Below are 41,964 nucleotides of genomic sequence, written 5' to 3'. Positions count from 1 at the left end.
CACCGCGAGCCCGCGACCACGGGTTCGTACACGTGTGGCGGTTGTGGCCCTCGCAGGCGCCGATCGAGGGCCACTTCTCGGACACGTGTGGCGGTTGTGGCCTCGGTAGAGCCGGTTCGAGGGCCACTTCTCGGACACGTGTGGCGGTCGTGGCCCTCGCCGGAGGTCGTACGACGACCCGGCGCGCGCCGGCTTCCAGCAGCCGGGCGTCGAGGGTCAGATGTAGCGCTCGGTGATGCTCGACTCGGCGAGTCGGGAGAGGCCCTCGCGGACGCTGCGGGCGCGGAGCTCGCCGACGCCCTCGACGGCCTGGAGGTCGTCGATGCCGGCGGAGAGCAGCTGCTGCAGGCCGCCGAAGTGCTCGACCAGGCGGTCGACGACCGCGGTGGGCAGGCGAGGGACCTTGGCGAGCAGGCGGTAGCCGCGGGGCGCGACGGCCGCGTCGAGGTGCTCGGGACCGCCGAGGCCGATCACGCGGGCGACGGCGGCGGGGTCGACGAGGTCGGTGGGGGAGAGGCCCTCGAGCTCGGCGAGGTGGAGCTCGGGGCTGGTCTGGCGCCGCTTGCCGGTCGGCAGGTAGTCGCGGACGACGAGCTCGCGCTCGGCGTCGACACCGGTGACGAGCTCCTCGAGCTGCAGGGAGAGCAGGCGGCCGTCGGTGCCGAGCTCGAGGACGTAGTCCTCGATCTCGCGGGCGATCCGGATGACCATCTCGAGCCGCTGCGCCACCACGGCGACGTCGCGGACGGTGACGAGGTCCTCGATCTCGAGGGCCGACAGCGTCGCGGACACCTCGTCGAGGCGGAGCTTGTAGCGCTCGAGCGTCGCCAGCGCCTGGTTGGCGCGGGACAGGATCTTGCCGGAGTCCTCCAGCACGTGGCGGATGTCGCCGACGTAGGCGGCGATGATCTGCATCGACTGGCTGACCGAGATGACGGGGTGACCGGTCTGCTTGGCGACGCGCTCGGCCGTGCGGTGCCGAGTGCCGGTCTCCTCCGAGGGGATCGTGTGGTCGGGCATCAGGTGGACCGCCGCGCGGTGGATGCGGGTGATGTCCTTGTCGACGACGATCGCGCCGTCCATCTTCGCCAGCTCGCGCAGGCCGGTGGCGGTGAAGGGGACGTCGAGGGTGAAGCCGCCGGTCGAGATCGAGTCGACGGTCTTGTCCTGGCCCAGCACGATCAGGGCGCCGGTGCGGCCGCGCAGGATCCGCTCGAGTCCGTCACGCAGCGGCGTACCGGGTGCGATGGATGCCAGGGTGGCGCGCAGGCGCAGCTGCTCGTCGACACGCTCGGCCACGGGTCCTCCACTGTCTGTGCTGGCCCGCCCCCGGGCACCCCGGTGAAGTGTAGGGCGCGACACGCGTTTCGCCGGTTCCGTGACAGAGACGTGACCTTCGGCGGCGATGGGCTAGAGCGGCGGCGTGAGCTCGAGGGTGAGCAGCGCACCGAACACGTCGTCCACCTCGACCACCGTCAGGCCGTCCACCACGCGCCGGCTCGGGATGCCGCGCTCGCCCTGGAGCGCCCGGCCGCGCGGCACGACGGCGACCTTGAACCCCAGCCGGGCGGCCTCCGCGATCCGCTGTGGGAGGTCGCGGACCCGGCGCAGCTCGCCGGCCAGCCCGATCTCGCCGATGGCGACGGCACCGCGCGGAGCGGGCACGCCGAGGTGGGAGCTGGCGACCGCGACGGCGATCGCGAGGTCGGCGGCCGGGTCGTGCAGCTTGGCGCCACCGACCGTGGCGACGAACGTGTCGCTGCCGGCGATCCGCAGCCGGGCGTGCCGCGTGAGGACGGCGAGCACCATGTCGACGCGCGACGACTCGACCCCGGAGACCGTACGACGAGGGCGCTCGAGCGGCGACGGGGTGAGGAGCGCCTGCACCTCGGCCAGCAGCGGCCGACGGCCTTCCATCGTGACCGCCACGCAGGTGCCGGAGACGTCCTGGGTGTGGTGCTCGACGAACAGTCCGGTCGGGTCGGTGACCGCCGCGATGCCCTCGGACGAGAGGTCGAAGCAGCCGACCTCGTCGACGGGGCCGTAGCGGTTCTTCATCGCGCGGACCATCCGGAAGCGCGAGTTGCGGTCGCCCTCGAAGTGGAGCACGACGTCGACGAGGTGCTCGAGCACGCGCGGACCGGCGATCGAGCCGTCCTTGGTGACGTGGCCGACCATCACCGTGGTGATGTTGCGCGTCTTGGCGACGCGGATGAGCGCGGCCGCGACCTCCTTGACCTGGGTGACGCCACCGGGCACGCCCTCGACGCCCGAGGCGCCGATGGTCTGCACGGAGTCGATCACCAGGAGGGTGGGCCGGACCTCCTCGATGTGGGTGAGCACGGCGCCGAGGTCGGTCTCGGCCGCGAGGAAGAGCTCGTCGTGGACGCCGCCCGTGCGGTCGGCCCGGAGCCGCACCTGGGCTGCCGACTCCTCACCGGTGACGTAGAGGGTGCGCTGGCGGGTGCGGGCCGTCTGCGCCGCGACCTCGAGCAGCAGCGTGCTCTTGCCGACGCCGGGCTCGCCGGCGAGCAGGATCGCGGCGCCGGGCACGAGCCCGCCGCCGAGGACCCGGTCGAGCTCGGGGACGCCGCTGGAGCGGGCGACGGACTCGGTGATCGCCACCTGCCCGATCGGCACGGCCGGGGTGGAGACCGGGCCGGCCGTCGCACGCAGCGTGGGCGCACCGGCCTCGACGACCGATCCCCACGCCTGGCACTCGCCGCAGCGGCCCACCCACTTCGCGGTCTCCCAGCCGCACTCCGAGCAGCGGTAGGAGGGGCGGGTGCGGGCCTTGGTCGACATGGCCCTCACGCTAGGTCAGCACACCGACAGCGCCGTCGCACGCCGCGCGCGGACCACGACAGCAGGGCCGGTCCGGTCCGGACCACGTCTCCACAGACCGGCCGCCGCACCTGTGGAACAACACCACATCCTGTGGACGAGCGACGACGGATCTGGGGATGGACGGTCCCGGTCCGTGGACGGACGACGAGCTCGGCAAAGCCTCCCGGGAAGTGCTTGCGCGAGCCGTCACGGAGCGCGTAGAACTCTCCCTACGCAGCTCCGCGAGGGGCGGCGGGACGACTCGGAGACGAGGGTCCATCCGGCAGGGAGGCTTCGGCCGACCAGCCGCCGCGACTGGGTGACGCAGGCGCGGGGACCCGCGGCGACGAGGCGCCGACCGGAGGTCGTCACATGATCTGGTCACCCGAAGGGCCCTTGCGACTCATACTCGCAAGGGCCCTTCACCATTTCGACGCGATCCACGGGCATATGCTCAGCGCAGTTGGATCGATCAAGGGGGACCCCATGGCGCGCGAGCCTCGCTCCGGCAGCCAGCTGCCGGTGACTCCGACGACGCTCGCCGACGTCGCCGAGAGGGCCGGCGTCTCGCGGCAGACGGTGTCCAACGCCGTCAACAACCCCGACCTGCTGCGCCCCGACACCCTCGAGCGTGTCCGCCAGACGATCGCCGAGCTCGGCTACTCGCCCAACCGCGCGGCCCGCAACCTCCGCACTCGGACGTCCTCCCTCATCGGGCTCCGCTTCACGCCCGCCCAGGAGGGCACGGCCAACGCGATGATGGACCGCTTCGTCCACTCGCTCGTCGAGGCCAGCGACGAGGCCGGCTACCACGTGCTGCTCTTCCCTGCCGACGACGAGGACCCGGTCGGCGGCTACGACAACCTGTTGCGCTCGACGGCGGTCGACGCGTTCGTCGTGACCGACACCTACCTCGGCAACCCGCAGGCCGCCTGGCTGAGCCAGCAGCGCGCGCCCTTCGTCGCCTTCGGCCGGCCGTGGGACGACGACGTCGCCCGCCACGTCTGGGTCGACGTCGACGGTGCCGCCGGCACCCGTCTCGCGACGCAGCACCTCATCGACCGCGGCCACACCCGCATCGCGTGGATCGGCTGGCGCAAGGACTCGCCCATCGGCGAGGACCGCCGTTCCGGCTGGCTGACCACCATGCACGCCAACGGGCTGTCGACCACGGGGCTGGCCTCGCGCGTCGAGGACGTCGTGCACAGCGGCGCGGAGGCGGCCGCCGTACTGCTCGACGAGTCGACGCCCACCGCCTTCGTCTGCGCCTCCGACACCCTCGCGATGGGCGTGCTGCACACCCTCTGGATCCGTCAGCTCGCTCCCGGCCGCGACATCGCGGTGGTCGGCTTCGACGACTCCCAGGTGGCGCAGGTCTTCCCGGTGGGCCTGACGTCCGTACGCCAGCCGCTCGAGGACGTCGCCGTGGAGATCGTGCGGACCCTGCGCCTGCTCCTGTCGCACCAGCCCGTCGAGGCGCGAGGCGTCCTGCTCGAGCCGACGCTCGTGATCCGCGAGTCCAGCTAGCCCTTCTTCTGGGTCTTGCCGCCCTTCTTGCCGAGCTCGGCCTGCGCGGCGGACGACTTCCGGGGGTTGCTCTCGCCCTCCTTGCTCGCCTTGGCGTTGGCCTTCCTCGCGGTCTTGCTGCCCTTGCCCTTCTCGTCGGCCATGGCTCCTCCTGCCAGTCGTCGGGTGTGCCCTCTGTCGTACCCTGCGGCGCCAAGCCCGGACGCGGCTAGTAGTGCCGCCACCACAGGTTGACGGCGTAGTCGACCTCGGTGCCGGTGTGCGTGGCGAGGGCCTCGTCGGCGACTGCCGGCGGCAGCTCGATGCGTACGACGGACTCGAGGTCCTCGCGGGTCGCGAAGGACCAGCCCATGTCGACCTGGCGGCGCTGCCAGCCGTGCATCGACCAGAACCGCTCGACCGCGTCCGGGTCCACCTCGGGGAAGCCGCGCGCGAACCAGCCGCCGAAGGTGGACCGGGTCGGGTCGTTGTCGATCACGAACGCAGTTCCCCCGCGTCGTACGACGCGGTCGAGCTCGCGCAGCCCGGGCTCCGAGCCGGGGCCGAAGAAGTAGGCCCACCGCGCGTGCGCCACGTCGACCGACGCGTCCGGGACCGGTAGCGCCTCGGCGACGCCCTCGTGGACGCTGACGTTGGCCAGTGATCGGGTACGACGACGAGCGAGCGTCGCGAGCGGCGGGTGCGGCTCGACGCCCACGACGGTCGCCGCGGTCGCGGCCCACTGCGGCAGGTGGAAGCCGGTGCCGCAGCCGATGTCGAGGAAGGTGCGCGCGGACCAGTCGCCGAGCTCGCGCATCGCCGCGACGACGCGGCCGTGCGGGTCGGCGGCGCGGTTCTCGAGCTCGTAGAGCTCGGGGGTGTTCCAGATGTTGGGGGAGGGCCGAACCCTCAAAGGCGCACGAGACCGTTGGGCGTCTGCAGCTGGACGGCCACGATGCCGGGGGTGCCGTTGGGGGCGACCCACTCGACCTTGATGTCCTCGAGCGGGGCCTCGACGGTCTCGCCGAGCCACTCGCTCACGCGCTGCGGGTCGCCCGCGATCTCCAGGCAGGCGAGCGCGTAGTCGCCGGTGGCGCCGTGGCTGGGGTGCAGCTCGGACGGCGACTGCCAGTGGATGAAGTAGGGCAGCTGCGGGTCGTTGAGGAGCCCGTTGACGCCGACCTGCTCCCAGAGCAGCTCGGTGCCGTCGGGGCGGTGGCGGTTGCCCTTGACCGCCTCGCGGCCCAGGCGCTCCTCGACCGGGGTGATGTCGTCGACCGCGACGACCCAGCCGAGCCAGCCGCCGCCGAGGGCCGAGCGCGCGCGCACGGCCTGGCCGAACGGCGCCTTGTCGCTGGCGGGGTGGTCGAGCACCTCGACGATCTCGAGGTAGATGTCGCCGTCCAGCGGCAGGATCATGTTGCGGGTCCCGAAGCGAGGGTGCACGCCCCCGCTCACGAACTCGGTGCCGAGCAGCCCCCCGATGCGCTGGGCGGTGCTGGCAAGTCCATCAGGTCCGGCGGCGAAGCTGACGTGGTCCAGGCGCATGCAGAGATTCTGGGCCTTTTCGTTCAGGGGGTTGACACCGGGGTCGGGTTTCTTGACGTCAAGAGGTGCCGGACAGCCTGAGGATGAGGTCGCGGACGTCGGTGGCGGGCACCGATCCGGCCACCGCCGCGGGCTCGCTGCACACCAGCATCGGCCCGGCCTGCGGGTCCGCCGGCAGGCGTCCGTGGGTGCCGCGCACCGGCGAGGGGTCGAGCGGGACGACCTTCATCGCGTAGCGCAGGCCGGCCATCTTCCTCGCCAGGGTCAGGCCTGCCTTGAGCTTCACCGCCCGGTCCTCGGGGTCGAAGAAGAGCTCGGCCGGGTCGTAGCCGGGCTTGCGGTGGATCTCCACCCCCTTGGCGAAGTCGGGTGCCCGGGCGTCGTCGAGCCAGTAGTAGTAGGTGAACCAGGCCGTCTCGTCGGCGACCAGGACGAGGTCGCCGGAGCGCTCGTGGTCGAGTCCGTACGCCCGCTGCGCCTCGCGGTCGAGCACCTGGTCGACTCCGTCGAGGTCGGCGCACAGGCTGCGCACCTTCTCGAGGTCGGCGGGGTCCTCGACGTAGACGTGGGCGACCTGGTGGTCGGCGACGGCGAAGGCCCGCGAGGTCCACGGGTCGAGGTACTCCATGCCGTCCTGGGTGTAGACCTCCAGCAGCCCTGCACGGCGGAGCATGCGGTTGACGTCGACCGGCTGGTCGGCCGCGGTGATGCCGTACTCGGAGAGCACGAGGACCGTGACACCGGTGCGCTCGGCGTCGTCGAGCAGGGGAGCCAGGGCTGCGTCGACGTCCTGGGCAGCCTGGCGGGCCTGCGGCGAGTCCGGGCCGAACCGTTGCAGGTCGTAGTCGAGGTGCGGGACGTAGCAGAGCGTGAGGTCGTTGCGCGGCATCAGGCGACGGGTGGCGGCGATGATCCACTCGCTCGAGGCGATCGACGCGGTCGGACCCCAGTAGGTGAAGAGTGGGAACTCGCCCAGCGCGCCGACCAGCTCGTCGTGCAGCTCGACGGGCCGGGTGTAGCAGTCGGGTGCCTTCTTGCCGTCGGCGTAGTAGATCGGCCGCGGGGTCACGGTGTAGTCGGTCGTGGCGCCCATGGCGTACCACCAGCAGACGTTGGCGACGGTGTAGTCGGGCCGCTCGCGGCGGATCGTCTCCCACACCTTCTCGCCCTCGACGAGCTTGTTGTGCTGGCGCCACAGGAACACCTCGCCGAGCTCGCGGAAGTACCACCCGTTGCCGACGGCTCCGTGCCCCGACGGCGGCAGGCCGGTGAGGAAGGTGGACTGCACCGAGCAGGTCACGGCCGGCAGGACCGTCTCGAGGGTCGCCTGCGACCCCCTGTCGGCCAGCCGGCGCAGGCGCGGCATGTGGGTGAGCAGGTCCGGGGTGAGGCCGACGAGGTCGACGACGAGCAGCTTGCTGGTGGGCACGGTGGGGGGTCCTGTCTGTCCGAGAGGGGGGCGGAGGAAGGGGTCAGTCGATCGCGGTGAGGCCGAGCGCCAGGAGCTCGTCGCGCACCCAGGCCAGCTCGCCGGCGAGGCTGGCGGCGAGCGCCTCGTCGTCAGTGGGGGCGCCGTCGGGGAGCACGGTCCAGGTGTAGGTCTCGACCTCGAGGTGGTCGGTGCGGGCGGTCGCGCCGCCGAGCAGCGCGGCCAGGGAGGCGCGCAGGTCGTCGCGGCTGTTGCGCAGCGGCGGGGCGGGATCCGCGTGGACCGGCACGTGGAAGTGCACGCGCCAGGGCGACCGGTCGTCGAGCGGGCGGTGGCCGCCGAGGGCGTCGGGCAGGTCGTCGCGGGAGGCGAGCCGGCTGCCGACGCGCTGGCGGACCTGGTGGAGGAACCGGTCCTCGGAGTACGTCCCCAGCGCGGCGCGCGCGTCCACGTCGGCCGGCTCGTCGACCACCAGCGCGGCCGCGGGCTGGACCTTGACCACGTCGAGCCCGGCCGCGTCGAGCCGTGCCAGCGCGTCGGCCGCGTCCTCGAAGCCGACCGCGAGGTGGCACAGGTCCAGGCACACGCCGATGCGTTCGCGGTCGACGGAGGCGAGCCGGTCGACGGCCTCGGCGATCGTCTCGATCACGCAGCCGGGCTCGGGCTCGACGGCGACACGGATCGTCCGACCGGTGTCGGCCTCGATCTCGGCGAGCCCCTCGGCGAGCGTCTTGAGGTGCAGCTCGGCGTGCGCCTGCCGGTCGGCCAGCCACGGTGAGCGCCACCCGAGCGGCAGGGTGGAGATGCTGCCGCGCGCGGCGTCCTCGGGCAGCAGCGCGGCCAGCACGCGGGCGACGTCGAGGGTGTAGTCGAGGCGCGCCTGCTCGGCCCACGTCGGGTGGTAGACGCGCTTCTTGACGACCTCGTCCTGGAACGCCGCGTAGGGGAACGCGTTGAGCGTGACCATCTCGACGCCGTGCTCGTCGATCGCCTCGCGCAGCCGGGCGACCGCGTCGAGGTCGGAGGCGAGCCGGCGCGCGGCCGCGGCGGGCAGCCACATGCCCAGCCCGACGCGGTCGGTGCCGAGGTGGCGGCGCAGGCGGTCGCCGTACGTCGAGACCTGGGCGATCAGCCCGTCGACGTCCTCGGCGGGCAGCACGTTGGTGCCGTAGCCGAGGTGGACGACGGTGCCGTCGGGGTGGCGGAGGCGCATCGGTCCGGTCAGTCCCGCGAGCCGCGCAGGATCGAGTTGCCCTCGAACGTCGCGCTCGCGTCGGCGGTCTCGTCGCCGCTTCCGTCGGCCGGCAGCATCAGCCGGCCGCTCTGCCCGAAGAACTCCACGGGGTTGCGCCACAGCACCCGGTCGACGTCGTCCTCGCTGAAGCCGGCATCGAGCATCGCCGCTCCGGTCTTCGCGGTCTTGAGCGGGTCGCTGCGGCCCCAGTCGGCCGCGGAGTTGACCAGCACGCGGTCGAGGCCCCTGCGCTGGAGGATCGCGACCATGCGGTGCTCGTCCATCTTGGTGTCGGGGTAGATGGAGAACCCCATCCAGCACCCCGCTTCGTCGACCTGGTCGACGGTGACCTCGTTGAGGTGGTCCACGACGACCATCCCCGGCGCGAGGCCCGACTGCTCGACCAGCTCGAGGGTGCGGCGGGTGCCCTGCTCCTTGTCGCGGTGCGGGGTGTGGACCATCGCCGGCAGCTCGAACTCGACGGCCAGCTCGAGCTGGCGCACGAAGGCCTTCTCCTCCTCGACGGTCATCGAGTCGAAGCCCACCTCGCCCACCGCGACCACGCCGTCCTTGGCGAGGTAGCGCGGCAGCACGTCGAGGACCTCGACGCAGCGCGGGTCGTTGGCCTCCTTGGGGTTGAGCGCGATCGTGCAGTGGTGCGCGATGCCGAACTGCGCCGCGCGGAAGCGCTCCCAGCCCACGAGGGCGTCGAAGTAGTCCGTGAACGACCCGACGCTGGTCCGCGGCTGGCCGAGCCAGAACGCGGGCTCGACGAGCGCCCGCACGCCGGCGGCGTGCATCGCCTCGTAGTCGTCGGTCGTGCGCGACGACATGTGGATGTGGGGGTCGAAGATGCGCATCAGGAGTCCTTCTGCTGCTGGGGCTGCTGCTGGGGCTGCTGCTGGGCGCGGCCGGCGCAGGCGTCGAGGACGACCTGCACGTCGGTGGGCACGTCGCGGCCGGCGGCCTCGCGCTCGCGCCGGTAGCGACCGACCATGTCGGCGAGCTGGCCGTCGGCACGCGCGCGGAGACCGGTGACGGCGGTGACGGGGACGCCGGTGAACAGGCACTTGAGCACGCCCTGGCGCCACGCGTCGTCGTCGAGGTGGTCGCTGTGCGGGCCCATCGCCGCGGCGACGAGCCGTGTGTCGTTGGTCCGGAGCGCGTCGAGCAGCACGTCGGTGCCGTCGACCTCGTCGGGAGCACCGTTGAGCGCGTGGAGCACCGCGCGCTTCTCGTCGTTGTCGCCGTAGCGGTAGAGCTCGCGGAGCTCGTCGAGCAGCTGGTCGGGCGACAGGCCCTGGGCGGCCGAGCGCACCAGCCCCACGCGTACGGCGTCCTCGAGGAGCACGCCGTCGTCCAGCGGGCCGCGGCCGGTGCGCCGCGCCGCCGCCGGGAAGACCCGGTCGAGCCGGCCGGGGTCGTCGGTCACCTGGGCGCTGAGCGAGCGCCACTCCTCGCGGCCCCGCTCGTCGAGCGCGGCGAGCAGGTCGTCGTCGTCGACGAGCGGGCGGACGTCGGTCATCGCACTGGTCCTTCCGGTGCGCCCGAGGCGGCGCCGATGCGCTCGAGCGAGGCGCGCAGGGCCTTGATCTGACGGGCCGCGACGGAGGGCGCGGCGTGGGAGTGGCGGGGCAGCTCGACACTCGCGAGCCCGTCGTACCCGGTCGCGAGCAGGGCGCGCAGCACCGCGTCGAGGTCGAGGGTGCCCTGCCCGAGCTCGAGGTGCTCGTGGACGTCGCGGACCATGTCGTCGACCTGCACGTTGGCGATGAGGTCGCCCGCCGCCGAGATGGAGGCCTCGGGGCTGCGCGGCTCGTTGCACACCAGGTGTCCCAGGTCGAGGGTCAGGCGCAGGTGGTTGGGGGACCCGAGCCGGCGGCGCAGCTCGAGGGCCTCGTCGACGGTGTCGACGTGCATCCCGGGCTCGGGCTCGACGCACACGGTGACGCCGAGCTCGTGGGCCAGGTCGAGGACGGGGACCAGGCCGTCGGTGAGCCGTCGCCAGCCCTCCTCGGACGTGACCCCCTCCGGCAGCACGCCCGACCAGCACGACATGGCCTCGGCGCCGAGCTCGGCGGCGATCCGTACGGCGCGCGTGAGCAGCTCGACGCGCGGAGCGCGGTCACCGTCGCTCACCAGGGTCGGCTCGTGCTTGCGCCAGGGGTCGAGGACGTAGCGCGACCCGGTCTCGATGACGACCGCGAGGCCGTGGTCGGCCAGCGCCTTGGCGGCCCGGGCGGTCTGCGCGGCGGCGTCGTCGGCGAAGGGGTCGAGGTGCGGCTGGTCGAGGGTCAGCGCGACACCGTCGTAGCCGAGGCCGCCGATGACGGCGCACGCCTCGGGGAACCGGTGGCCGCTGAACCCGTTGCTGCCGTAGCCCAGGCGCAGTCCGGCCGGGCGTCCGTCCACCAGCCCGCTCACGTCGGGCTCCAGCGTCGCGAGAGCGAGCGGTAGGCCGGTCCGGCGCCGACGACGGTGGCTGCGGCAGCCAGGCGGCCGCGGCGGGCGAGCCACGCGCCCTGCAGGAGCGAGAAGCCGCCGATGCCGGTGCGGGTGGCGGTGCGTGCGGCGTCGGCGGTGGGGTCGAGGGCGGCGCGGGCCTGGGCGCGGCCCACGACGACGGCGTACGCCGCGGACAGCCCCACCCCCGCGAGCCGCGCGGCGCGGCCGGCGTGCGGGTCGTGGAAGGCGGCGTGTGCGGTCGCGGCGGCGACGGCGAGGGTCCCGGCGGTGACGGCGGCCGCCACGGCGGGGGTGGTGCCGTGCACCTCACCGCGGCTGAGCCAGGTGAGGCCGGCGGTGTGGGCCGTCACGGCGAGCGCCGGCTGCCAGGCGGCGGCGGGTGCAGCGTACGCACCGAGCAGCACGTCGAGCCCCCGCGTCGAGGCCATGGCGAGCGGGCCGACCGTCGCGTCCTTGGCGGCGGCGTCGTAGGCCACGACCATCGCGGCGAGCGGCGCGCCGATCGCGAGGGCGCGGCGGCCCCCGAGCAGCGCGGCGATCCCCAGCCCGGCGGCGCCCAGGCCGGCGGCGACGCCGAGCGCCGCGCCGGGGGAGACCCGCCCCGAGGGGATGGGCCGCTCGGGGCGCTCGCGCGCGTCGACGTCGCGGTCGCACCAGTCGTTGAGGGCCATCCCGGACCAGTAGAGGCAGGTGGAGGCGAGCGGCATCGCCCAGCCGCGGGCCCCCGGTGGGGAGGCCAGCGCGTGCGCTGCGCCCGACCACGCGTCGCCCGGGATGGAGAAGGCGGCGGGGGCGCGGGTGAGCTCGACGAGGTCGGCGACCTTCACGGCGACACCTGCTCCGACGTCCGCTCCGAGACCCGCTCGGCGCAGTCGTGCGACCAGGCGAGCAGCTCCTCCCACTGCGTGGCCAGGCGGTGCTCCTGCGACCCGATGGGCGCCTTGAAGAAGAAGCCGAGCGCCCCCAGCGGGCCGGTCTTCCCGGCCTCGACCGCGCGGCCGGTCAGCCGGGCGAGGTCGAGCACGAGCGGGGCGGCCAGGGCGGAGTCGCAGCCCTCCCAGGTGAACTGCATGGTCATCCGGGTGCCGAGGAAGCCGTCGAAGCGGACGTGGTCCCACGCCGTCTTCCAGTCGCCGAGATCCTCGACGTAGTCGATGTGCATCGGACCGGGCACCGGGTGGCCGAGCATCGACTCGAGCCCGCTGCGCTTGGTGCCGGTCTTGCTCGACCGGGCGGCCGGGTCGGACAGCGTCGAGCCGTCACCGCCACCGAGCAGGTTGATCGAGGTCCACGAGCGCACGGCGAGGGCGCGGGTGGCGAACATCGGGGCGAGCGCCGACTTCACGAGCGTCTCGCCGGTCTTGCCGTCGCTACCGGCGTAGGGCAGGCCGCGCTCCTCGGCGAGCTCGCGCAGCGCCGGGACGTCGATGCCGGGGCTGGGGGTGAAGGCGACGTAGGACGCATCGGCGAGCAGTGCCGCGCAGGCGTAGGTGGAGCTGGGGGACAGGGGCGCACGGCCGGCGTCCCAGGCCGCCTGCAGTGCCGCCCATGACGCGGCGTCGTCGCCGGCGTCGTGCGGGGGCTCGGTGCTCGACACGTCGACCACGACCACGCGATCGACGCCGCTGGCGAGCTCGCGGATGTCCGCGGCCAGCCGCTCGACGTCGGCGCGCTGGTCCGGCGACTCGCCTGCACGGACGCCCGGTCGCAGACGCTGCTCGACCGCGTCCAGGTCGGCAGCCACCTGCTGGACGAGGACCCCTGGCACGACGCCGCCGGCGACCAGCCGCTCGGCCTGCTTGGCGAGCGAGGTCGTGCCGACGTCGTGGCCGCCGACGACGATGTCGGTCCAGGCGGCCAGTCCCCGCCCATCCATCTCCTGGTGCGCGGTGACGCACCCCGTCTCGTCGGTCAGGCGGGCAGCGAGGGCCGCCAGGCCGATCGTCGCGGTGGTCGCGAGCGACCCGCGGGCACCGATGAACCAGATGCCCAGGGAGGGCGCGGACGGGCTGTCGGGGGAGGGGGCCACTGATCGACCGTAATGCACGTCACAGCGGGTTTCAACGATGTGGCCCCGACTTTTGTCTGCCGAGCGTCAAAAGTGCGCGTCGGCGGGATGCAAAGCAAGGACTGATCGCGATCGTATATGATTCTCGCAGTGTCCGACCAGTGCGGAATATCCCTCCTGGCCCATCAGCTCGACCAGCTCGGGCTCGTGCGTGACGAAGACGGGCTCGGCCGCGACGTGGGCCTCGGTGTTGCCGGAGCAGTACCAGTCGAGGTCGTGGCCGCCCGGTCCCCAGCCGCGCCGGTCGTACTCCCCGATGGACACCTCGGTGTACGTCGTCCCGTCCTGCCGCTCGACGGAGCGGTACTGACGGCGGATCGGCAGCTGCCAGCAGACGTCCGGCTTGGTCTCCAGAGGGTTGCGGCCCTGGCGCAGCGCCAGGCCGTGCAGCGCACAGCCGGCGCCGACGTGCCCGGCGCTGGTGGTGAAGTCGGTGCGGTTGTGGAACACGCACGCCTGCTGCCCGTCGACCTCGACCGCCAGCGTCTTCCGCTCGCCGTCGTCGTCGGTCTCGATCCAGTCGGATTTCCGCACCTTGCGACCGGGGTGGAGCTGCCAGTCGTCGGGCGTGAGCTGCTCGACGAACCCCGCGACGCGCTTCTCGTCGTCCTTGTCGGCGAAGTGGGCACCCAGGGTGCAGCAGCCGACGTCGGGCGCATCGGCGTAGATGCCCTGGCAGCCCTGGCCGAAGATGCACATGTACGAGGACGTCAGCCAGGTGAGGTCGCAGCGGAACACCTGCTCCTCGTCGGCCGGGTCGACGAACTCGACGTAGGCGCGGGGAAAGACGAGGTCGACTTCGGGCACTCGCCAAGCCTAGAGCGCGCTCCCTGCCCCGTGCCTCTGCGCGCCGGACGACGCTCGCGACGGCCCGGTCCAGCTCGCACGCTCTAGTAGCGTGGCGAGCATGCGCCTGGGCGTCCTCGACATCGGCTCCAACACCGGCCACCTGCTGGTGGTGGACGCCCACGGAGGCGCCGCCCCGCTGCCGGCGTCCTCGCACAAGCAGCCCCTGCGCCTGGCCGAGCACCTCGACGAGGACGGCGCGGTCACCAAGAAGGGCATCAAGGCGCTCACCGACTTCTGCGCGTCGGCGACCGAGATCGCCGAGGACAAGGGCTGCGAGGAGATGCTCGGCTTCGCGACCTCCGCGGTCCGCGACGCGGTGAACTCACAGGACGTGCTCGAGCACGTGGAGAAGCACAGCGGCGTACGGCTCGAGGTGCTCTCCGGCGAGGACGAGGCGCGCCTCACCTTCCTGGCCGTGCGCCGCTGGTTCGGCTGGTCGGCCGGTCGCCTGGCGGTCTTCGACATCGGTGGCGGGTCCCTGGAGATCGCGGGCGGCACCGACGAGAACCCGGACGTCGCCTGGTCGCTGCCGCTCGGTGCGGCGCGGATGGCGCGGATGTGGTTCGCGGGCGGCCGCCCCAGCGACGACGACGTACGCGACCTCCGCAAGCAGGTGCGCGCCGAGATCGCGCGTGATGCGGGACACCTGCTGCGGCCCGGTGTGCCGGACCGCGCCGCCGCGACCTCGAAGACGTTCCGGTCCCTGGCGAGGATCTGCGGAGCGGCGCCGAGCGCCGAGGGTCCGCTCGTGCCGCGCGTCCTCGAGCTGGAGACGCTGTCGGGCTGGATCCCGAAGCTGATGGACATGTCGTCCGACGAGCTCGCCGAGCTGCCCGGGGTCTCGCCGAGCCGGACGCACCAGATCGTCCCGGGCGCCCTCGTCGCCGAGGCCTGCATGGACATCTTCGACCTGACCGAGCTGGAGATCTGTCCGTGGGCGCTGCGCGAGGGTGTCATCCTCGAGCGCCTCGACCAGATCTCGGTCGTGACGAGGTCGCACTGACCCCATGAGCTCCGCGACCCCGTTGATCGGCCTGTCCACGGCCTCGGTCTACCCCGAGTCGACCGCGCACGCCTTCGGGTGGGCGGCCTCGCTCGGCTACGACGCGGTCGAGGTGATGGTCGGCATCGACAGCCTCAGCCAGCAGGTCGACGCGGTGAAGAAGCTCAGCGACCACCACCAGGTGCCGATCTGCGCGGTGCACGCTCCGTGCCTGCTCTTCACGCAGCGCGTCTGGGGCACCGACCCGTGGGGCAAGCTCGAGCGGTCGGCCGAGATGGCCGAGGCGGTGGGCGCCGACGTGGTCGTCGTGCACCCACCGTTCCGCTGGCAGAAGGACTACGCGGCCGGCTTCGTCGAGGGCATCGCGTCGCTCGAGGCGCGCACCGGCATCGCGTTCGCCGTCGAGAACATGTACCCGTGGCGGGCCTCGTCGCGCCGCGGCATGGAGATGTACCTCCCCGGCTGGGACCCCAGCCAGGAGCCCTACGCCAACACCACGATCGACCTGTCCCACGCCGCCATCGCGCGCAGCGACGTCATCGAGATGGCCGAGCGGATGGGCGAGTCGCTGCGCCACATCCACCTCACCGACGGCTCGGGCTCGGCCAAGGACGAGCACCTCGTGCCGGGCCGCGGCGTGATGGGTGCCGAGGACTTCCTGCGACACCTCGCGCGGACGGGTTTCGGCGGCCACGTCGTGCTGGAGATCAACACCCGCCGCTGCGCCGACCGCGAGGAGCGAGAGGCCGACCTGGCCGAGTCGCTCGCCTTCGCCCGCACGCACCTCGGCGTCACGACGCCGTGACCGCCCGCACGTCCCGTGGGCGCCGGCCGGGCGCGCCCGACACCCGGGCGGAGGTCCTCGCCGCCGCGCGGACGTCGTTCGCCGAGAAGGGCTTCCGCGGTACGACGATCCGGGCCGTGGCGGCCTCCGCCGGCGTCGACCCGGCCCTCGTGCACCACTACTTCGGGACCAAGGACGACCTGTTCGTCGCCGCGCTGCAGATCCCCGTCGACCCGCGCGCGGTGCTCGCCCCGGTGGTGGCCGCCGGTCCTGACGGTGCGGGCGAGCGCCTGCTGCGGACCCTGCTGTCGGTGTGGGACGACCCCGAGCTCCGACCGGGGCTGGTCGCCCTGGTCCGCTCGCTGATGTCCGACGACGGCGCCGGACTGGTGCGCGACGGCTTCATCCCGGTCGTGGTCGGCCCGGTGCTGGCCGGGCTCGTCCCCGACCGCCCCGAGGTGCGCATCCCGCTCGTGGCCAGCCAGGTCATCGGGATCATCCTCGGGCGGTACGTCGTCGCCCTCCCGCCGCTCGCCCAGATGCCCGCCGAGGACCTCGTCGCCCGCGTCGGCCCCACGCTCCAGCGCTACCTGACCGGCGACCTGCCGTAGGTCGTCGTACGTCGCTGCGGCCGGAGCGGTGCGTGAGGAGGATTCCGAGCGCCTGGAAGCCGCCTCACCCACCGCCCGCGAGCGATTGACGTGTGACTTCCGCCGGAGCACAATTCAACACATGATGAAAAACGTCGTGGAGGTGCGAGACCTCGTCGTCGTGCGCGGCTCGCGCGAGGTGCTGCCCGGCATCTCGCTGGACGTGCCGGCCGGCGTCACCGGCCTGCTCGGGCCGAGCGGGTGCGGCAAGACCACGCTGCTGCGGTGCCTGGTCGGCGCGCAGCGGGTCCGCTCGGGCACCGTCCGGGTGCTGGGGGAGCCGGCCGGCAGCGCACCGCTGCGCACCCGGGTCGGCTACGTCACCCAGGCCGCGAGCGTGTACGACGACCTCACGGTGGCGGAGAACCTGAGGTTCTTCGCCCGGGTGCTCGGCGTCGACCCCGCGTCGGTCGACGAGGCGATCGGGTCGGTCGACCTGGCCGGCCACCGCGACCAGCTGGTCTCCCGTCTCTCCGGAGGTCAGCGCAGCCGCGTGAGCCTGGCCGTGGCCCTGCTCGGCAAGCCCGACCTGCTGGTGCTCGACGAGCCGACGGTGGGCCTCGACCCGGTGCTGCGCCGGGACCTGTGGCAGCTGTTCCACGGCATCGCCGACGCCGGCGCCGCGGTGCTGGTGTCGAGCCACGTCATGGACGAGGCGGAGAGGTGCCACCGGCTGCTGCTGATGCGCGAGGGTCGGATCATCGCCGACGGCCCGCCCGAGGAGGTCCGCGAGCGCACCGGCGCGGCCGACATCGAGGGCGCGTTCCTCCACCTCGTGGAGTCCGCATGAGCGCCCGGATCACCCTCGCCGTCGCCGGCCGGGTGCTGACCCAGGTGCGCCGCGACCACCGCACGCTCGCGATGCTGCTCGTGGTTCCCTGCGTGCTCATCAGCCTGCTGTGGTGGATGTTCGAGGACGTGCCCGGAGACCTGTTCGACCGCTTCGGACCGGCACTGCTCGCGATGTTCCCCTTCATCGTGATGTTCCTCGTGACCAGCGTGACGACGCTGCGCGAGCGCAGCAGCGGCACGCTCGAGCGCCTGCTGACGATGCCGATGGGCCGGCTCGACTTCCTCCTCGGCTACGCCCTCGCCTTCGGCCTCCTCGCGGCAGTGCAGGCGGCCCTGGCCGTCGGTGTGAGCGTCGGGCTGCTCGGCCTCGAGGTCGCCGGACCGGTCTGGTTGCTCGGCGTGGTCGCGGTCGTCGACGCCGTCCTCGGCACCGCCCTCGGCCTGCTCGTCAGCGCGTTCGCGACCACGGAGTTCCAGGCGGTGCAGTTCATGCCCGCCTTCGTGCTGCCGCAGATCCTGCTCTGCGGGCTCTTCGTGCCGCGCACCTCGATGCCGGACGTGCTGGCGGCGATCAGCAACGTCCTGCCGCTGTCGTACGCCGTCGACGCGATGCAGGAGCTCGTCGCGCGGGCCGACCAGGGAGAGGTCTGGCGCGACGTCCTGGTCGTGGCGGTCTTCGCGCTCGCGGCCCTCGGCCTCGGCGCGGCGACGCTGCGCCGTCGTACGCCCTGACGTCACTTGTCTGAGGACGTGGTGGACGTGAGTCCGCCGGATCCCCATCCACGGCGTCCTCAGATATGTCGGGAGAGGAGGCGGGCGTAGCCTTCGCAGCATGTCGTTGCTGCGCCAGCCGATCCTCCTCCTCGCCCGGAGCCAGGGGGTCAAGAAGCTCGTCTCGACGATGCCCGTCTCGAGCGGCATCGTCACGTCCTACGTCCCCGGCGAGGCCACCGCGGACGCCGTACGGGCGACGCGGTCGCTGGTCGACGACGGACTGCGGGTGACGCTGGACTACCTCGGCGAGGACACCACCGACGCTGCCCAGGCCGACGCGACCGTCGCGGCCTACAAGGAGGTCCTCGCCGAGCTGTCCGCCCAAGGCCTCGCCCCGCACGCGGAGGTCTCGGTCAAGCTCAGCGCGATCGGCCAGTTCCTCCCCGACAACGGCCACAAGGTCGCCCTCGAGAACGCCCGCGACATCTGTCGCGCCGCGCGCAACGCCGGCACCACGGTGACCCTCGACATGGAGGACCACACCACCACCGACTCCACGCTCTCGATCCTGCGCGAGCTGCGCAAGGACTTCCCCGAGACCGGCGCCGTCCTCCAGGCGATGCTGCACCGCACCGAGGCCGACTGCCGCGCGCTGGCCTACGAGGGCTCGCGCGTCCGCCTCTGCAAGGGCGCCTACATGGAGCCGGAGGAGGTCGCCTTCCAGGAGAAGGTCGAGATCGACAAGTCCTACGTCCGCTGCCTCAAGGTACTGCTGGCCGGCCAGGGCTACCCGATGATCGCCACGCACGACCCGCGGATGATCCAGATCGCCTCCTCGCTCGCGAGCCGCTTCGGTCGCCGCGCAGGGACGTACGAGTTCCAGATGCTCTACGGCATCCGTCCCGAGGAGCAGAAGCGCCTCGCCGCCGCCGGCGAGACCGTGCGCGTCTACATCCCCTACGGCACCGAGTGGTACGGCTACCTGATGCGCCGCCTCGCCGAGAAGCCGCAGAACCTCGCGTTCTTCGTCCGCTCGCTGATCAGCAAGAAGTGAGGCCACAGCGTCCGCGACGAAGGAGCGGGCGCGTCGTGGACCAGATTGAGCAAGCACCTCGGGCGAGGAACGAGGCCGAGACGTGCGCGTCGAAATCGCCGTGACGTCGTAGATTGACGCCCATGAGCACAGCGATCATCGGCGCCGGCGTGATGGGGGAGACACTGCTCTCCGGGCTCGTCCGCGCCGGGCGACGCGTCGACCAGCTGATGGTCGGCGAGAAGCGCGCCGAGCGCGCCAGCGAGCTCGAGGAGAGGTACGGCGTCGCCGTCGTCTCCAACCGCGAGGCCGCCGCCAAGGCCGACACCGTGGCCCTGGTCGTCAAGCCGCAGGACATGGGCGACGTGCTCGAGGAGATCGCCCCCGAGCTGCGCGCCGGCCAGCTCGTCGTGTCGCTCGCCGCCGGCATCACGACGTCGTTCATCGAGTCGCGCGTGCCGGACGGCGTCGCCGTCGTACGCGTCATGCCCAACACGCCCGCGCTCGTCGACGAGGGCATGGCGGCGATCTCGCCCGGCTCCCACTGCGACGAGTCGCACCTCGCCGAGGTCGAGTCGCTGATGGCGTCGACGGGCAAGGTGCTGCGGATCCCCGAGAAGCAGATGGACGCGGTCACCGCCATCTCCGGCTCCGGCCCGGCCTACATCTTCTTCGTGGTCGAGTCGATGATCGAGGCGGGCGTGCACCTCGGCCTGCCGCGGTCCACCGCGACCGACCTCGTCGTGCAGACCCTCGTGGGCTCGGCCGCGATGCTGCGCGAGACCGGCACCCACCCCGTCGTCCTGCGCGAGCAGGTCACCTCACCCAGCGGCACGACCGCGTCCGCGCTGCGCGAGCTCGAGGTGCACCGGGTCCGCGCCGCGTTCCTCGCCGCCATGGAGGCCGCCCGCAACCGCTCGCGCGAGCTGGCCGAGGGTTCCTGAGCCTCCGCTGTCCGTGGTCGGTCCTAGCCTCGGGGGCATGAGGCGCTTCCTGGACGAGGACCTGTCGGGCGCGGAGTTCCGCGAGTGCGACCTGAGCAACGCCCGCCTGGTCGGCGTGGTCATGCAGGACGCGGTGATCGACGGGCTGGTGACCCACCTCGTCGTCAACGGCGTCGACGTGACGGCGTACGTCGAGGAGGAGCTGGACCGACGCCACCCCGTCCGGCCGCTCATCCGGTCCGACGACCCCGATGACCTGCGCCGTGCGGCGCGTCAGCTGCGCGCGGACTGGGCGGCGACCGTGGCAAGGATCCGCCGGACGCCCGGCCTCGAGCACGTGAGCGTCGGCGGCGAGTGGTCGGCGGAGCAGACGCTGCGGCACCTCGTGTTCGTCCACGACTCGTGGTTCCGGCGGTGCTGCCTGGGCTCGTCCGAGCTCTTCACCCCGATGGGCCTCGGCATCGAGGGAGTGCCCGACCGCGAGGCGCAGGGCCTCGACCCGTCGGCCGACCCGACGCTCGAGGAGGTGGTGGAGGTCCGGGACCAGCAGGTGACCGAGCTCGAGGGTTGGCTCGACACCGCCACCGCCGAGCAGCTCGCGGCGCCGGCTCCCGTCCCGGACGACGACCGCTGGCCGACCTACGCCCGCGGTCGCTCGGTGGCGCAGTGCCTGCGCACGGTGCTCACCGAGGAGCACGAGCACCACGGGTTCTGCGTGCGCGACCTCGACCTCGTCGAGACAGGCGCGAGCGGTCTGCCCGGCACGGGGTAACGTCCGCCACATGGAGTGCGCCGGGCCCACGTCGTTCGTGTTCGACCCGACGCTCACCGACTACAACTTCGGGCCCGCCCACCCGATGTCGCCGGTCCGCGTCGACCTGACGATGCGTCTGGCCGAGGAGCTCGGGGTGCTCGCCGGCATCAAGCGGGTCGATGCGCCGATGGCCACGGACGAGCAGATCCTCACCGTGCACGACCAGGCCCTGCTCGACGCGGTCACCCGCTGCGGCACGGAGCCGGGCCAGGAGTCGCCCGAGCACGGGCTGGGCACCGACGACGACCCCGTCTTCAAGGACATGCACATCGCGAGCGCGCACGTGGTCGGCGCCAGTCTCGAGGCCGTCCGCCAGGTCTGGAGCGGGGAGTCGCTGCACTCGGTCAACATCGCCGGCGGCCTCCACCACGCGATGCCCGACCGGGCGAGCGGGTTCTGCATCTACAACGACGTCGCGGTCGGCATCAAGCAGCTGCTCGCCGACGGTGCCGAGCGCGTGGCCTACGTCGACGTCGACGTCCACCACGGCGACGGCGTCGAGGCGATCTTCTGGGACGACCCGCGCGTGCTGACGATCTCGCTGCACGAGACCGGCCAGATGCTCTTCCCGGGCACCGGCTTCCCGACCGACACCGGAGGCGACGGCGCAGAGGGTACGGCGGTCAATGTCGCGCTCCCGCCCGGCACCTCCGACGCCGGTTGGCTGCGTGCGTTCCACGCCGTCGTACCGCCGCTGCTGCGGGAGTTCGCGCCCGACGTGCTCGTCACCCAGCACGGCTGCGACTCCCACATGGACGACCCGCTCGCCCACATGATGCTGAGCGTCGACGGCCAGCGCGCGGCCTACCTCGCCCTCCACGACCTCGCCCACGAGGTCGCGGGCGGGAGGTGGGTGGTCACCGGTGGTGGTGGCTACTCGGTGGTCGACGTCGTCCCGCGGGCCTGGGCGCACCTCCTCGCCATCGCGTCCGGCCAGCCGATCGACCCCGCGACACCCACGCCGCCGCAGTGGCGGGCGCACGTCGAGCAGGTGCTGGGGGCGACGGCCCCGCACCGGATGACCGACGGCCGGACGCCGGCCTTCCGCGACTGGGCGGACGGCTACGACCCGGACTCCTGGCTCGACCGCGCGATCAACGCGACCCGCACCGAGGTCTTCCCCCTCCACGGGCTCGACCCGCTGCCGTGAGCACGGACCACGGTCGGGTTCGGTAAAACTTCAAGTAGACACGCCGCGAGTCCCACAAGTTTCTTTGGCATTCCTCTTCCCCACGCGTCACGCTCCCCCTAATCTCAGTCGGAGCGGCACGCCTGTGACGCCGGTGGGGAAGCCGGCGCCGTCCCGCGAAGAAGGATCGGTGCACACCCATGGTCGAGAACACCCCTGCAGACATGTCAGAGGCCCGGTTCCTCACCATCGCCGAGGTCGCCGCGAAGATGCGCGTCTCCAAGATGACCGTCTACCGCCTCGTCCACGGCGGCGAGCTGCCCGCCGTGCGGGTCGGCCGCTCGTTCCGGGTCACCGAGGACGACGTCAACGAGTACCTGCGCAAGAGCTTCTACAACGCCGGCTGACGCCCGCAGTCCCACCTGACCTGACCGATTCCACCCCTCGCCCCACCGCCAAGTAGGGTGTCGGGGTCCGGCCGACGAGCGTCGGCCGAAAAGGAAGGTCTGATCCACGTGGGTTCTGTCATCAAGAAGCGGCGCAAGCGCATGGCGAAGAAGAAGCACCGCAAGCTCCTCAAGAAGACGCGCGTCCAGCGCCGCAAGCTCGGCAAGTAACACACCCGGCGCCATGGGACGGGTCGTGCTGGTCACCGGGATCTCCCGGGACATCGGCCGACGCTTCGCGCGCGCCGCGGCCGGCGACCCGTCCATCGACCGCGTCATCGGCGTCGACGTCGTACCCCCACGGGGAGACATCGGCGACGTGTCGTTCGTGCGCGCCGACATCCGCAACCCCGTCATCGCCAAGGTCATCGCCAAGGAGGACGTCGACACCGTCGTCCACATGAGCGTGATCGCGACCCCCGGCTCTGCCGGCGGTCGAGGGACGATGAAGGAGCTCAACGTCATCGGCTCCATGCAGCTGCTCGCTGCGTGCCAGAAGTCGACGACCGTCGACCGCCTCGTGGTGAAGTCGACCACCACCGTCTACGGCTCGAGCCCGCGCGACCCCGCGATGTTCACCGAGGACATGGGCCCCAAGCGCCTGCCCTCCTCCGGCTACGCCAAGGACGTCTACGAGATCGAGGGCTACGTGCGCGGGTTCGCGCGCCGCCGCCCCGACGTCGACGTGACGATGATCCGCGCGGCCAACGTGATCGGTCCCCACGTGTCGAGCCCGCTGAGCAACTACTTCCGGCTCCCTGTCATCCCCCGCGTGCTCGGCTTCGACCCGCGCCTGCAGTTCCTCCACGAGGACGACCTGATGCGGGTGCTGACCCATGCGGCCACCCGCGCCGTCCCCGGCACCTTCAACGTCGCCGGCGACGGGCTGCTCACCCTCGCCCAGGCCGTACGACGTCTCGGCACGCCGACGGTCGCGATGCCCCGGTTCGCGGTCGGCCGGCTCGGTGCGACCATGCGACAGGCCCGGCTGTCGGACTTCTCGCCCGAGCAGCTCGGGTTCCTGACCTACGGTCGGGGTGTGGACACGACCCGGATGCGCACCCAGCTCGGGTTCGAGCCGTCGTACACGACCGCCGAGGCGTTCGCCGACTTCTGCCGCTCGGTCCGGGCCGACGCCCACGCTCCCGAGCGCGTCCGGGAAGGAGTCGTCCGTGCCTGACGAAGCCCGCTCGTCGCAGGAGGACGCCGTGGTCATCCCCATCGGCACCGGCGGCCGTCCCGGTCGCGGGACGGGCAGCGCCCGCCCGTCGTCCGCCGCGCGCAACCTGTCCGCCGCTCGCAAGCCGGCTCCCACGCCCGCGCCGAAGAGGCCCCGGAAGAAGCCGTCGAAGCCGGCCGAGCCGAGCCCGGCGGCCCGCGCGCGTGTCGACGAGTCGACCACCGAGACATCTGGTCCGGCGGCAGCGCCCACCTCGACCGGAGCGCCCACCGCCGGCATCCCTGTCGGGGACTGGTTGGCGGCGCTGCAGGGGGCGGCCGAGGAGATCTTCGGCGACGACTGGGAGCGACGCGCCGCCGAGCTGATGGCTTTCGCCCGCCGCCGGCTGGAGGGCGACTACGAGGTCGACGACTACGGCTTCGACCGCGAGCTCACCGAGCGGTTCTTCATGGCGGCCCTGCGCCCGATCGCGGAGAAGTGGTTCCGCCTCGAGGTCCGCGGGCTGGAGAACATCCCGGCCGAGGGCGGGGCGCTCGTCGTCTCCAACCACTCCGGCACGATCCCGCTCGACGGTCTGATGACGATGCTCGCCGTCCACGACCACGCGCACCGCTTCCTGCGCCCGCTCGGCGCGGACCTCGTCTTCCAGATGCCCGTCGTCAGCTCCCTGGCCCGCAAGGGCGGCGCGACCCTGGCGTGCGTCGAGGACGCCGAGCGGCTGCTGTCCGGCGGGGAGCTCGTGGGGGTGTGGCCGGAGGGCTTCAAGGGCATCGGCAAGCCGTTCAGCGAGCGCTACAAGCTGCAGCGCTTCGGCCGCGGCGGCTTCGTGTCCGCCGCGCTGCGCACGGGCGTACCCATCATCCCGCTCTCCGTCGTCGGCGCCGAGGAGATCTACCCGCTCGTCGGCAACATGCCGTCGCTCGCCCGGCTGCTGGGCGTGCCCTACATCCCGATCACGCCGTTCTTCCCGTGGCTGGGCCCCCTCGGGATGGTGCCACTGCCGTCGAAGTGGATCCTGGAGTTCGGTGAGCCGATCCGGACCGACGCCTACGACGCCGGCGAGGCCGAGGACCCGATGCTCATCTTCAACGTCACCGACCAGGTGCGCGAGACCATCCAGCACACGCTGTTCGACCTGCTCCGCGATCGCGGCGGCGTCTTCAGCTAGGCCCGCGGCGTGGCCGCTCGTGGCGGCGGCAGGTCAGTGGAGCAGGCCGCCGGTCGCGTTGCCGAGCAGCCCGCTGGTGGCGCCGTCGAGCGTCCCGGTGACCTCGCCGATCAGGCCGCCGGTCGCGTCGTCCACGCCGCTCGTCAGCCCGCCGAGGGCCCCGCCGGTCAACCCGTCGAGCTGGTTGGTGAGGTTGCCGGTCGTGTCGGTGACGGTGGTGGTGACGTCCTTGACCGGCTTCGTCGGGTCGGGTGCCCGGGTGGGCGTCGGGGTGGCCGTCGGCGTCGGCGTGCCGGGCAGGAGCGTCGTGGGAGAGGTCGTCGGGAGCCCGTCGGTGGGCGTCGACGTCGGCGACGGCAGGAGCCCGCCGGGCGTCTGGAGCGCCTTGGGGACCGTGATGCCGGAGACGTCCTGGCCGGGGATCGGCAGTGCGGCGGTCTCGAGGGTGACCTCGTCGGTGTCGAGGCCCTGCACCAGGTCGACCGCCGCGTTGGTCAGCAGGAAGTCGGGCGTCGTGGTGAGGGCGCCGTCGCACAGGCCGCACGCCGTGCTGATCTCGGTGTCGAGGTCGGTGAGGGTGCGGCCGGCCGCCAGCAGCTCGTCGCTCGCGCTCGCCGGCAGCTCGCGCTGCAGGGCGTCGAGGCGGTCCATGCTGCTCGAGGTGAAGGCACGCGCCACCTCGACGTCCTCGTCGGAGCCGCCCGAGCCGTAGGCGGTCAGCAGGCTGCGGACGCCCTCGCCCGACTGCTCGGTGAAGGTGTCGAGGGTGTCGGGGATCAGCTGCTCGGCGCCACCGGTGCCGGCGGCGAGCTCCTCGAGCTCGGTGAGGCGGGTCTCGGCCTGCGCCAGGAGGGCGCGGCCACGTGCGGAGTCGTCGCCGGCGAGGCGGACCTGGGCGGACTCGATGCCGCGCTTGACGCCGTAGAGCGACTCTCCCGGCAGCGACGTCTGGGCGGCCACGGCCATCGTCGCGGTGGCACCGACGAGGGCGGCACCGCCGAGGAGGGTGGCCACGCGGCGCTGGCGCGGACGCGTGCTCGACGGCATCTGCAGGCGCTGCGGGGCGGGCGGCTGGCGGACCAGCACGGTGTCGGCCTCGGCCATCAGTCGCTCGCGCAGCGAGCCGACGAACTCGGCGCGGGGCTCGACCTCGGGCATCGCCCGCAGCTCGGAGACCACGGCGACGAGCTCGGCGAACCGAGCGGCCTCGCGGTCGGTGAGGTGAGCCCCGGGGCCCCGGTCGAGGAGGGCCTCGAACTCGTCGGCACGGCGTCGTGCCGAGAACGCGGATGTCATCGCGTCCTTCCTGTCTCGCTGCTGGTGGGTCCTCCCACACAGACGAACGAAGCAGATCGGGTGCGAGTTACGGGTCGATCGGTGCTGTTAGGCATCAGTCCCTCAACCCCTCCGGCATGAGCTTCGCGAGGTTGCGTACGCCGCGCAGCTGGAGCTGCTTGACCGCCCCGTCGGACCGGTCCAGGGCCTTCGCGGTCTCCGCGATCGACATCCCCTGCAGGAACCGCATGATCAGGCACTCGCGCTGCTCGCTCGGCAGCTCGGTGAGCGCCGTCAGGAGCACCTCGTTGGTGAGGCCGGCGAGCACCTCGTCCTCGGGACCGTCGGTCGCATCGTCGTGCGGCGTCATGTCCTCGGTGGTCATCTCGAGGCGCGTGCGCCCGGCCTTGAAGTGGTCGGTGGTGAGGTTGCGCGCGATGGTCATCAGCCAGGCGCCGAAGTCCTTGCCCTGCCAGCGGAAGTTGTTCATGCTCCGCAGCGCGCGGAAGAACGTCTCGGAGGTGAGGTCCTCCGCCAGGGTCTGGGACCGCGTCCGGTAGTAGAGGAAGCGGTAGACCGACGCCTGATAGTGGTCGTAGAGGAGGCCGAACGCCTCCTTGTCCCCCTGGCGTGCGAGCTCGACGAGCGCGATCAGCCGCTCGCGGTCCGCCTCGTCCATCTCCGAGGAGGCCGCCTGGTCCTCGTCGCCCACGGGCCCGGACGGGCCCGCGGCGCCGAACCGGTCGCCGTCGTCCAGCGGGAGCGAGGCCGATCCGGGGGCCGCCGTCTCGGCAAGCACCATCCCGCCGGCCAGGGCCGCCACCTGCCGCGGTGCGAGGGCAGCCCACACCGCACGCCTGAGCGCGTCGAGGCCGTCCTCGATGGGGTGCATGCGGTGTCCCTCCCGGTTGCAGCAGTGTCCACGATAGATGGCTGCACCGTCCTTGTGAACCCGTGAGTAACTACGAGTTACAGCGGCCGGGAGAGGGTCAGGAGCGGTCCCGGCCGCGCATGCTGACCCCGGCGGCCACCGCTCCGGACACCGCGCCGGTCACCGCGGCGGCCACCAGGCCGGCCCGCGCTGCCTTGCGCCCGGTGCGGTAGTCCCGCACCCGCCACCCGTGGGCCCGGGCGTGGGCGCGCAGCCGCGCGTCGGGGTTGACGGCGATCGCCTCGCCGACCAACGAGAGCATCGGGAGGTCGTTGTAGGAGTCGGAGTACGCCGAGCAGCGGGCCAGGTCGAGGCCCTCGCGCTCGGCGAGCGCACGCACCGCCTCGGCCTTGGCCGGACCGTGGAGCAGGTCGCCGACCAACCGGCCGGTGTAGACGCCGTCGACGTGCTCCGCGACGGTGCCCATCGCGCCGGTGAGCCCGAGCCGGCGCGCGATGATGCTGGCGATCTCGATGGGCGCGGCGGTCACCAGCCACACCCGCTGGCCCTCGTCGAGGTGCAGCTGGGCGAGCGCGCGGGTGCCGGGCCAGATGCGGTGCGCCATGGCCTCGTCGAAGATCAGCTCGCCGAGCTCCTCGAGCTCGGCGGTGGTGTGGCCGGCGATGAAGGCGAGCGCGGACGCGCGGGTCTCGGCGACGTGGGTCGGGTCCTCGACACCGACGACGCGGAAGTAGGCCTGCTTCCACGCCGCGCCCAGGATCTCGCGGGTGGTGAAGAACTTGCGGCGGTGCAGCCCGCGCGCGAGGTGGAAGATGCTCGCACCCTGCATGACGGTGTTGTCGACGTCGAAGAAGGCCGCGGCGGTCGGGTCGCTCGGCAACGTGAGTGCGCTCTCGACCTCGGCGCCTGCTGCCGCAGCCTCGCCGGCCAGGACCGAGCGCTGCTGCAGGTCGATCCTGCGCGGTCGCTCCGACGGGGTCACCCGTGGAAGCGTAGCGGGGGTCGAGGGGCCGTCGCTGTGGGAGGATCGCCCGCATGCCGCGCACCGACGTCTCCGCGTTCGTGGCCGAGGCAGCGCAGGACGTCCCCGACCGGCAGGCGCTGGTCGAGAGCGGCGGACGGACCCTCACCTGGGCCGGTCTCGAGGACGAGGTCGCCCGGATCGCGACCGGGCTCGGGACCCACGGCGTCCGTGCCGGCCAGCGGGTGATGATCCTCGTCGGCAACCGCATCGAGTTCGTCACGACCTACCTCGGCGTGCTCCGCGCGCAGGTGGTGGCCGTCCCGGTCAACCCGCGCTCGACGGCGGGCGAGGTCGCGCGGATGATCGCCGACTCCGGCACCCGGCTGGTCGTGGTCGACGACACGGCCGTCGACGTGGTGCGTGGCGCGCTCGACGCGCTGGACGACGTCGTCGCCCCCGTCGTGGTGGTGACCGGTGCCGAGCCCGGGCCGGACGAGGTCGGGTTCGCCGACCTCCGCGCGGACGTCGTACGGCCCGTGCCGCCGCTGCCGGACCCCGAGAAGCTCGCCGCCCTCCTCTACACCAGCGGCACCTCCGGTCTGCCACGTGCCGCGATGCTCAGCCACCGCGCCTTGCTGGCCAACATCGAGCAGGTCGCCTCGGTCGAGCCGCCGATGATGCACGGCGACGACGTCGTCCTCGGCGTGCTCCCGCTGTTCCACGTCTACGGGCTCAACGCCGTGCTCGGCGGAGTGCTGCGCCACCGTGCCCGCCTGCTCCTCGTCGAGCGCTTCGAGCCGCAGGCGGTGCTGGACCTGATCGACGACGAGGCCTGCAGCGTCGTGCCGATCGCCCCGCCCGTCTTCGTCCACTGGCTGCCGGACGAGCACCTGCGCGAGCGGCTCGGTCCGGTGCGGCTGGTCCTGTCCGGCTCGGCGCCGCTCGAGGCGCGCGTGATCGAGGACTTCACCGCGATCACCGGCGTCCCGGTCCACCAGGGCTACGGACTGACCGAGGCGGCGCCGGTCGTCACGAGCACGCTCTGCAGCCGCGAGCCCCGCGCCGGTTCGGTCGGCGCCGCGCTGCCCGGCATCGAGCTGCGGCTCGTGGACGAGGCCCGGCACCCGGTCACGGGCGAGGACCCGGGCGAGATCCAGGTCCGCGGCGACAACCTGTTCAGCGGCTACTGGCCCGACGGCTCCGACGGACCGGACGACGACGGCTGGTACGGCACGGGCGACGTCGGCTTCCTCGACGCCGACGGCGACCTCTACCTCGTCGACCGGCTCAAGGAGCTGATCATCGTCAGCGGCTTCAACGTCTACCCGACCGAGGTCGAGGACGTGATCCGCGAGGTCGATGGTGTCGCGGACGCGGCCGTGATCGGCGTGCCGGACGAGGAGACCGGCGAGGCCGTCGTGGCGTACGTCGTCGCACGGCGTCCGATGACCCACCTCGAGGAGGCGGTCCGGGCGCACGCCGTGGTCCGGCTGGCCCGCTTCAAGCACCCGACCCGCATCGAGGTCGTCGACGAGCTCCCGCTCACGGTGACCGGCAAGGTGCAGAAGGGCCGCCTGCGCGGCCTCGAGCGCCGCCGGGTGTCAGGACTACTCGGATGACGACGCCGCGCGTCACCTTCTACTCCCGCCAGGGCTGCCACCTGTGCGACGACGCCCGGGAAGTGGTCGCGCGCGTGTGCGCCGACCTCGGGGAGTCGTTCTCGGAGGTCGACGTCGACGCCGACCCCGACCTCGCGGACCGCTTCGGCGACGAGGTCCCCGTGACGTTCGTCGACGGCCGCCAGCACGACTTCTGGCGCGTCGACGAGACGCGCTTGCGGGCAGCGCTCATCACACGCTGACCTGCTTGTCGACACCCGGCGCGGGTGGGTCATCTCACATGTGCTAGCCGACCGTTCTCCCGTTTTGTTCTCCCGTTCACAAACTCCTACAGTGACGGAGTCAGGCGATCCTCGTCGGACTGGAGAGAAGCAAGCTGTGACCGCACGGACCCCCGACTCCGCCCGGGACATTCCCGAGGCAACCGTCGCCAGGCTTCCCGTGTACCTGCGTGCCCTGACCGGCCTCGCCGAGGGCGGCACGACCACGTGCTCCAGCGAGGAGCTCGCCGCGTCCGCAGGCGTCAACAGCGCCAAGCTCCGCAAGGACCTCTCCTACCTCGGCAGCTACGGCACCCGCGGCGTCGGCTACGACGTGGAGTACCTCCGCTACCAGATCGCCCGCGAGATCGGCGTGACGCACGACTGGCCCGTGGTCATCGTCGGCATCGGCAACCTCGGCCACGCCCTGGCCAACTACTCCGGCTTCCGCAGCCGCGGCTTCCGGGTCGTGGCGCTGCTCGACGCCGACCCCAGCCGACACGACGAGGTCGTCGCCGGGCTCGACGTCCGCTCCTTCGAGGACCTCGAGTCGATCGTCGCCGAGAACGACGTCTCCATCGGCGTGATCGCGACGCCCGCGGTCGCCGCGCAGGCCGTCGCCGACCGGATGGTCGCGGCCGGGATCACGAGCATCCTCAACTTCGCGCCGAGCGTCCTGTCGGTGCCCGACGGCGTCGACGTGCGGAAGGTCGACCTGTCCATCGAGCTCCAGATCCTCGCCTACCACGAGCAGCGCAAGTCGGTCGCTCCCGCGGGGGAGGTGTCGGCCACGTGAGCGTCCTGGTCGTGGGGATCTCCCACAAGTCCGCCCCGGTCGAGCTCCTCGAGCGCCTCGCGATGGACCCCGAGGGCGCCGTCAAGCTGGTGACCGACGCCGTGTCCGGCGAGCACGTCACCGAGGCGGCGGCGATCGTCACGTGCAACCGCCTCGAGGTCTACGCCCAGGTGGACCGGTTCCACGGCAGCGTCGAGGACCTCTCCGGCCTCTTCGTCGAGCGGGCCTCGCTCACCACCGAGGCGCTGCTGCCCCACCTCTACGTCCACTACGACGAGGGCGCCGTCTCGCACCTCTTCCAGGTGGCCGCGGGCCTCGACTCGATGGTCGTCGGCGAGGGCCAGATCCTCGGCCAGACCCGCGACGCGCTGCGCGTCGGCCAGGAGCACGGCACCGTCGGCCCGGCCCTCAACACGCTCTTCCAGCAGGCGCTGCGCGTCGGCAAGCGCGCCCATGCCGAGACCGACATCGACCGGGCCGCGCCGTCGCTGGTCAGCACCGCGCTCGTGCGCAGCAGCGTGCCCGTCGAGGGCGCCCGGGCCCTCGTGCTCGGCGCTGGTGCGATGGCGTCGCTGGCCGCTGCTCATCTCGCGCGAGGCGGTGCCGCGTCGATCACGGTGCTCAACCGCACTGCCGCGAGCGCCGAGCGGCTCGCCCAGGAGTACGGCGCCACCTCCGCGCCGCTGTCCGCGCTCGCCGACGAGCTGCCGCTGGCCGACATCGTCGTCTCGTGCACCGGCGCCCCCGAGCCGCTGGTCCGCATCGCCGACATGGCCACCGCGCGTACCGGGACCGATCGTCCGATGGCCGTCATCGACCTCGCGCTGCCGCACGACGTCGACCCGGCGGTCGCCGACCTGCCGGGCGTCGAGCTGATCAACCTGGCCGGCCTGGCCGACGAGCTGCGCGGCCTCGAGGCCGACGCAGGCGTGGACGACGTACGCAGCATCGTGGCGCAGGAGATCGCCGCCTTCCTCGCCGTACGGCGCCAGGCGAGCGTCACGCCGACCGTCGTCGCCCTCCGCTCGATGGCGACCGCTGTCGTCGACGCCGAGATGGACCGGCTCGCCGCGCGGCTGCCCGGCCTCGACGACGCCACCCGCGCCGAGGTCCTGCACACCGTCCGCCGGGTCGCCGACAAGCTGCTCCACGAGCCGACCGTCCGCGTCAAGGAGCTCGCCGACGCCGAGCCGGCCGTGTCCTACACCGCCGCGCTCGCCGAGCTGTTCCGCCTCGACCCCGAGGCCGTGGACGCCGTGACCCGGGCGGAGGGCAAGTCATGACCAACGCGCTCCGACTCGGCACCCGCGCCTCGGCGCTGGCCACCACCCAGTCCGGCCTGGTCGCCGACCTGATCCGCGAGCGGCTCGGTCGCGAGGTCGAGCTCGTCGAGGTCTCGACCGAGGGCGACCGCAGTGCCGCGCCGCTCGCCACCCTCGGCGGCACCGGCGTCTTCGTCAGCGCGCTCCGCGACGCCCTGCTCGCCGGGCAGGTGGACATCGCGGTCCACTCGCTCAAGGACCTGCCGACCACGCCTGCCGACGGCATCGCGCTCGCCGCTGTACCTCCTCGCGAGGACCCGCGCGACGTCGTCGTCGCCCGCGACGGGCTCACCCTCGGCGAGCTGCCGGTCGGCAGCCGCCTCGGCACGGGCTCGCCGCGCCGGGTCAGCCAGCTCGAGGCGCTCGGCCTCGGTCTCGCGATCGAGGGCATCCGCGGCAACGTCGACACCCGGATCCGCAAGGTCCGCGAGGGCGAGGTCGACGCAGTCGTCCTGGCCCGCGCCGGCCTGGCCCGCCTCGGACGCCTCGACGAGGTCACCGAGGTGCTCGATCCCCTCCAGATGCTCCCCGCCCCCGGCCAGGGTGCGCTCGCCATCGAGTGCCGGTCCGCCGACACCGACCTGGTGGCCGCCCTCGCCCGGCTGGACGACGCCCCCACCCGCGCCGCGGTCACCGCGGAGCGGGCCGTGCTCAACACCCTCGAGGCCGGTTGCTCCGCCCCGCTGGGTGCCCTGGCCGAGGTCGTCGAGGGCGAGGAGGGGGAGGAGCTGTGGCTGCGCGCCGTGGCCCTCTCCGAGGACGGCGGCCTGTCCGTACGGATGAGCGCCACCGGCCCGGTCGCCGAGGCCGAGCAGCTCGGCAGACGACTCGCGAGCGACATGCTCGACGACGGAGCAGCAGACCTGATGACGGCATCACCTTTGCAGGGACCACCAGTGAGGAACACACACGCATGACGCGAGTACAGACCCCGCAGGCCAGCGCCACCCCCCAGGCCAAGGCGGCCACACCCGGCTGGGTGTCGTTCGTCGGCAGCGGTCCGGGTGACCCGGGCCTGCTGACGGTGCGTGCGGTGGAGCTCATCCAGGCCGCCGAGGTCGTCGTCACCGAGGCCCCCGAGCACGTCGACCTGGTCCACTCGGTCCTCGGCCTGCCCGTCGGGTCGGAGGGCGGCCCGGAGATCGTCGACGGCGGCTTCGGCGAGGACGGCCAGCCGCTCACGCACGCGGCCCGCGCCAAGGTCGTCGTACGCCACGGCAAGAAGCAGCGCGTCGTGCGCCTGATGACCGGCGACCCGTTCCTCTACGCCTCCGGCCCCGAGGAGGCGCAGGCCTGCGTCAAGGCGGGCGTCGGCTTCGAGGTCGTCCCCGGCGTCTCGTCGGTGAGCGCGGTCCCGGCCTATGCGGGCATCCCGCTGACCGACAAGCGCCACCGCGAGATCGCGGTCGTGACGTGCGGCGACAAGGTCGACTGGAGCGCCTACGCCGACGACCGCACCCTCGTCCTGCTCTCCGGCGTCGGCAGCATCGGCGAGACCGCCGCCGCGCTGATCGAGGCCGGTCGGTCGCCCGAGACGCCCGTCGCGATGACCCGCGTCGGCACCACGACCGAGCAGCAGACCCTCATCTCGACGCTGGCCACGATCGCCGCCGACGTCCGCGCGGCCCGCATCGCCCCGCCGGCGATCACCGTCATCGGTGACGTCGTCGACCTGCGCCAGACGCTGTCGTGGTTCGAGACCAAGCCGCTCTTCGGCTGGCGCGCGCTCGTGCCCCGCACCAAGGAGCAGGCCGGCTCGCTGTCGCGTCGCCTGCGGGAGTACGGCGCCGTGCCCGAGGAGGTGCCCACCATCTCGGTCGAGCCGCCGCGCAACCCGCTCCAGATGGACAAGGCCGTCCGCGGGCTCGTCGAGGGCCGCTACGAGTGGATCGCCTTCACCTCGGTCAACGCAGTCAAGGCCGTGCGCGAGAAGTTCGAGGACTACGGACTCGACGCCCGCGCGTTCTCGGGCCTCAAGATCGCCGCCGTCGGCGACAAGACCGCCCAGGCGATCGCCGACTGGGGCCTGCGTGCCGACCTCGTGCCGTCCGGCGAGCAGTCCGCCGCCGGCCTGCTCGAGGACTGGCCGCCCTACGACGAGGTGCTCGACCCGATCAACCGGGTCTTCCTGCCGCGCGCCGACATCGCGACCGAGAACCTCGTCGCCGGCCTGGTCGACCTCGGCTGGGAGTGCGACGACGTCACGGCCTACCGCACCGTGCGGGCCACGCCGCCGCCGGCGCCGGTCCGCGACGCGATCAAGACCGGCAAGTTCGACGCCGTCGTCTTCACCTCGTCCTCCACCGTGCGCAACCTCGTCGGCATCGCCGGCAAGCCGCACCCGTCGACCATCATCGCCGTCATCGGCCCGCAGACGGCCAAGACCGCGGAGGAGCACGGCCTGCGCGTCGACGTCCTGGCGCCGTCGCCCGACGTCGAGGTCCTCGTGGACGCGCTCGCCGACTTCGGTGCCGCCCGCCGTCTCGCGATGCTGGAGGCGGGCGAGCCCGTCACCCGGCCGAGCGAGCGCACCGCCTCGGGCCGTCGGAAGGCACGCGCGAAGTGACCGAGGAGCACCGCGAGATCCAGGCCCCGCTCGTCCGGCCCCGCCGGCTGCGGCGCACCCCGGCGCTGCGCCGGATGGTGGCCGAGACGGCGGTCCGGCCGAGCTCGCTGGTGCTCCCCGTCTTCATCCGGGAGAACGCGACCGAGCCCCGGCCGATCGCGTCGATGCCGGGCGTCGTCCAGCACTCGCGCGACTCGCTCAAGGCGGCGGTCAACGAGGCGGCCGAGCTGGGTCTCGGTGGCGTCATGCTCTTCGGGATCCCGGAGACCAAGGACGCCACCGGCTCCGGCGGCATCGACCCCGCCGGCGTGCTCAACCTCGCGATCACCGACGTGGTCGCCGAGGTCGGCGACCAGCTCACGGTGATGTCCGACCTGTGCCTCGACGAGTTCACCGACCACGGGCACTGCGGCCTGCTGACACCCGACGGCGACGTCGACAACGACCTGACGCTGGCGGCGTACGCCCGGATGGCGCTCGCGCAGGCGGCCGCCGGCGTCGACATGGTCGGACCCAGCGGCATGATGGACGGCCAGGTCGCGGTCGTCCGCGACGCGCTCGACTCCGCCGGCCACGAGCACGTCTCGATCCTGGCCTACTCCGCGAAGTACGCCTCTGCGTTCTTCGGGCCGTTCCGCGAGGCCGTCGACTCGTCCCTCGTCGGCGACCGCAAGACCTACCAGCAGGACCCCGCCAACGCCCTGGAGGGCGTGCGCGAGGTGCTCCTCGACGTCGAGCAGGGCGCCGACATAGTCATGGTGAAGCCCGCGCTGGCCTACCTCGACGTGATCCGCCGCGTCCGCGACGCCGTCGACATCCCGGTCGCGGCCTACAACATCTCCGGCGAGTACGCCATGGTCGAGGCCGCCGCCGCCAACGGCTGGATCGACCGCGAGGCCGCCATCCTCGAGACCCTCACCTCGATCCGCCGCGCCGGCGCCGACGTGATCCTCACCTACTGGGCCTCCGAGGCCGCCCGCCTCGTCCGCTGATACGTAGGGGGGCTCGCCCAGCGGTGATGGAGCCGCATTTCCTGGCCGCGGAATGTGGGTGGGCCACCGCTGCCCCGCGTTGCGTCGTACGACGCGCCCGAGTGCGGTGATGGAGCCACATTTCCGCGCTGGGAAATGTGGGTGGGCCACCGCTCGAGCAGGACGAGTCAGGGGTTGAGGAGCCTGTTGGCGCAGTCGAGGAGCTCGTTGGCGCCGGTGAGCGGGAGGTCGACCACGCCCTGCAGGGTGCACTGGGCGATCGCCTCGGCGAGCGTCAGGGTCTGCGAGATCGTCGCCGTCGGGAGGGGCGGCAGCGTGGTCGGCAGGACGGTCGGCAGCGTCGTCGGGTTGACCGTCGGCGTCTGGGTCGGGACCGAGGTCGTCGGAGCCTTGGTCGGGGACTGGGTCGGCGTCTGCGTCGGGGTCTGGGTGGGCGCCTGCGTCGGGACCTGGGTCGGCGTCTTGGTGGGCGACTTGGTCGGCTTCACGGTGGGCGTCGAGCTGCCCTTGCCGGTGCCGGTCAGGCCGCCCTTGCTGCCCTTCCTGCCGCCGCTGGTCGCCGTGGGCTCCGGCATGATCACGCCCGAGGTGAGGACCGAGGACGGTACGGCGCTGAAGTCGCCGTCCATGTAGGCCTGCATGATCGACAGGACCAGGTCGACGTACTCGTTGGAGTGGTTGTAGCGGTAGACCGAGGCGCGCTGGCCCTTCTCCTGCGACAGGTCGTCGTCGCCGGAGCAGAGGTAGACCGCGGTCGCAAGGGCCGCGTCGTCAATGTCCTGCGGGTTGCGGGTGCCGTCACTGTCGCCGTCCACGCCCACGACCGACCAGGTGGAGGGGATGAACTGCATCGGGCCGACGGCGCGGTCCCACTTGGCGTCGTCGTCGTACTGCCCGCCGTCGGTGTCGGCGATGCGCTGGGTGTTGTTCTTGCCGTTGAGCGGGATGCCGTAGATACCCGGGCGGGCGACGCCCTGGTCGTCGAGGGTGTTGCCGCCGAAGCGGCCGTGGTCGGACTCCACGCGCCCGATCGCCGCGATCAGCTCCCACGGGATGGCGCACCCGCGGTCGGCCTTGTTGATGACCGCCTCGGCGCGCTGGTAGGCCGACAGCGCGGCCTGCGGGATGCTGCTCGCCGATCCGGGGCTGAGGGCGGCGGCCCGCGTGACCGCGTCGTCGCCGACGCTCGCCGGCGCCTCGATCGCGCTGGCGGGCAGGACCGTGCCGTCGGGAAGGGTCTGGGGGCCGTCCTCGTCGGCACTCGCGGCGGTCACGCCCACGCCTGCGAGGCTGGCGGTCCAGGCGGCGCTGAGCACCGCCAGCGGGACGATCGTGATCGCCCTGTGGAGTCGGTTCGACGTCGACATTGCTGTTGCTCCCCTTGTGGTTCTGCACGCCATGATGCCCCCTCCGGACACCGCGTACACCACCCAACGAGTGATTTCCCTCATAAGTTACGCATCGGTACGTGTGGGCCACTGCACAGGGCGAGCAGCCGGTCGTACGCCGAATGGGCAGCCTTGCCCGGCTACGCGACAATGAGGCCGTGACCCCCGCGACGACTGCCACGACAGCGGCCAGCGAGGCGCTCTTCGACCGCGCCCGCGCCGTGACGCCGGGAGGCGTGAACTCGCCCGTGCGCGCCTTCAACGCCGTCGGCGGCACGCCGCGCTTCATCACCTCCGCCTCCGGCGCCTGGCTCACCGATGCCGACGGCAACGACTACGTCGACCTGATCTGCTCGTGGGGGCCGATGCTGCTCGGCCACGCGCACCCCGACGTGCAGGCGGCCGTGGCCGGCGCCGTGGCCCGCGGTACGTCGTACGGCACCCCGACCGAGCCCGAGGTCGAGCTCGCCGAGGAGATCGTCGCGCGCACACCGGTCGAGCGGGTCCGGTTCGTCTCCAGCGGCACCGAGGCGACGATGTCGGCCATCCGGCTGGCCCGCGGCGCCACCGGCCGCGACCTCGTCGTGAAGTTCGCCGGCTGCTACCACGGCCACGTCGACCCGCTGCTGGCCGAGGCCGGCTCGGGCGTCGCGACCCTCGCCGTCCCCGGCACCAGCGGCGTCCCGGCGACGTCGGCCGCCGAGACGCTGGTCCTGCCCTACAACGACCGCGAGGCCGTGCTCGCCGCCTTCGAGGCGCACGGGCCGCGGATCGCCTGCCTGATCACCGAGGCGATGCCCGGGAACATGGGCATCGTCCCGCCCGCGCCGGGCTTCAACGCCTTCCTCGCCGAGACCTGCCGCGCCCACGGTGCGCTGTTCATCAGCGACGAGGTGATGACCGGCTTCCGCGCCACCGAGCAGGGCGGGTGGGGCCTGGATGGGGCCATCGAGGGCTGGGTACCCGACCTGATGACCTTCGGAAAAGTGATGGGCGGCGGCTTCCCCGCTGCAGCCTTCGGCGGCCGTGCCGACCTGATGGCCCACCTCGCGCCGGAGGGGCCGGTCTACCAGGCCGGCACGCTCTCGGGGAACCCGGTCGCGACCACCGCCGGGCTCACCACGCTGCGGCTGGCGACGCCCGAGGTCTACGCCCAGCTCGACGCGACCGCGCACACGATCCGCGCCGCGGTCACCGAGCACCTGCAGGCCGCCTCCGTCCCGCACGTCGTGCAGACGGCCGGGACCATGTTCTCGGTGTTCTTCCGCGACGAGCCGGTCCGCGACTTCGCCGAGGCGTCGCAGCAGGACACCGCGGCCTACGCCGCCTTCTTCCACTCGATGCTCGACCAGGGCGTCTACCTGCCCCCGTCGGCGTACGAGGCGTGGTTCGTGTCCGCGGCCCACGACGAGCGGGCCGTCTCGAGGATCCTCGACGCGCTCCCGGCCGCCGCAGTGGCTGCGGCGACGGCAGGGGGTCTGTGATGGGGGTCCAGACGATCGTCCACCTGCTGCGGCACGGCGAGGTCCACAACCCGGCCGGCGTCCTCTACGGCCGCCGCGACGGCTTCCACCTCTCCGAGCTCGGCCGGCAGATGGCCCAGCGGATCGCCGACACCGTCGGTGACCGCGACATCACCCACATGCGTACGTCGCCGCTCGAGCGCGCGCAGGAGACCGGCGCCCCCCTCGCCGCGGTCCGGGGCCTCACCCCGCTCATCGACCCGCGGGTCATCGAGTCGGGCAACAAGTTCGAGGGGATGAGCTTCGCCGACGGCGGGATGACCTTCGTCAAGCGACCGCAGCTGCTGCGCCACATGTACAACCCGTTCAAGCCGTCGTGGGGCGAGCCCTACGACGAGATCGCCTCCCGCATGGTCGCCGCGATCCACGACGCCCGGGACGCGGCAGTCGGCCACGAGGCCGTCGTGGTGTCCCACCAGCTGCCGATCTGGACGACGCGGCTGTTCCTCGAGCGGCGCAGCTACCTCCACCACCCGAAGACCCGCCAGTGCACCCTGTGCTCGCTGACGAGCATCGTCTTCGACGACGACCGGATGGTGCAGGTCCGCTACTCCGAGCCCGCCGGTGACCTGATCCCGGTCGCCGACCGCTCCGCGCCCTTCTCGGCGGGCGGAGCGCGCGAGGAGGACCGGCCCTGAAGCTCCTCCGCTCGATCGTCGTACCCCTGGTGGGTCTCGCCTGCCTGCTCGCGCTGGCCGGCTGCTCGGCCGTGTCCGGCACCGGCGACAAGGGCTACATCACCGGCGAGGGCGTGCCCACCGAGGTGAAGGCGGTCGACCGCGGCGAGCCGGTCGAGCTCACCGGCACGGACCTCGACGGCAACCAGGTCGACCTCGCGGCGCTTCGTGGCAAGCCGGTCGTGGTCAACGTGTGGTGGTCGGAGTGCCCGCCGTGCCGTGTCGAGCAGCCCGACCTCAACGAGGCCGCCACCGAGCTCGGTGACAGCGTCACCTTCCTCGGCCTCAACATCCGCGACTCCGGGGTCGAGAAGGCGCAGGCGTTCGTCCGCAACTACGACGTGCCCTACCCCTCGGTGTTCGCTCCCGATGGGCGGGCGCTCCTCGCCTTCGCCGGCACGCTCAACCCCCGCTCGATCCCGAGCACCGTGGTGCTCGACAAGGAGGGCCGCGTCGCCGCGTCCGTCCAGGGCCGGATCCCCACCACCCAGACGCTGCTCTCGCTCGTCGAGGTCGTGAGCAATGAGTGACTGGTTCCGCGACACCGCGCTGTCGGGGTCGCTGGTCCTCGCGCTGCCCGTGGCGCTCGTCGCCGGGCTGGTGTCGTTCTTCAGCCCGTGCGTGATCCCGCTGCTGCCGGGCTACCTGTCCTACGCCACCGGCATCTCCGGCGGTGACCTCGAGGACGCGCGTCGCAGCCGGCTCGTGACGGGCGCGGTGCTCTTCGTCCTGGGATTCGCGACCGTCTTCGTGCTGCTGGGCAGCCTCACCGGGGCTGCAGGGGCGTGGCTGTTCGTCCACACCCGCCAGCTCAACGTCGTGCTCGGCATCATCACGATCCTGCTGGGCGTCGCGTTCCTCGGCGCCTTCGGCTTCCTCCAGCGCGACTGGCGCATCCACAAGGTCCCTGCGGTCGGCCTCGCCGCTGCGCCCGTCATCGGCTTCCTGTTCGGTGTCGGCTGGACCCCGTGCGTGGGCCCGACGCTTGCCGCCATCAACGTGCTGTCGGTCAACGAGGCCACGGCGACCCGCGGTGCTGTGCTGTCGGGCGTGTTCGCCCTCGGCCTCGGACTGCCGTTCATCGCCGCGGCGCTGGCCTACCGCCGGATGACCCGCGCCTTCGCCGTCGTACGCCGCCACCAGATGCTCGTCGTCCGCCTCGGCGGCGTGATGATGATCGTGGTCGGCGTGCTCCTCCTCAGCGGCTGGTGGGAGCTCCTGGTGCAGCAGCTCCAGGGCGCCCTCCTCGGCTGGTGGGTGCCGGTGTGACCCAGCTCGACCGACGGCCCTCCGACGACCGCCAGGCCACCCCGCTGCCCGCCGACCTCGACGCGCGCGGCCTCGCCCGGTGGAGCTGGCGACAGCTCACCTCGATGCGTACGGCGCTCGTGCTGCTGCTCCTGCTCGCCCTCGCCTCGATCCCGGGCTCGGTCATCCCGCAGGAGGACATCGACTCGCTCGCGGTGGCGAAGTGGCGCGACAACCACCCGCGGCTGGCCCCGATCTGGGACCGCCTCGACCTGTTCTCGGTCTACGGCTCGGTGTGGTTCTCGGCCATCTACATCCTGCTGATGATCTCGCTCGTCGGCTGCATCGTGCCGCGCCTGTTCGTCTACGCCCGCGCCCTGCGGGCCCGGCCGCCACGGGCTCCTCGCCATCTCTCGCGGCTCCCGGAGAGCACGTCGTACACGACCGACGAGGACCCCGACGTCGTCCTCGACCGCGCGGCCGAGGTCATCAGGGGGCGCCGGTTCCGGGTCGACCGCGCCGAGGGCGGCGACTCCGTGGCCGCCGAGCGCGGCCACCTGCGCGAGGCCGGCAACCTGCTCTTCCACCTCGCGGTCATCGTCGTGCTGTTGGGCGTCGCGATCGGCAGCCTGTTCGGCTACAAGGGCGGCGTGATCATGTTCGTCGGCAAGGACCAGGGCTTCTCCAACACCCTGACGCAGTACGACGACTTCGCCCCCGGCAGCCTGTTCGACCCTGCGGTCATGGAGCCGTTCTCCTTCAGCATCACCGACTTCGACGTCGAGTGGATGACCGACGGCCGGCGCGCCGGCCAGGCCCGCAAGTTCGTCTCGCACCTCGACTACCAGACCGAGCCCGGTGGTGAGACGAAGCAGTACGACCTCAAGGTCAACCACCCGCTGTCGATCGGCGGCACCGACGTCTTCCTCATCGGCCACGGCTACGCCCCGGTCATCACGATCCGCGACGGCGAGGGCAACATCGCGCAGAGCGGACCGACCGCGTTCCTGCCGATCAACCCGCAGACGTTCGAGTCCTTCGGCGTCGTGAAGGCCCCCGACGCCCAGCCGACCCAGATCGGCCTCGAGGGCACCTTCTACCCGACCTTCCAGCTCGGACGCGACGCCGACGGCAACCTCACGATGCCGTCCTCGGCCTTCGGCAACGCCGTCGACCCGCTCGTCTCGCTCCAGGTCTGGACGGGCGACGTCGGCCTCGACGACGGGACCGGGGCGTCGGTCTACGTCCTCGACAAGGCCAAGGCCACGCAGCTGCTCAACGACAAGGGACAGCCCTTCCGGATGGACCTCCGCCCCGGCGAGAGCGTGACCCTGCCCGACGGACTCGGCAGCGTCACCTTCGAGGGCCTCGAGCGGTGGAACAAGATCCAGATCAGCCGCACCCCCGGCAAGCTCATCGCCCTGGGCGGCGTCGTCGCCGCCCTGCTCGGCCTGCTGGGCTCCCTATTCGTGCGGCCCCGCCGGCTGTGGGTGCGGGCACGCCGTCAGGACGACGGGACCACACTGGTCGAGGTGGCCCGCCTCGACCGCTCCTCGGGCGGCGACCCGGAGACCGGGCGTGCGGAGCTGGATGGCATCGTGGCAGCAATGGGAAAGGACCAGTCATGACCGACCTGCAGTGGGAGTCGCTGAGCAACCAGGGCGTGGCAGCGGCAGGGGTCGTCTACTTCCTCGCGCTGCTGGCCTACGCGGTCCAGTGGGCCGCACTCCGCGACGTGCCGGTCAGACAGCCCGCCGCTGTCGGTCGTGGGGGGGGCCGCCGCCCCCCCCCCCCCGGGGGGGGGGGGGCCCCCGGGGGGGGGGGGGGGGGGGGCCCCCCCCGGGGGGCGCGGCCCCGCC

At 72.5% G+C, this 41,964-nt stretch carries 43 protein-coding genes; 26 read left to right on the top strand and 17 right to left on the bottom strand.

Annotated features, from left to right (window positions below):
- Positions 1-216: 216 nt before the first annotated feature.
- The gene (gene disA / locus L2K70_RS20810) at positions 217-1,299 is read right to left on the bottom strand and encodes a DNA integrity scanning diadenylate cyclase DisA (RefSeq protein ID WP_236405384.1); all 1,083 of its coding nucleotides are present in this window, start codon (positions 1,297-1,299) and stop codon (positions 217-219) included.
- A 111-nt stretch (positions 1,300-1,410) separates the two neighbouring features.
- Positions 1,411-2,805, bottom strand: a complete 1,395-nt coding sequence (gene radA, locus L2K70_RS20805; RefSeq protein ID WP_236405382.1) for a DNA repair protein RadA — start codon at positions 2,803-2,805, stop codon at positions 1,411-1,413.
- A gap of 507 nt (positions 2,806-3,312) precedes the next feature.
- On the opposite strand from radA, the gene L2K70_RS20800 reads away from it, so the two are divergent.
- Entirely contained in the window at positions 3,313-4,353 is a 1,041-nt protein-coding gene (locus tag L2K70_RS20800) for a LacI family DNA-binding transcriptional regulator (RefSeq protein ID WP_236405380.1), read from the top strand.
- Here L2K70_RS20800 and L2K70_RS20795 read toward each other — a convergent pair.
- The 11 genes from L2K70_RS20795 to L2K70_RS20745 all read right to left on the bottom strand — a co-directional run bounded on the left by L2K70_RS20795 (position 4,350) and on the right by L2K70_RS20745 (position 13,884).
- A complete protein-coding gene (locus tag L2K70_RS20795; protein WP_236405378.1) occupies positions 4,350-4,496 on the bottom strand; it encodes a hypothetical protein in 147 nt (48 codons plus the stop codon). The two genes, L2K70_RS20800 and L2K70_RS20795, sit on opposite strands and share 4 nt — an antisense overlap.
- A 65-nt stretch (positions 4,497-4,561) precedes the next feature.
- A complete protein-coding gene (locus L2K70_RS20790; protein WP_236405376.1) occupies positions 4,562-5,245 on the bottom strand; it encodes a class I SAM-dependent methyltransferase in 684 nt (227 codons plus the stop codon).
- The gene (locus L2K70_RS20785) at positions 5,242-5,880 is read right to left on the bottom strand and encodes a VOC family protein (protein ID WP_236405374.1); all 639 of its coding nucleotides are present in this window, start codon (positions 5,878-5,880) and stop codon (positions 5,242-5,244) included. The genes L2K70_RS20790 and L2K70_RS20785 overlap by 4 nt, the downstream gene beginning before the upstream one ends.
- A gap of 58 nt (positions 5,881-5,938) precedes the next feature.
- On the bottom strand, positions 5,939-7,309 hold the full coding sequence (locus tag L2K70_RS20780; protein ID WP_236405372.1) for an alkaline phosphatase family protein: 1,371 nt from the start codon (positions 7,307-7,309) through the stop codon (positions 5,939-5,941).
- Between the two features lie 43 nt (positions 7,310-7,352).
- Positions 7,353-8,522 (bottom strand): metabolite traffic protein EboE, encoded by a 1,170-nt coding sequence (eboE, locus tag L2K70_RS20775; protein ID WP_236405370.1) that lies wholly within the window; start codon positions 8,520-8,522, stop codon positions 7,353-7,355.
- Between the two features lie 8 nt (positions 8,523-8,530).
- The gene (locus tag L2K70_RS20770) at positions 8,531-9,403 is read right to left on the bottom strand and encodes a TatD family hydrolase (protein ID WP_236405368.1); all 873 of its coding nucleotides are present in this window, start codon (positions 9,401-9,403) and stop codon (positions 8,531-8,533) included.
- Entirely contained in the window at positions 9,403-10,068 is a 666-nt protein-coding gene (locus L2K70_RS20765; RefSeq protein WP_236405366.1) for an EboA domain-containing protein, read from the bottom strand. The genes L2K70_RS20770 and L2K70_RS20765 overlap by 1 nt, the downstream gene beginning before the upstream one ends.
- Entirely contained in the window at positions 10,065-10,967 is a 903-nt protein-coding gene (locus L2K70_RS20760) for a sugar phosphate isomerase/epimerase family protein (protein ID WP_236405364.1), read from the bottom strand. The genes L2K70_RS20765 and L2K70_RS20760 overlap by 4 nt, the downstream gene beginning before the upstream one ends.
- Positions 10,964-11,836: an SCO3242 family prenyltransferase gene (locus tag L2K70_RS20755; RefSeq protein WP_236405362.1), complete on the bottom strand. Its 873-nt coding sequence runs from the start codon at positions 11,834-11,836 to the stop codon at positions 10,964-10,966. Before L2K70_RS20755 ends, L2K70_RS20760 begins: the two co-directional genes overlap by 4 nt.
- Positions 11,833-13,038 carry an inositol-3-phosphate synthase gene (locus tag L2K70_RS20750; RefSeq protein WP_236405360.1) on the bottom strand — a complete coding sequence of 402 codons (1,206 nt, stop codon included), beginning with the start codon at positions 13,036-13,038 and terminating at the stop codon, positions 11,833-11,835. The genes L2K70_RS20755 and L2K70_RS20750 overlap by 4 nt, the downstream gene beginning before the upstream one ends.
- A 66-nt stretch (positions 13,039-13,104) precedes the next feature.
- Positions 13,105-13,884 (bottom strand): DUF3109 family protein, encoded by a 780-nt coding sequence (locus tag L2K70_RS20745; RefSeq protein ID WP_236405358.1) that lies wholly within the window; start codon positions 13,882-13,884, stop codon positions 13,105-13,107.
- A 100-nt stretch (positions 13,885-13,984) separates the two neighbouring features.
- Here L2K70_RS20745 and L2K70_RS20740 point away from each other — a divergent pair, with 100 nt between their 5' ends.
- The 13 genes from L2K70_RS20740 (at position 13,985) to L2K70_RS20680 (ending at position 24,583) form a co-directional block, all read left to right on the top strand.
- A complete protein-coding gene (locus tag L2K70_RS20740; protein ID WP_236405355.1) occupies positions 13,985-14,929 on the top strand; it encodes a Ppx/GppA family phosphatase in 945 nt (314 codons plus the stop codon).
- 4 nt (positions 14,930-14,933) lie between these two features.
- A complete protein-coding gene (locus L2K70_RS20735; protein WP_236405354.1) occupies positions 14,934-15,734 on the top strand; it encodes a sugar phosphate isomerase/epimerase family protein in 801 nt (266 codons plus the stop codon).
- Positions 15,731-16,324 carry a TetR/AcrR family transcriptional regulator gene (locus L2K70_RS20730; protein ID WP_236405352.1) on the top strand — a complete coding sequence of 198 codons (594 nt, stop codon included), beginning with the start codon at positions 15,731-15,733 and terminating at the stop codon, positions 16,322-16,324. The genes L2K70_RS20735 and L2K70_RS20730 overlap by 4 nt, the downstream gene beginning before the upstream one ends.
- A 121-nt stretch (positions 16,325-16,445) precedes the next feature.
- A complete protein-coding gene (locus tag L2K70_RS20725; RefSeq protein ID WP_236405350.1) occupies positions 16,446-17,153 on the top strand; it encodes an ABC transporter ATP-binding protein in 708 nt (235 codons plus the stop codon).
- Positions 17,150-17,887 carry an ABC transporter permease gene (locus tag L2K70_RS20720; protein WP_236405349.1) on the top strand — a complete coding sequence of 246 codons (738 nt, stop codon included), beginning with the start codon at positions 17,150-17,152 and terminating at the stop codon, positions 17,885-17,887. Before L2K70_RS20725 ends, L2K70_RS20720 begins: the two co-directional genes overlap by 4 nt.
- A gap of 100 nt (positions 17,888-17,987) precedes the next feature.
- Positions 17,988-18,923 (top strand): proline dehydrogenase family protein, encoded by a 936-nt coding sequence (locus L2K70_RS20715; RefSeq protein ID WP_236405347.1) that lies wholly within the window; start codon positions 17,988-17,990, stop codon positions 18,921-18,923.
- Positions 18,924-19,045: 122 nt separating this feature from the next.
- The gene (gene proC, locus L2K70_RS20710) at positions 19,046-19,846 is read left to right on the top strand and encodes a pyrroline-5-carboxylate reductase (protein ID WP_236405345.1); all 801 of its coding nucleotides are present in this window, start codon (positions 19,046-19,048) and stop codon (positions 19,844-19,846) included.
- Between the two features lie 37 nt (positions 19,847-19,883).
- Positions 19,884-20,618: a DinB family protein gene (locus L2K70_RS20705; protein WP_236405343.1), complete on the top strand. Its 735-nt coding sequence runs from the start codon at positions 19,884-19,886 to the stop codon at positions 20,616-20,618.
- Between the two features lie 10 nt (positions 20,619-20,628).
- Entirely contained in the window at positions 20,629-21,810 is a 1,182-nt protein-coding gene (locus L2K70_RS20700) for an acetoin utilization protein AcuC (RefSeq protein WP_236405341.1), read from the top strand.
- Positions 21,811-22,013: 203 nt separating this feature from the next.
- Positions 22,014-22,196, top strand: coding sequence for a helix-turn-helix domain-containing protein (locus tag L2K70_RS20695; protein WP_236405339.1), 183 nt, complete (start codon positions 22,014-22,016; stop codon positions 22,194-22,196).
- A 108-nt stretch (positions 22,197-22,304) separates the two neighbouring features.
- Positions 22,305-22,406 (top strand): 30S ribosomal protein bS22, encoded by a 102-nt coding sequence (locus tag L2K70_RS20690; RefSeq protein WP_008356322.1) that lies wholly within the window; start codon positions 22,305-22,307, stop codon positions 22,404-22,406.
- Positions 22,407-22,419: 13 nt separating this feature from the next.
- A complete protein-coding gene (locus tag L2K70_RS20685; RefSeq protein ID WP_236405337.1) occupies positions 22,420-23,415 on the top strand; it encodes an NAD-dependent epimerase/dehydratase family protein in 996 nt (331 codons plus the stop codon).
- On the top strand, positions 23,408-24,583 hold the full coding sequence (locus L2K70_RS20680; RefSeq protein ID WP_236405335.1) for a 1-acyl-sn-glycerol-3-phosphate acyltransferase: 1,176 nt from the start codon (positions 23,408-23,410) through the stop codon (positions 24,581-24,583). The genes L2K70_RS20685 and L2K70_RS20680 overlap by 8 nt, the downstream gene beginning before the upstream one ends.
- Positions 24,584-24,616: 33 nt before the next feature.
- Here L2K70_RS20680 and L2K70_RS20675 read toward each other — a convergent pair whose 3' ends face one another.
- The 3 genes from L2K70_RS20675 to L2K70_RS20665 all read right to left on the bottom strand — a co-directional run bounded on the left by L2K70_RS20675 (position 24,617) and on the right by L2K70_RS20665 (position 27,732).
- Positions 24,617-25,879, bottom strand: coding sequence for a DUF5667 domain-containing protein (locus tag L2K70_RS20675; RefSeq protein WP_236405333.1), 1,263 nt, complete (start codon positions 25,877-25,879; stop codon positions 24,617-24,619).
- A 94-nt stretch (positions 25,880-25,973) separates the two neighbouring features.
- Entirely contained in the window at positions 25,974-26,750 is a 777-nt protein-coding gene (locus tag L2K70_RS20670) for a sigma-70 family RNA polymerase sigma factor (RefSeq protein WP_236405331.1), read from the bottom strand.
- Between the two features lie 97 nt (positions 26,751-26,847).
- Complete coding sequence (locus L2K70_RS20665) at positions 26,848-27,732, bottom strand: HAD family hydrolase (RefSeq protein WP_236405329.1); 885 nt, start codon at positions 27,730-27,732, stop codon at positions 26,848-26,850.
- 53 nt (positions 27,733-27,785) lie between these two features.
- On the opposite strand from L2K70_RS20665, the gene L2K70_RS20660 reads away from it, so the two are divergent.
- The 7 genes from L2K70_RS20660 to hemB all read left to right on the top strand — a co-directional run bounded on the left by L2K70_RS20660 (position 27,786) and on the right by hemB (position 35,269).
- The gene (locus L2K70_RS20660) at positions 27,786-29,333 is read left to right on the top strand and encodes a class I adenylate-forming enzyme family protein (RefSeq protein ID WP_236405327.1); all 1,548 of its coding nucleotides are present in this window, start codon (positions 27,786-27,788) and stop codon (positions 29,331-29,333) included.
- Positions 29,330-29,575 carry a glutaredoxin family protein gene (locus L2K70_RS20655; RefSeq protein ID WP_236405325.1) on the top strand — a complete coding sequence of 82 codons (246 nt, stop codon included), beginning with the start codon at positions 29,330-29,332 and terminating at the stop codon, positions 29,573-29,575. Before L2K70_RS20660 ends, L2K70_RS20655 begins: the two co-directional genes overlap by 4 nt.
- 136 nt (positions 29,576-29,711) lie before the next feature.
- A complete protein-coding gene (locus tag L2K70_RS20650; RefSeq protein WP_236405323.1) occupies positions 29,712-30,389 on the top strand; it encodes a redox-sensing transcriptional repressor Rex in 678 nt (225 codons plus the stop codon).
- A complete protein-coding gene (locus L2K70_RS20645) occupies positions 30,386-31,672 on the top strand; it encodes a glutamyl-tRNA reductase (RefSeq protein WP_236405321.1) in 1,287 nt (428 codons plus the stop codon). Before L2K70_RS20650 ends, L2K70_RS20645 begins: the two co-directional genes overlap by 4 nt.
- Positions 31,669-32,628 (top strand): hydroxymethylbilane synthase, encoded by a 960-nt coding sequence (gene hemC, locus L2K70_RS20640; RefSeq protein WP_236405319.1) that lies wholly within the window; start codon positions 31,669-31,671, stop codon positions 32,626-32,628. The genes L2K70_RS20645 and hemC overlap by 4 nt, the downstream gene beginning before the upstream one ends.
- Positions 32,625-34,277 carry a bifunctional uroporphyrinogen-III C-methyltransferase/uroporphyrinogen-III synthase gene (locus L2K70_RS20635; protein ID WP_236405317.1) on the top strand — a complete coding sequence of 551 codons (1,653 nt, stop codon included), beginning with the start codon at positions 32,625-32,627 and terminating at the stop codon, positions 34,275-34,277. The genes hemC and L2K70_RS20635 overlap by 4 nt, the downstream gene beginning before the upstream one ends.
- Positions 34,274-35,269 (top strand): porphobilinogen synthase, encoded by a 996-nt coding sequence (gene hemB, locus L2K70_RS20630; protein WP_308195860.1) that lies wholly within the window; start codon positions 34,274-34,276, stop codon positions 35,267-35,269. The genes L2K70_RS20635 and hemB overlap by 4 nt, the downstream gene beginning before the upstream one ends.
- 167 nt (positions 35,270-35,436) lie before the next feature.
- On the opposite strand, the gene L2K70_RS20625 is transcribed toward hemB, so the two are convergent.
- The gene (locus L2K70_RS20625) at positions 35,437-36,636 is read right to left on the bottom strand and encodes a lytic transglycosylase domain-containing protein (protein WP_236405315.1); all 1,200 of its coding nucleotides are present in this window, start codon (positions 36,634-36,636) and stop codon (positions 35,437-35,439) included.
- 179 nt (positions 36,637-36,815) lie between these two features.
- On the opposite strand from L2K70_RS20625, the gene hemL reads away from it, so the two are divergent.
- From hemL to resB, 5 genes are read left to right on the top strand one after another with little or no spacing between them, the layout of a single operon-like run.
- A complete protein-coding gene (gene hemL / locus L2K70_RS20620) occupies positions 36,816-38,141 on the top strand; it encodes a glutamate-1-semialdehyde 2,1-aminomutase (protein WP_236405313.1) in 1,326 nt (441 codons plus the stop codon).
- Complete coding sequence (locus L2K70_RS20615; RefSeq protein WP_236405311.1) at positions 38,141-38,818, top strand: histidine phosphatase family protein; 678 nt, start codon at positions 38,141-38,143, stop codon at positions 38,816-38,818. The genes hemL and L2K70_RS20615 overlap by 1 nt, the downstream gene beginning before the upstream one ends.
- 29 nt (positions 38,819-38,847) lie before the next feature.
- Positions 38,848-39,387: a TlpA disulfide reductase family protein gene (locus L2K70_RS20610; protein ID WP_236405309.1), complete on the top strand. Its 540-nt coding sequence runs from the start codon at positions 38,848-38,850 to the stop codon at positions 39,385-39,387.
- Positions 39,380-40,126: a cytochrome c biogenesis CcdA family protein gene (locus L2K70_RS20605; RefSeq protein WP_236405307.1), complete on the top strand. Its 747-nt coding sequence runs from the start codon at positions 39,380-39,382 to the stop codon at positions 40,124-40,126. Before L2K70_RS20610 ends, L2K70_RS20605 begins: the two co-directional genes overlap by 8 nt.
- Positions 40,123-41,733: a cytochrome c biogenesis protein ResB gene (resB, locus tag L2K70_RS20600; protein ID WP_236405306.1), complete on the top strand. Its 1,611-nt coding sequence runs from the start codon at positions 40,123-40,125 to the stop codon at positions 41,731-41,733. The genes L2K70_RS20605 and resB overlap by 4 nt, the downstream gene beginning before the upstream one ends.
- The last annotated feature ends 231 nt before the right edge of the window (positions 41,734-41,964 follow it).

It is taken from the genome of Nocardioides potassii (assembly GCF_021648885.1).
GTDB classification, from domain to species: Bacteria; Actinomycetota; Actinomycetes; order Propionibacteriales; family Nocardioidaceae; genus Nocardioides; species Nocardioides potassii.
The sequence above is the reverse complement of the archived record's forward strand: the minus strand, read 5'-3'. Positions and strand labels throughout refer to the sequence as shown.

Excerpts from the sequence above, each read along its gene's own strand:
- radA (WP_236405382.1), bottom strand. The coding sequence starts at position 2,805 with ATGTCGACCAAGGCCCGCACCCGCCCCTCCTACCGCTGCTCGGAGTGC.
- L2K70_RS20800 (WP_236405380.1), top strand. The coding sequence starts at position 3,313 with ATGGCGCGCGAGCCTCGCTCCGGCAGCCAGCTGCCGGTGACTCCGACG.
- L2K70_RS20795 (WP_236405378.1), bottom strand. The coding sequence starts at position 4,496 with ATGGCCGACGAGAAGGGCAAGGGCAGCAAGACCGCGAGGAAGGCCAAC.
- L2K70_RS20785 (WP_236405374.1), bottom strand. The coding sequence starts at position 5,880 with ATGCGCCTGGACCACGTCAGCTTCGCCGCCGGACCTGATGGACTTGCC.
- eboE (WP_236405370.1), bottom strand. The coding sequence starts at position 8,522 with ATGCGCCTCCGCCACCCCGACGGCACCGTCGTCCACCTCGGCTACGGC.
- L2K70_RS20770 (WP_236405368.1), bottom strand. The coding sequence starts at position 9,403 with ATGCGCATCTTCGACCCCCACATCCACATGTCGTCGCGCACGACCGAC.
- L2K70_RS20765 (WP_236405366.1), bottom strand. The coding sequence starts at position 10,068 with ATGACCGACGTCCGCCCGCTCGTCGACGACGACGACCTGCTCGCCGCG.
- L2K70_RS20740 (WP_236405355.1), top strand. The coding sequence starts at position 13,985 with ATGCGCCTGGGCGTCCTCGACATCGGCTCCAACACCGGCCACCTGCTG.
- L2K70_RS20735 (WP_236405354.1), top strand. The coding sequence starts at position 14,934 with ATGAGCTCCGCGACCCCGTTGATCGGCCTGTCCACGGCCTCGGTCTAC.
- L2K70_RS20725 (WP_236405350.1), top strand. The coding sequence starts at position 16,446 with ATGATGAAAAACGTCGTGGAGGTGCGAGACCTCGTCGTCGTGCGCGGC.
- L2K70_RS20720 (WP_236405349.1), top strand. The coding sequence starts at position 17,150 with ATGAGCGCCCGGATCACCCTCGCCGTCGCCGGCCGGGTGCTGACCCAG.
- L2K70_RS20715 (WP_236405347.1), top strand. The coding sequence starts at position 17,988 with ATGTCGTTGCTGCGCCAGCCGATCCTCCTCCTCGCCCGGAGCCAGGGG.
- proC (WP_236405345.1), top strand. The coding sequence starts at position 19,046 with ATGAGCACAGCGATCATCGGCGCCGGCGTGATGGGGGAGACACTGCTC.
- L2K70_RS20705 (WP_236405343.1), top strand. The coding sequence starts at position 19,884 with ATGAGGCGCTTCCTGGACGAGGACCTGTCGGGCGCGGAGTTCCGCGAG.
- L2K70_RS20700 (WP_236405341.1), top strand. The coding sequence starts at position 20,629 with ATGGAGTGCGCCGGGCCCACGTCGTTCGTGTTCGACCCGACGCTCACC.
- L2K70_RS20695 (WP_236405339.1), top strand. The coding sequence starts at position 22,014 with ATGTCAGAGGCCCGGTTCCTCACCATCGCCGAGGTCGCCGCGAAGATG.
- L2K70_RS20685 (WP_236405337.1), top strand. The coding sequence starts at position 22,420 with ATGGGACGGGTCGTGCTGGTCACCGGGATCTCCCGGGACATCGGCCGA.
- L2K70_RS20675 (WP_236405333.1), bottom strand. The coding sequence starts at position 25,879 with ATGACATCCGCGTTCTCGGCACGACGCCGTGCCGACGAGTTCGAGGCC.
- L2K70_RS20670 (WP_236405331.1), bottom strand. The coding sequence starts at position 26,750 with ATGCACCCCATCGAGGACGGCCTCGACGCGCTCAGGCGTGCGGTGTGG.
- L2K70_RS20660 (WP_236405327.1), top strand. The coding sequence starts at position 27,786 with ATGCCGCGCACCGACGTCTCCGCGTTCGTGGCCGAGGCAGCGCAGGAC.
- L2K70_RS20655 (WP_236405325.1), top strand. The coding sequence starts at position 29,330 with ATGACGACGCCGCGCGTCACCTTCTACTCCCGCCAGGGCTGCCACCTG.
- hemC (WP_236405319.1), top strand. The coding sequence starts at position 31,669 with ATGACCAACGCGCTCCGACTCGGCACCCGCGCCTCGGCGCTGGCCACC.
- L2K70_RS20635 (WP_236405317.1), top strand. The coding sequence starts at position 32,625 with ATGACGCGAGTACAGACCCCGCAGGCCAGCGCCACCCCCCAGGCCAAG.
- L2K70_RS20625 (WP_236405315.1), bottom strand. The coding sequence starts at position 36,636 with ATGTCGACGTCGAACCGACTCCACAGGGCGATCACGATCGTCCCGCTG.
- L2K70_RS20615 (WP_236405311.1), top strand. The coding sequence starts at position 38,141 with ATGGGGGTCCAGACGATCGTCCACCTGCTGCGGCACGGCGAGGTCCAC.
- L2K70_RS20605 (WP_236405307.1), top strand. The coding sequence starts at position 39,380 with ATGAGTGACTGGTTCCGCGACACCGCGCTGTCGGGGTCGCTGGTCCTC.